Source organism: Actinomadura napierensis, from assembly GCF_039529375.1.
Lineage (GTDB): Bacteria > Actinomycetota > Actinomycetes > Streptosporangiales > Streptosporangiaceae > Spirillospora > Spirillospora napierensis.
The window spans coordinates 55,807-112,955 of record NZ_BAAAMR010000009.1 but is presented as its reverse complement, the minus strand read 5'-3'; the positions used below and the strand labels follow the sequence as shown (position 1 = coordinate 112,955).

Genomic DNA, 57,149 nt, shown 5'->3' with positions numbered 1-57,149 from the left:
CCGTGCTGGAGTCCGTCCGCATCGGCGACGGCCGCTGGTGGTCCCTCACCTGCACCGACGACTGCTGCCCCGCCGAGGGCACCCCCTACGACATCTCCGCCAGCGTCATCGCCGCGCAGGCCACCCTCGCCGGTCACGTCGCGCTCGCCGACCGCGACGAACTCGTCCGCTCCGTCCAGCCCGTCGACGGCCCCGCCCGCGAGTCCATGCGCCGCGCCACCGAACGGGCCGAGAGACGCTTCCTTTGCTGGGCCCGCGAACCCGCGTCCCGGTTCCGATCCCGCACCACCGAGGAGGGCCTCGACCACGTCCCCCGCATCCTCGCCCGGGCCCGCGGCGGCACCCGCCCCACCGACGACGACGTCGCCTGGCTCGGCTTCCTGCTCACCGACCAGCGCGTCCGCGACGAGGCCTGGATCCGCATCGACGAGGACGCCCCGGCCGCCGACATCGCCTTCTGGCGCGACGTCCTCCGCCGCGTCGAACCGCCCTACGTCCCGGCGCCCGCATCCCTGCTGGCCTACGCCGCCTACTCCGCCGGAGACGGCGGCCTGGCCAACGTCGCCCTCGAACGCGCCCTGGAAGCCGACCGCGCCTACTCCATGGCCGTCCTGCTCCGCGGCGTGATCGACGCCGGAATCCCACCGACGAAGGCCCGCATGCGCATGACCCCGCGCCAACTGGCCGCCGCCTACAACGAACCAGAACAGGAGGCCAGCTGACACCAACCGACCCACCCACCACGAAAGGGCAGAAGCACACGTCCCGGCCCCCGCCGCGCAGCACCCTTCCGCAAAAGCCGCCCCCCTGCCCCTCCGAAGAGACGACAGGCTCCTAAGGGGTGGAGCCCCCCACCGACGGTCAGGCGCGCCCCTTATGCCACGCATCTCCAGAGAGGGCGGCCCCCTACGGGGTGAGCCGCCCCGCGAACGGGTCCGCGCGCACCCGCCGTGCCGCCCCTCTCCAAGGAAGGAGACGCACCCCTGCAGGACAGGCCGTCCCGCGAAGGCCCCGCGCAGACCCAGCCCGCCGCGCCCCTCCGGGGGAGCCGGCGGCCCCGCGAGGAGAGCGGTCGTCCCGTGGACGGTTCGCGTAGGGGCCCGCCGGGCCGTCTCCGGGCGAGGGCAGCCAGCCCATGAGGGACGGGTCATCCTGCAGACGGCGGCATGTAGGTCCGTCGTGCCGGGCGTTTCCGGGGAAGGCACGGCCCGCTGTAGGGCAGGTCGTCCTGTCGACGGTCGTGCGCGGGCCCATCGTGCCGAGCCTCTCCAAGGAAGGAGGCGGACTCCTGCGGGACGGGCCGTTCCGCAGGAGTCCGTGCGCGGGCAGCGCGCCGCGCCTCTCCCGGGAGGCGGCGGGCTCCTGAGGGGCGGGTCGTCCCGCGGACGGTCGCGTGCGGGGCCAACGTGTCAGGTCTCTCCGGGGAGGGGGCGGTTCCTGGGGGAGAGCCGTCCTGCGGACAGGTGCGTGCGGGCCCATCACGCCAGGGCCCTCTGGAAGGCAACAGCCTTTCGGGCTGCAGGTGGTCCCTGCACGCGCGGGCCGATGGGCCGGTAAGTCGTGGTGCGCGCTGTGCTCGGAGGCGATCGCCTAGAGTCCTAGGTCTGTTAGGCAGAGGTGGCCTTCGAGGGCGGCCGGAGGGACGGCAGATGGCACGCGCGGGGCTGACCGCCGAGCGCCTCACGCGGGCGGCGGCGGACATGGCCGACGAGATCGGCTTCGAGAAGGTGACGGTCTCCGCGCTCGCGCGCAGATTCGGCGTCAAGGACGCGAGCCTGTACTCCCACGTCAAGAACCTGCAGGACCTCAGGACCAGGGTGGCGCTGTTGGCCCTGGAGGAACTCGCGGACGAGGCCGCGGCCGCGCTCGCGGGCCGGGCGGGCAAGGAGGCGCTGGTGGCCTTCGCGAGCGCCTACCGCACGTACGCGAAGGAGCATCCGGGGAGGTACACGGCGGCGCGTCTCCGGCTCGACCCGGAGACGGTGGCCGCCGGTGCGGCGGGTCGGCACGCGGAGATGATGCGGGCGATCCTGCGCGGCTACGACCTGCCGGAGCCGGACCAGACGGACGCCGTGCGCCTGCTGGGCAGCGTCTTCCACGGCTACGTGAGCCTTGAGGAGGCAGGCGGGTTCGACCACTCTCGCGCGGCCCGCGACGTAGACGACTCCTGGCGCCGCACCCTCGACGCCGTCGACGCCCTCCTCAAGAACTGGCCGCCCACCACCTGACCCCGTTCACCACCTGCGCCCGCCCCCGCGCCCGCACCCTGCGCCCGCACCCTGCGCCCGCCACACCGCCGCCGGTTCGTGCGGCCGATTCGTGTGGTGGGTTTGTGTGGCCAGTGTGCGAAAGGTGGGGTCAGGAGGAGACGGCTTGGCCGGGGGTGCCGGGGTCTATGCGGCGGTCGCGGTTGCGCTCGTTCCAGGCGCGCATGCGGGGCGGGTAGCCGACGATCTGCACGTCGTAGGCGGGGACACCGAGGTCGCGGGCGACCTTGCCGATGACCTTGGGGGAGCCGACGCGGCGGCGGGTCCACTCGCCGTCGTGGGCGACCGCGACCGCGGTGGTGTCGGTGGCGAACGTCTCCGGCTCGACGTAGAACTCGACGCCGCGGCGGTCGCGGGCGAAGGAGATCAGCGCCTCGATGTCGGCGTCTGTCGCCTCGCGGTCGAGCTTGGTCACCGTGGAGCCGCGGTGCCTGCGGATGCCGAATCGGTCCCGGAACCTCATCGCCTGTCCTGTCGTCGGTACGGGTCCCGGAGCGGGGGTTTCGGGACCGGTCGGGTGTCTGCGGACAACGAACTTCCGGCGTCACCGGGTTCCCGACACAGCGGCGGCGTCCCCGGCGAGCCGGGCACAGCACCCTAGACTGGCCGGGCCTGGGAGATCAACAGCGGGGGGTGTTGATGGACGGGCCGAACGTGGTCAGGCGGGCGGCCGCCGCCGTGCTCGCGGCCACCGTGTGCGGCGCGTTGAGCACATTGGGCCCGGGGCCGGGCCCACAGCGGGTCGGGCTCACCGCGGCGTCCGCTCCGGCGTCCGTACCTAAGAACCGCAGCGGTCCCGCTGGAAGCCAGCATGGCGGCGCGGGCAGCGCGGGCGTTACGGGCGGCGAGGACGGTGGTGCCGGCGGCGGCCAGGGCGGCGTCGGCGGCGGCCAGAGTGGTGCCGGTGGGCACGGTGGCGCGAGCAGCGGGCAGGGTGGTGGCGCGGGGTCCGGGCAAGGGAGCGTGGGTGCCGGGCAGGGTGGCGCGGGCAACGGCGCCGGTGGCGCTGGTGGCGGGCAGGGTGGTGCGGGCGGTGGGGCGGTGGGGGCTGGGGGGGTGCCGGGGGCGGCGTCTGCGGGGCGGGTGGACTGTCTGCGGGTGAAGTGTGTGGCGTTGACCTTTGATGACGGGCCCGCGGAGAGCACCGGGCGGCTGCTGGAGATCCTTGCCGCGCACCATGTGCGGGCGACGTTCTTCATCGTGGGGGAGCAGGCGGCCAAGTACCCCGATCTGGTGCGGCGCGAGACCGCGGCGGGGCACCAGGTCGCCGACCACAGCTACACCCACGCCGACCTCGGCAAGGCGTCCACGAAGAAGATCATGTCGGAGCTGACCAGGACGCAGGAGGCGATCCGGCGGGCGTCCGGGGTGACGCCGGTGATGCTCCGGCCGCCCTACGGGTCGGTGTCGAAGCGGCTGACCGCCATCACGCAGCGGATGGGGCTGGCGCAGGTGCTGTGGACGGTCGACCCGCTCGACTGGGAGCACCGGGACACCGGGTACGTCGAGCGGCGGGTGCTCAAGGCGGTGAGGCCCGGCTACATCGTGCTGATGCACGACATCCACCCGACGACGGTGGAGGCCGTCCCGGCGATCATCGAGAAGCTGGCGGCGAAGGGCTACACGTTCGTGACGGTGCCGGAGCTGTTCGGCGGGTCGCTCACCCCAGGGAAGGAGTACGTCCAGCTGAAGTCAGGGGAGCGTCAGGGTCTTCCCTGATGGTGCGGGCCCGTCGCCGCGCCGACCATGAGGTGTATGGACAGTGGTTACGCGGCGGGGGCTCTGCGGGTGTCGGACGCCGAGCGGGACGAGGTCGTCGGGCGGCTCCAGGAGGCGTACGCCGAGGGCAGGCTCGACCATGATGAGTTCGACATGCGCGCGCATCTGGCGATGACGTCGAAGACGCGGGACGACCTCGCGGCGGTCACCCGGGATCTGGCGCCGGTGCGGGGGCACGCCGGGGGCGCTCTGGAACTCGCGGAGCCGACGGGCGAGGACCGGATGCTGGCCGCGGCGGCGCACGCGGTGGCGGTGCCGACGCTGTTCGTCGGGCCGCTCGTGCTGATGCTGGTGAGCGGCAAGCGGTCGGAGTACATCAGGCGGCAGGCGAGGGAGGCGGTGAACCTCCAGGTCACCCTGCTACTGATCACGATCGTCACGTTCGGGGTCGGCGGGGCGCTGTACGCGGTGACGTGGATCCTGTCGTTCATCGCGGCGGTGTTCGCGCTCTCCGGGCGCGGCTTCCGCTACCCGTGGATCCTGCGCCTGGTGAAGTAGCCGTCCCGGCGAGGCGACGGCAGAGGACGGCGCGCCGGGGTTTGTCGGTGCGGACGGCAGGGGAGAAGTGAACGTTGGCCGCCGTCGGCGGCCGCGTCCCGAGGAGCCGGACCGCTGATGATCATCGCCGTGCCTTTATTCCCCTCTCTACCTGTGATGACCCTAACGTCCGGGTTATGTGGACGGTACATGGGATCATGGATTAACTATGCAAGGGAGGGGTAGATGACGGAGCTTGCGCTCAAGGGCGATCACCAGCGGGCGGTGGAGGCGCTCAGGCGGTCGTACGAGGCGATCCCGGCCGGCACGCCGGTGCGGCTGGCGAAGAAGACCTCGAACCTGTTCCGCTGGCGCGACCCCTCGGCGGCCCCCGGGCTGGACGTGTCCGGCTTCGACCGGGTGCTGAGCGTCGACGCGAACGAGCGGACGGCCCAGGTCCAGGGCATGACCACCTACGAGGACCTGGTCGACGCGACGCTTCCGCACGGGCTGATGCCGACGGTCGTCCCGCAGCTGAAGACGATCACGCTGGGCGGGGCGGTGACCGGGCTCGGGATCGAGTCGACGTCGTTCCGCGACGGCCTCCCGCACGAGGGCGTGCTGGAGATGGAGGTGCTCACCGGCGACGGGCGGATCGTCACCGCGACGCGCGACAACGAGCACTCCGACCTGTTCTACGGCTTCCCCAACTCCTACGGGACGCTCGGCTACTCGCTGCGGCTGAAGATCGAGCTGCGGCCGGTGCGGCCGTACGTCCGGCTGCGGCACCTGCGGTTCGGCGACGCGGCGGAGCTCGCGAAGGCGATGGGCGAGATCACCGAGTCCGGGGAGTTCGAGGGCGAGGCCGTCGACTTCCTGGACGGGACGGTGTTCAGCGCGGGCGAGCAGTACATCACCCTCGGCTTCTTCGCCGACGACGCGCCCTACACCTCCGACTACACCGGCCAGGGGGTCTACTACCGGTCGATCCAGGAGCGCTCGGTCGACTTCCTGACGGTGCGGGACTACATCTGGCGCTGGGACACCGACTGGTTCTGGTGCTCGGGCGCGTTCGGCGTGCAGAACCCGACCGTGCGGCGGCTGTGGCCGGACAAGTACAAGCGCTCCGACGTGTACCGCAAGATGGTCGCCTACGACCGCCGGTACCAGATCATCGCGCGTGTGGAGCGGTGGCGCGGGCTGCGTCCGCGCGAGGACGTCATCCAGGACATCGAGGTGCCGGTCGAGCGGCTGCCGGAGTTCCTGGAGTTCTTCCACGGCAAGGTGGGGATGAGCCCGATCTGGCTGTGCCCGCTGCGCGCGAGGGAGCGGTGGCCGCTGTACCCGCTGGAGGTCGGCCGCCCGTACGTCAACGTCGGGTTCTGGGGGACGGTCCGGCTTCCTCCCGGGCAGATCCCCGAGTACCACAACCGGCTGATCGAGCGCGAGGTCGCGAAGCTTGACGGCCACAAGTCCCTGTACTCGACCGCTTTTTACGGCAGGGACGAGTTCTGGCGGTACTACGACGGGGAGACCTACCGGCGGCTCAAGGGGGAGTACGACCCCGGCGAGCGGCTGCTGGACCTCTACGACAAGTGCGTGCGCGGACGCTGACCGGCGTCCGCGGATTCGGGGGTGGGACCCCGGGAGGGCCGGTGGTCGACCATCGTCGTCCCGTCCGGGGCGAAGAGACAGGAGGAACAAGATGACGCTGGCCAGGGTCTTCGAGCAGCTCGCCGGGGCTGAGGCGCCAGTGGAGTTCACGGCGTACGACGGTTCGAAGGCGGGCGTGCCCGGCGCGCCCATCCGGTTCGACGTCCGCTCGCCCTACGCGGTGTCCTATCTGGTGAATTCGCCGGGGGCGCTGGGACTGGCACGCGGGTACGTGACCGGCATGATCGACGTCAACGGCGACATGATCGAGGCGCTGACGACGATGCAGCAGGTGCTCAGCGACGTGACGCCGCGGGACAAGGCGCGGATCGTCGCCGGTGTGCTGCGGGACCCGCTGCTGCGCGCGGCGATGTCGCGGCGGCTGGACCCGCCGCCGCAGGAGGCTCCCTTCAGCCGCATCCCGTCGTGGCTGCGGCACTCCAAGCGGCGGGACGCGAAGGCGATTTCGCACCACTACGACGTGTCCAACACCTTCTACGAGTGGGTGCTGGGGCCGTCCATGGCCTACACGTGCGCGTGCTACCCCGAGGAGCACTCGACGCTGGAGGAGGCGCAGTTCCACAAGCACGACCTGGTCGCCAAGAAGATCGGGTTGCGGCCGGGGATGCGGCTGCTGGACGTGGGCTGCGGCTGGGGCGGCATGGTGATGCACGCCGCGAAGGAGTACGGCGTGAAGGCGCTCGGCGTGACGCTGTCGAAGCAGCAGGCCGAGTGGGCGCAGAAGGCGATCGCGGACCGGGGCCTGTCGGATCTCGCGGAGGTCCGGCACATGGACTACCGGGACGTGACGGAGACGGGCTTCGACGCGGTGAGCTCGATCGGGCTGACCGAGCACATCGGCAAGAAGAACCTGCCGTCCTACTTCTCGTTCCTGCACGGGAAGCTGAAGCGCGGCGGGCGGATGCTGAACCACACCATCACCCGCCCGAACAACCTGGCGCCTCCGCGCAAGGAGAACGGGTTCATCAACCGGTACGTGTTCCCGGACGGTGAGCTGGAGGGCCCCGGTTACGTCCAGCAGCAGATGAACGACGCGGGCTTCGAGATCCGGCACCAGGAGAATCTGCGCGAGCACTACGCGCGGACGCTCACCGCGTGGTGCCGGAACCTGGAGGAGCACTGGGACGAGGCCGTCGCCGAGGTCGGCGAGGGCACGGCCCGGGTGTGGCGCGTCTACATGGCGGGCTGCGTGCTCGGCTTCAACCAGAACTGGATCCAGCTGCACCAGACCCTGGGCGTGAAGCTCGACGAGGACGGCGGCAGCCGCATGCCGCTGCGTCCCGACTGGGGCGTGTGACCGCGCGAGCGCTCCCGCGAGTGGACGGCGGCGGGCCGGCCGGGTGACCCGGTCGGCCCGCCGCCGTCTTCGCGCATGGGCTCCTCCCGGCGGGGGAGTGAGGTGGCGTGAGCGGACGGGACGCCGGCGCGGTCGCGCGCCGGGCGCTGGGCCTGGAGCGGTTGCGGCCGGGGCAGCGCGAGGCGATGGAGGCGCTCGCCGCGGGCCGTGACGCGCTGGTCGTCATGCCGTCGGGCGGCGGCAAGTCGGCCGTGTACGAGGTCGCCGGGATCATGCTGGCCGGTCCGGTCGTGGTGGTGTCCCCGCTGGTGTCGCTGCAGCGCGACCAGGCGCTGGGGCTGCGGGAGGCGGGGCTGGAGACGCACGTGCTGAACGCGTCGACGGCGCGTGGGCGGCGGGAGAAGGCCGAGGCGGCCCTGACGGGGACCAGAGCGGCGTTCGTGTTCATGGCTCCCGAGCAGCTTCTCCGCGACGACGTGCGCCGGTTGCTCACCGGTGCGCCGCCCGCACTGCTGGTGGTGGACGAGGCGCACTGCATCTCGGCGTGGGGCCACGACTTTCGTCCCGACTACCTCCGGCTGGGCGCGGTCGTGGCGGCGCTCCCGGAACGTCCGGTGGTGGCGGCGTTGACCGCGACGGCGGCGCCGCCTGTCCGCGCCGAGATCGCCGAACGGCTGGGACTGCGCGATCCGGTGGAGGTCGTCCGGGGGTTCGACCGGCCGGAGATCCGGCTCGCGGTGCGCAGGTTCCGGGACGCCGACGAGCAGTCCGACGCCGTCGTGGAGGCCGCGCAGGAGATGGAGGGCTCCGGTCTCGTCTACGCGGGCACCCGCCGGGACACCGTCCGGTACGCCGACCGGCTGGACGGTGCCCGTCCCTATCATGCGGGGCTGCCCAAGAGTGAGCGCGACGAGGTGCAGGCGTCGTTCATGGACGGCGCGACGAGGATCGTCGTGGCGACCAACGCGTTCGGCATGGGCATCGACAAGCCCGACATCCGCTTCGTCCTCCACGCGAACGTTCCGGGGTCGCTCGACGCGTACTACCAGGAGATCGGGCGGGGCGGACGCGATGGCGGGCGCGCCGACGCGGTCTGCTTCTACCGCTCCGACGACCTGGCCCTGCCGAAGTTCTTCACCGGAGGCCTCCCGGACGAGGACACGGTCGCGGCCGTGTACGGCGCCGTGAACGAGGGGCCGGCGACCCGCCGGGATCTGGCCCGGCGGATCGGGGTCTCCGCTCGCCGGCTCGCCGTCGTCCTCGATCTGCTGGAGGAGGCCGATGCCGTGCGGCTGCGCAGGCGCGTCCTGCCCGTCCGCGACGCGCCCGGGACGGACGAGGTGGTCGCGAGGGTGACGCACCTCGCCGAGCAGCGGCGCGATGTGGAACGGACACGCATCGAGATGATGCGCCGCTACTGCGAGCTGACCGACTGCCGCCGCCGCTTCCTGCTGCGGTACTTCGGTGAGAGGTACGACAAGCGGTGCGGACAGTGCGACAACTGCGAGGCGGGACGCGCCGAAGCGCGCGCGGACAACCGGACGTTCCCCACGGGCGCGCAGGTGGAGCACCGCGAATGGGGCCACGGGCAGGTGGTGGACGGGGAAGGCGACCGCGTCACCGTCCTGTTCGACGATGTCGGCTACCGGGAGCTGCTCGTGGAGTCGGTCCTCGACCACGACCTCCTCAAGCGCATCTGACCGCCCGCGATCATCCGCGCGCGAACCGTCCGCGATCAACCGCCCGCGATGCCGCGCTCGATCCGGGCGAGCCAGGCGTCCACGGGCCCGAGCGTGAGCAGGCCGCTGCCCGCGCCCGCGAGCTCCCCGGCGGCGGGCAGCAGGCGGCTGCGGGCGCGCTCCAGGAGCGGCGTGTCGCCGAGTTCCAGCGCGACCGCGGCCTCCAGGCAGCACATCGCCTCGTACATCAGGTCGGCGGGCGGCTCCGGCAGGGCGTGCAGCGCCGCCTTCGCCTCGTCGCGCCGCCCGGCGTTCAGCAGCGCGAACGGTTCGGCCCAGGGGCGGTACGGCCCCCAGTCGTCGTCCATGTCGACCTCGACCCGATTCCGGCCGCCGAGCAGGCGCGCGCTGAGCAGCGCGAGGGGCAGCAGTCCCGCCGACAGCCCGGGCATTCCGGCGCCGTCCAGCGACCCGGCCGCCGCCCGGTACGCCGCCTCCGTCTCCGCCACCGAGGCCCGCCCGGACGCGGCCAGCCGCAGCGCCGCGTACCACTGCGTGAACACCCCGACCAGCGGGCGTTCGTGGCGTTCGGCCAGCCGGTCGACCTCGGCCGCGTGGACGTCGGCCGTCGCGAAGTCGCCGAGCCCGCCGCGGGCCTGGACCCGCACGAGGTGCCCGAGGACCTCGAAGCTCGCCAGGCCGTGCCGGGCCGACACCTCGACCAGCTCGGCGCCGATCGCGTCCCTGCGGGCGGCGAGCCCCGCCCGCGTGCACGACTGCATGAACGCGCCGTTGAGCGCGAACGCCAGCACCGCCGGATCGTCCAGCCGCCGCGCCAGCGCCTCCGCCTCCGCGGCGGCCTCCGGGCCCCGCGGCGACCGGGTCCCGCGCATCTCCAGCGCGATCGTGGACAGCAGCCGCGCCCGCGTCGCGTCGTGTGCGGGCTCCGGTGGCAGCCCGGCCAGGGCGCGTTCGGCCGCGGCGACGATCCGGCGCGCGAGCTCCGGGTCGTCGCTGCGCGTCCAGACCGCCGGGACGTCGTAGGCGCCGATCACGCGGGCGGTCAGCTCCGGGTCGCCGAACTCCTCCGCCGCGGCGACCGCCGCCAGCCGGTGCCCTCGCGCCGCCTCCAGCCCCGGGCCCCCGGTCACCGCGAGGTCGCGGATCAGGCCGATCGTCGAGTCCAGCCGCGTGCGGGCGCTCGCCGCGACCGTCCGGTCGTAGTCGGCCGCCGCCCGCGTCCACAGCCGCGCCGCCGCCGACTCCGGCTCGGCCGGCCGGTCCAAGCCCGGGTCCTGGGCGAGCACGGACGACTCCATCCGCCGCAGCTCAGGTCCCGGGTCCAGGCCGAGCTGCCCGGCGAGGATGTCGCGGGCCCGGCGCAGCACCGCCAGCGCGTCGGCCTGCCGTCCCGTCCGGTACAGGGCGAGCGCGAGCAGCCGCCAGCCGGATTCCCGCCACGGATGCTCGCTGACGTGCGCGTCGAGGTCCGGCACGGTCTCGGCGGCCAGCCCGGCGTCGAGCCGCGCCTGCGCCCGCCGCTCCACCGCGTGCAACCGTAGTTCGGCCAGCCGGGAACGCTCCGCCCGGGTCCAGTGCTCGGCGGCGAAGTCGGCGTAGGCGGGCCCGCGCCACCAGCTCAGCGCCTCGTCCAGTGCGGCCTGAGCCCGGGCGGGCGGCAGTTCGGCGGCGCCGGAGACGGCCTGCTCGAACCGCCAGGCGTCCACCTCGCCCGGCTCCGCGCGCAGCGCGTATCCCGGCCCCTCGGTGACCAGCAGACGGGACGCGGTGCGCGGCGGGCGGTCGGGCTCCAGCGCCCGGCGCAGCGCGGCCACGAACGTCCGTATTGCGCCGACCGCGCCCGGCGGCGGGACGTCCCACAGGTCGTCGACCAGCAGGCCGACCGGGACGACCCGGCGGCGGGCGATGATCAGCCGGGCGAGCACGGCGCGGTGCCGCGGCCCCTTCAGAGCGATCGGCGCGCCTGCCACGTCCGCGCCCGCCGCGTCCCAGGCCGTCACCGGCCCCAGCACCCCGAACACGACCCCCACCCGTCTCGCCCTTCCCAGCCGGCCGCCCCTGGTCACGGTAGCGCGCTGACCGGATGCTCATTCGCGCCCCCCAACCTGGTGATGACCGCTCATGAAGAAGAAGGGCAACACCATGACCACGACGATCAACGGTTTCGACTACCGGCGGGTCCCCGTCGCCGACGGCGTGTCCCTGAACGCGGCCGTCGGTGGCTCGGGGAGCCCGGTCGTGCTGCTGCACGGCTTCCCGCAGACGCACCTCATGTGGCGGCACGTCGCCGCCGACCTGGCCGCAGATCACACCGTGATCTGCCCGGACCTGCGCGGGTACGGCGCGAGCGACAAGCCGGACGAGGCCGGCCCGGACACCTACTCCAAGCGCACCATGGCCGCCGACACCGTCGCCCTGGCCCGCGCGCTCGGGCACGAGCGCTTCGCGCTGACCGGACACGACCGCGGCGCCCTGGTCGCCTTCCGCGCCGGCCTCGACCACCCGGACGCGATCACCCATCTGGCCTGCCTGGACGTGCTGCCCACCCTGGAGATGTGGGACGCGATGCACGGCGTGAGCGCCGCCGTCGGGTTCCACCTCTACCTGATGGCGCAGCCGCCCGGCCTGCCGGAGCAGATGATCGCCGCGACCGCCGACGCCTTCTTCGGCCACTTCCTCGACGTCTGGGGCGCCGGCCCGGAGGCGATCCCCGCCGACGTCCGCGCCGCCTACCTGGACTCCTGCCGCGCCGCCGTCCCGTCGATCGTCGCCGACTACCGCGCGTCCGCCGGCGTCGACGTCGAGCACGACCAGGCCGACCGGGACGCCGGCAACCGGCTGCGGATGCCGGTCGCCGTCCTGCAGCAGGACTGGGGCGCCGCGCTCGGTTACGACGCGCGGGCGCTGTGGTCCGCCTGGGCGCCGGACCTGGTGCACGCGACCGTCGACCACGGCCACTTCATGGCCGAGCAGGCGCCCGCCGAGATCGCCAAAGCCCTCCGCGACCTCCTGGTGCGCTGAGCGGCCCCGCGCGGGGGGGCCGCTCAGTCGGACAGCCAGTCGAGGATGCGGCGGTTGACGTCGGCGGGCCGGTCCAACTGGAGGAAGTGGCCGCCGCCGGCGACGAGGTCGGCGCGCGAGCCCGGCGGGAGGGCGGCCAGCACGGCGCTGAGGTCGTCTCCGGGGGCGACGATGTCGGGCCCCAGACAGCCGTCCTCGGAGCCGTGCAGGTAGAGGACGGGGCGCTCGCCCACCGACGAGGCCGCCTTCTGCTCGGCGGCATAGCGTTCGATGTGGCGGGACGGGTCGAACATCGCGCGGTAGTAGCCGATCGCGGCCGCCAGGTTGTCCGGCGTGGCCAGGCAGTCCATGACGTGGTCGACGTCTTCCGCGGCGTAGCCGGAGTCCTTCGGCGACCAGTCCCGCCACAGGCCCTCGATGAACGAGCGGTTGACGGCGGCCTCCGCCAGCGGCGTCTGGAACAGGAAGATGTAGAACGAGCGCTTGAGCTGCTCGTAGTCGAAGAAGGCCGTCACCATCACCGCGAGAGGCGGGACGGACATGGCGACGGCCTTGCGCCAGCGGCCGGGGGCCGACGCGGCGGCGCCGTAGGCGGCGAAGGCGCCCCAGTCGTGCCCGATGACGACGGCGTCGGAGCCGCCGCCGAAGGCCTCGTGCAGGGCGTTGGCGTCGGCGGCGAGGGCGCCGCCCTGGTAGGCGCCGTCCTCCGGGACGGACGTGGGGGCGTACCCGCGCATGAAGGGCGCGACCGCGCGGTGGCCGGCGGCGGCGAGTTCGGGGAGCAGGTGCCGCCAGGTGTGCGCCGAGTCCGGGAAGCCGTGCAGGCACAGCGCGAGCGGCCCGTCCTCGGGCCCCGCCGCCAGGTATCCGAACTCCAGCCCGTTCGCCTTGACCGATCCGGTCGTGATGTCGCCCATGCGGGTGATCGCCTCCTTGGTCCCGCCGCGACGCTACCCCGGCGCGTCCGGGCCGGATCGGGCCGGGTGCGGCCACGTCACAGCATCGCTACGGATACATGTGTCTGAATACGTATTTACATCGAATTCCGTTGTCATCTAGCATCAGGACAACTGGATCGCTCGCATTTCTGGGGCGTCCTTGGTCGTGACAAGGGAAGCGTGATGACGGAGCCGGACAGGACCAGCCAGCAGAACGAACCGATGCAGAGGGCGGCCCGCGACCATCTGTGGATGCACTTCGCGCGGCACTCGGCGGCGCAGGACGGCGCCGAGATCCCGGTGATCGTCCGCGGCGAGGGCCCGTACGTCTACGACTCGTCGGGCCGGCGCTACCTCGACGGGCTGTCCGGGCTGTTCACCGTCCAGGCCGGGCACGGCCGCGAGGAGCTGGCGCAGGCCGCCGCCAAGCAGGCCGCCGAGCTGGCCTACTTCCCGATCTGGTCGTACGCGCACCCGAAGGCCGTCGAGCTGGCCGAGCGCCTCGCCGGGCTGGCGCCGGACGGCCTGGACCGGGTGTTCTTCACCACCGGCGGCGGCGACGCCGTGGAGAGCGCCTGGAAGCTCGCCAAGCAGTACTTCAAACTGACCGGCAAGCCCACCAAGCACAAGGTGATCAGCCGCGCGGTCGCCTACCACGGCACCCCGCACGGCGCGCTGTCGCTGACCGGCCTGCCGGGGCTGAAGGCGCCGTTCGAGCCGCTGGTGCCGAGCGCGTTCCGGGTGCCCAACACCAACATCTACCGGGCGTCCGAGCACGGCGACGACCCGGAGGCGTTCGGCCGCTGGGCCGCGGACCGGATCGAGGAGGTCATCGAGTTCGAGGGGCCCGAGACGGTCGCCGCGGTGTTCCTGGAGCCGGTGCAGAACGCGGGCGGCTGCTTCCCGCCGCCGCCCGGGTACTTCCAGCGCGTCCGCGAGATCTGCGACCGGCACGATGTGCTGCTGGTGTCGGACGAGGTGATCTGCGCGTTCGGCCGGCTCGGCACGATGTTCGGCGCGCAGCGGTTCGACTACACCCCCGACATCATCACCTTCGCCAAGGGCGTGACGTCCGGGTACTCGCCGCTTGGCGGGATGCTCGTCGCCGACCGGCTGTTCGAGCCGTTCAAGCACGGAACGGCGATGTTCGCGCACGGCTACACCTTCGGCGGCCACCCGGTGTCGGCGGCGGTGGCGCTGGCGAACCTCGACCTGTTCGAGCGCGAGGACCTCCTCGGCCACGTGATGCGCAACCGCGACGCGTTCCGCGCGACGCTGGAGCGGCTGCGCGACCTGCCGATCGTCGGGGACGTCCGCGGCGACGGCTACTTCTACGGCATCGAGCTGGTCAAGGACGGGGACACCCGGGAGACCTTCGACGACGACGAGTCGGAGCGGCTGCTGCGCGGCTTCCTCGACAAGGCGCTGTACGAGGCGGGCCTGTACTGCCGCGCCGACGACCGCGGCGACCCGGTCGTCCAACTGGCGCCGCCGCTGATCTGCGACCAGTCGCACTTCGACGAGATCGAGCAGATCCTGCGGTCGGTCCTGACGGAGGCGTGGACGCGGCTGTGATCCTTCCGGGCGCGCCCGTGCCCGGCGCGGGGCGGGCGCGCCCGGAGGCGGGACGATCCACCTCGAACGTGCGGAACCGCCCCGGGCCGCCGGGGATGGGGTCTACGCTCGGGGGCGGTGTGATGCGGGTCACCGCGCCGTCCGGTGTCGGTCATGCACTTTACTTTGAGACAGTGCATGTAAACCGAATCACGTTCGGACGAGGTGATAGCACGTGCTCGAGGTCGAGGACATCAACCTGACGGACTGGGAGTTCTGGCGCCGGCCGCACGACCAGCGGCACGAGGCGTTCAAGGCGCTGCGATGGCATCCCGAACTCGTCAGGTTCGAAGAGCCGGACATCATCATCGCGCCGCAGGGGCCGGGCTACTACGCGCTGACCCGGCACGCCGACGTCGTCGAGGCGTCCCGCCGCCCGCAGGACTTCTGCTCCGGCCGCGGCGCGATCAGCATCCCGGACATGCCCGGCGACATGCACGAGTACTTCGGCTCGATGATCAGCATGGACGACCCGCGGCACGCCAAGATCCGCCGGATCGTGTCCCGGGCGTTCTCGCCGCGGATGATCCAGCGGTTCGAGGACCGGGTCGAGGCGGTCGCCGCCGAGATCGTCGGCAGCGTCGCGGCCGGCGGCGGCAGCGGCGACTTCGTCGCGGACGTGGCCGCCCGCCTCCCGCTGAAGATCATCTGCGACATGATGGGCATCGCCGAGGACCAGTACCAGACCGTCCTGGACGCGACCAACGTCATCCTCGCGGGCAACGACGCCGAGTTCGTCCCCTCCGGCGACCCCGAGCAGCTCGCCCTCGCCCTGCTGACCGCCGGCGAGACGCTGCGCGGCCTGGTCGAGGAGCTCGGCCGGCGGCGCCGCGAGGACCCCACCGACGACCTGACGTCCGCGCTGGTCAACGCGAACATCGACGGGGAGTCGCTGACCGACCAGGAGCTGGGATCGTTCTTCATCCTGCTCGTCGTCGCCGGCAACGAGACGACCCGCAACGCCATCGCGCACGGCCTGGACCTGCTCACCCGCAACCCCGACCAGCGCGCCCTGCTCACCGAGGACTTCGACGGCCGCATCGCCGGCGCCGTCGAGGAGATCGTGCGGTACGTGTCGCCGGTCATCTGGATGCGCCGCACCGCGACCCGCGACACCACGCTGAACGGCCACGAGATCAAGGAGGGCGACAAGCTCGTCCTCTACTACTGGTCGGCGAACCGCGACGAGTCGGTCTTCACCGACCCGGAGAGGTTCGACATCCTGCGCGACCCCAACCCGCACGTCGGCTTCGGCGGTCCAGGCCCGCACTTCTGCCTGGGCGCCCACCTGGCACGCCGGGAGGTCACCGTGATGTTCCGCGAGCTGCTGGCCAAGGTGCCCGGGATCAAGGCCGGCGAGCCCGACCGGCTGGAGTCCAACTTCATCAACGGGATCAAGCGCCTGCCGTACACGATCTGAACCCGCGGGGCGGGCCCCCTTGACGCCGGTGCCGGCTTTGTCACGATGGCGGAGGGCCCGCCACGCGGGACGGCCCAGCGCGGGAGGCGACACATGACGACCGGCACCATCCGCCCCGAGGACGTCGACCTGTCCGACCTGGAGTTCTGGGCGCGGCCGCTGAGCGAGCGCAACGCGGCGTTCACCGCGCTGCGCTCGCTCGACCGGCCGCCGTTCTTCGCCGAGCCGGACATGTCGTTCATCGGCGCCGAGAGCGGGCCCGGCTACTACGCGCTCGTCCGGCACGCCGACATCATCGAGGCCAGCCGCACGCCGCAGGTGTTCTGCTCCTCGCGCGGCAACATCGCGGGCACCTTCGATCCGCCGCCGGAGTTCCTGGAGTACTTCGGCTCGATGATCAACATGGACGACCCTCGGCACGCCCGGCTGCGCCGGATCGTCTCGCGCGCCTTCACCCATCGGATGATCGCGAAGATCGAGGACGACATCGTCCGGGCCGCGGTGCGGATCATCGAGGACGTCCGGCCGGCCGGGGGCGGCGACTTCGTCACCGAGGTCGCCGCCCGCCTCCCGCTGAAGATCATCTGCGATCTGATGGGCATCCCCGAGGAGCGCTACCAGCGGGTCTTCGACCTTTCCAACACGGTGATCGGCGCCTTCGACCCCGAGTACGTGCCCGACTTCGCCGAGGTCGCCGCGGCGATCCTCGCGGCCGCCGAGGAGCTGCGCGGCATGGTCCGCGACCTCGCAGCCGAGCGGATCGAGCGGCCCGCCGACGACCTCACCTCCGCCCTCGTCCACGGCAACGTCGACGGGGAGTCGCTGACCGACCAGGAGTTGGGGTCGTTCTTCATCCTGCTCGTCGTCGCGGGCAACGAGACGACCCGCAACGCCATCGCGCACGGACTGAAGCTGCTCACCCTCAACCCCGAACAGCGCGACCGCTGGAAGTCCGACTTCGACCGGTACGCCCCGACGGCGGTCGAGGAGATCGTCCGCCTGGCCAGCCCGGTCACGTTCATGCGCCGGACGGTCACCCGCGACTACGAGCTGAACGGGCAGCGCTTCAAGGACGGCGACAAGGTCCTCATGTACTACTGCTCGGCCAACCGCGACGAGGCCGTCTTCCCCGACCCGGACGCCTTCGACATCACCCGCGACCCCAACCCGCACCTCGGCTTCGGCGCCGCGGGCCCGCACTTCTGCCTGGGCGCCCACCTGGCGCGGCAGGAGATCACGGTGATGTTCCGCGAGCTGTTCCGTCAGCTGCCCGACATCCGCTCGACCGCGCCACCGGAACGGCTCTACTCCAGCTTCATCAACGGCATCAAGCACCTGCCCTACGAGTTCTGAGGCGGCCGAGAAGGGACCCCGTCCGAAGCCGGGATCGGCGATACCACCTTGGGGCCGGCCGCGTCCGGGCTGAACGCCCCGGCCCCTCCGGTACGGCGGGTCAGCGGAGTTCGCGCTTGAGGATCTTGCCGGTGGCGGTCATCGGCAGCTCGTCGCGGAACTCCACGATCCGCGGGTACTTGTAGTTGGCGAACTGCTCCTTGCCCCACGCGATCAGCTCGTCCTCGGTCACCGCGGCGCCAGGCTTGCGGATCACGTACGCCTTGACCTCCTCGCCGTGGCTCGGATGGGGGACGCCCACCACGGCGGCCAGCGAGACGTCCGGGTGGGTCATGAGGACCTCTTCCAGCTCCCGCGGGTACACGTTGTAGCCGCCCCGGATGATCATGTCCTTGGAGCGGTCGATGATGTAGTAGTAGCCGTCCTCGTCGCGGCGGGCCACGTCGCCGGTGCGGAACCAGCCGTCCCTGATCGCCTCGGCGGTCGCCTCGGGCCGGTTGTAGTAGCCCTTCATGACGTTGTGGCCCCGTACGGCGATCTCGCCGGGCCCCTCGCCCTCGACGTCCTTCCACTCGTCGTCGACGAGCTTCATGTCCACGCCCCAGACCGGCAGGCCGATCGAGCCCGGCTTGGTCGGCCGGTCCGGGCGGTTGAACGAGCAGACCGGCGAGGTCTCCGACAGCCCGTAGCCCTCCAGGACGTTCATCCCGAACTTCTCGCGGACGCCCTTGATGACCTCCATCGGCAGCGCCGCGCCGCCCGACGCCGCGACCCGCAGGTTCTCCCGGATCGTCGCGACGTCCTCGGCGGAGGTGTCGTCGCTCAGCAGCGCCCAGTACATGGTCGGGACGCCGGCGAAGATGGTCACCTTCTCCTTCACCATCAGCTCGACCGCCTCCTTGGCGTCGAACCGCGGCTGCATGACGAGCGTGCCGCGCCGGTAGAACCCGACGTTCATCACGCACGTCTGCCCGAAGATGTGGAAGAGAGGCAGCGTCACCAGCGACGTGTCGTGCAGCGTCCGCGCGAACAGCGTGTCGTCGACCATCGCGTTCATCAGCAGGTTGCCGTGCGTCAGCTCGGCGCCCTTGGGCTGACCGGTCGTCCCGCTGGTGTAGATGATCACCGCGGTGTCGGTGCCCTCGGTCCGCTCGGCGTCGAACGTGCCGGGGTGGCCGGCGAGGGCCGCCCAGAACAGCTCGGCGCCCTCGATCGGCGACTCGGTCGCGGCCGGGTTCGCCGGCAGCAGGAAGAAGTGCTCGCAGCCGGGGGCGTTCTGGAACCCGGCGTGGCCGGTCTCGCCGAGCGGCAGCTGCGGCGTCCCCTCGAAGCAGAAGAACGCCTTGGCGTCGGAGTCGCTCAGGTGGTAGGCGATCTCCCGCGGCTTGAGCAGCACGTTCAGCGGGACGACCACCGCGCCCGCCTTCAGCGCCCCGAAGTAGACCATCGGGAAGTACGGCAGGTTCGGGCTGGACAGCGCGATCTTGTCGCCGGGGCCGATGCCGCGCGACCGCAGCAGGTTCGCGACCTGGTTCGCGACCTGGTCGACGAAGGAGTACGAGAGCCGCAGGTCGCCGAACACGACGGCGTCGCGGTCGGGCGTCTCCCTGGCGGCGTCCTCCAGCAGCACGGACAGGTTGAGCATGGCACTCCTCGCGCGGGACGGTGACCGGCCGGTTTGTCACCGAGGAGTCTATGACCAGGTGGCCAGGCGGGACGCGCGGTCCCGCCCGGCCACGGGGTGCGGGCGCCCGGAGCGGAGGGGCCTGCGGAGGGGGGTCGGTCACCGGGCGGACGCCGGGGAGGTCACCCGAAGTCGACGTCCGAGCACTGGTAGAAGGCGTTGCCGGTGTCGGCGATGTCCCAGACGGCGAGGATCATGTGCCGGCCGTGCTTGGCGGGCAGCGTCCCGCTGTGGCTGACGTCGTACGCCGGGCGCTGGCCGCCGTAGTTCACCTGCAGGAACGGCGTCAGGTCGAGCTGCGCACGAGTGAGCGGACGGGTGGGGTCCCAGCCGTCGCGGGTGATGAAGTAGCGGAACGAGGTGGTGGCGTGGGCGGCGGTGAGGTGCCAGGTGAAGGTGTACGGCCCACTGGCCACCTGCGTGGCGGGCCAGGTGCCGCCGCGCGGGTCGTCGAGCGGGGCCCAGCGGCTGTCGCCGGCCGCGCAGAGCGTCCCGTCGGCGGGGCCGGACTGGGGGAAGCCCTTCGGGCCTTCCGTGCTCTGCGGTTCCCACTGGATGGGCCCGCAGTCCTGGACGGCGCCCTGCTTGCAGAGGAGCGCCCGGCTGGGCGGGCTGTTGGTGTAGCCGTGGGCGAGTGCGGGAGCGGCGGTGAGGAGCGTGGCGCCGGCGCCCAGGGCGGCGGCGATGGCGAGAGTGGACTTGCGTGGCATGCGCGTCTCCTTGGCGGGGGTGGCCCCCTCTGGATGAGGGGGCGGGAGCGAGCCTCGGCCGGAGCCTCCAATAAATAGGAAAGTTTCCTTTTGGAAGAGGATGGGTCTTCGGCGCCGCCGCGTCAACCCCTTCCCGGCCCCGCCGAGCCCCCGCCGCAAGGCTTGCGGTTGCGCTACTCTTGATGTATGTCGGCCAGGCTGCTCCTTCGACGACCACGTTGACGCATCGACGTCGACGTGGTGGCCCCTCCTGCGCGAGGGGTCGTTTCATGTGGCGGAGAGCCCGTTGGCCCTGTGAACCTCAGATGGATACCGGAGCGGAAGCGTGAGCAGCGACGAGCAGTACGACCCACGGGCGGTTCAGGACAAGTGGCAGGCCCGCTGGGCGGAGCTCGACCCCTTCGCGGCCGAGGAGAAGGACGACGGCCGCGAGCGGCGCTACGCGCTGGACATGTTCCCCTACCCCAGCGGTGACCTGCACATGGGGCACGCGGAGGCGTTCGCCATCGGCGACGTCGTCGCCCGCTACTGGTTCCAGCGCGGCCGCAACGTCCTGCACCCCATCGGCTGGGACTCCTTCGGCCTGCCCGCCGAGAACGCCGCGATCAAGCGCGACTCGCACCCCGCCGAGTGGACCTACGCCAACATCGAGACGCAGGCCGCCTCCTTCCACCGCTACGCGCCGTCCTTCGACTGGTCCCGCAGGCTGCACACCTCCGACCCGGAGTACTACAGGTGGACGCAGTGGCTGTTCCTGCGCTTCTACGAGCGGGGCCTGGCCTACCGCAAGGGCGGCCACGTCAACTGGTGCCCGAAGGACCAGACCGTCCTGGCCAACGAGCAGGTCGTCGGCGGGCACTGCGAGCGGTGCGGCGCGCTGGTCGAGAAGCGCGTGCTGACCCAGTGGTACTTCAAGATCACCGACTACGCGGACCGGCTGCTGGACGACATGGCGCAGCTGGAGGGCAAGTGGCCCGAGCGCGTCCTGCTGATGCAGCGCAACTGGATCGGCCGTTCCACCGGCGCCGACGTCGACTTCGCGATCGAGGGCCGGGACGAGCCCGTCACCGTCTACACAACCCGTCCCGACACCCTGTTCGGCGCCACGTTCATGGTCGTCGCCGCCGACGCCGCGCTGGCCGAGGAGGTCTGCCACCCCGACCAGCGCGCCGCGTTCGAGGCCTACCGCGAGGAGGTCTCGCGGGAGAGCGAGATCGAGCGGCTGTCCACCGAGCGCGAGAAGACCGGCGTGTTCCTGGGCCGCTACGCGGTCAACCCGGTCAACGGCGAGCGGCTGCCGGTCTGGGCGTCGGACTACGTGCTGGCCGAGTACGGGCACGGCGCGATCATGGCGGTGCCCGCGCACGACCAGCGCGACCTGGACTTCGCGCTGAAGTTCGGGCTGCCCGTCCGCGTCGTGGTCGAGACCGGGCTGCCCGACCCCGCCGAGACCGGCATCGCCACCCCCGGCGACGGCCGGCTGGTCAACTCCGGCCCGATCGACGGGATGGGCAAGGCCGACGGCATCGACCGCATCATCGAGGTGCTGGACGAGCGCGGAACCGGACGCGCCTCTGTCAACTTCCGGCTGCGCGACTGGCTGGTCTCCCGGCAGCGGTTCTGGGGCTGCCCGATCCCGATCGTGCACTGCGAGGCGTGCGGCGAGGTCCCCGTCCCCGACGACCAGCTGCCCGTCCGGCTGCCGGAGAACCTGCGCGGCGCCGACCTGGCCCCCAAGGGCACCTCGCCGCTGGCGTCCGCGTCCGAGTGGGTCAACGTCGCGTGCCCCAAGTGCGGCGGCGCCGCCAGGCGCGACACCGACACCATGGACACCTTCGTCGACTCGTCCTGGTACTACTTCCGGTACTGCTCGCCCGGCTACGAGGACGGCCCGTTCGACGTCGAGCAGGTCCGCAAGTGGATGCCGATCGACCAGTACACCGGCGGCGTCGAGCACGCGATCCTGCACCTGCTGTACAGCCGGTTCTTCACCAAGGTCCTGTACGACATGGGCATGGTCGACTTCACCGAGCCGTTCACCCGGCTGCTGAACCAGGGCCAGGTGATCCTGAACGGCAGCGGGATGTCGAAGTCGACCGGCAACCTGGTCGACCTGGGCGACCAGATCGGCGAGTTCGGCGTGGACGTCGTCCGGCTGGCGATGCTGTTCTCCGGCCCGCCCGAGGACGACATCGACTGGGCCGACGTGTCCCCGCACGGCATGTCCAAGTTCCTGACCCGGGTGCACCGCATCGCCACCGAGGTCTCCTGCGCGCCGGGCACCGACCCGGCGTCCGGCGACACCGGGCTGCGCCGCGCCACCGCCCGCACCGTCGACGAGGCCACGAAGATGGTCGAGACGCAGCGGTTCAACGTGGCGATCGCGCGGATCATGGAGCTGGTCACCGCGACCCGGCGGGCGATCGACTCCGGGCCCGGCGCGGCCGACCCGGCCGTCCGCGAGGCCGCCGAGGCCATCGCGGTGGTGCTGTCGCTGTTCGCCCCCTACACCGCCGACGAGGCGTGGGAGCTGCTGGGACGCACCGCGCCGGTGATCCACGCGGGCTGGCCGAAGGCCGACCCGGCGCTGCTGGTGGAGGAGTCGGTGACCTGCGTCGTGCAGGTCGCCGGCAAGGTCCGCGACCGGCTGGAGGTGCCGCCCGGCATCGCCGGCGAGGAGCTGGAGCGGTTGGCGCTGGACTCGGCGAAGATCCGCGACGCGCTGGGCGGCGCGGAGATCGCCAAGATCATCGTCCGCGCGCCGAAGATCGTGAACATCGTCCCGAAGCGCTAGCGGCGGCCTGGGACGCGCAGAGGCGGCCGCGGGGACCAGCCCCGCGGCCGCCTCTCGGTGTCGCTCCCGCGCCGGACCCGTGACGCGCCGGGCCGCGTCGTGCGCTACATCTTGCGCAGGACCGCCACGACGCGTCCGAGCACGGACGCCTCGTCGCCGGGGATCGGCTCGTAGGCCGCGTTCTGCGGCATCAGCCAGATGTGGCCGTCGCGGCGCTTGAAGGTCTTCACCGTCGCCTCGCCGTCGATCATGGCGGCGACGATGTCGCCCTGCTCGGCGACCGGCTGCTGGCGGACCACGACCCAGTCGCCGTCCGCGATCGCCGCCTCGATCATCGAGTCGCCGGTGACCTTCAGCAGGAAGTGCGTGCCCTCGCCGACGAGCTGCTTGGGCAGCGTGAAGACGTCCTCCACGGCCTCCTCGGCCAGGATCGGCCCGCCGGCGGCGATCCGGCCGACGAGCGGGACGTAGGCCGGCGCGGGCCGCGTCGCGGTCGGCTGGCCGCCCACCGCCTCGTAGGAGTCGGGCTCGGTGCGCACCGGCGTCGTGCCGGGGACCCGCACCTCGACCGCGCGCGGGCGGTTCGGGTCGCGCCGCAGGTAGCCCTTGCGCTGCAGGGCCCGGAGCTGGTGCGACACGCTGGAGGTGCTGGTCAGGCCGACCGCCTCGCCGATCTCGCGCATCGAGGGCGGGTACCCCCGGCGCTGGACCGAGTCGCGGATCACCTCCAGCACCATGCGCTGCCGCTGGGTCAGGCCCGTTTCGTCCATGGGCCCGTCGGGCAGCTCCCGGACCTTGCTCATCGCTCGTCGCCTCCCGGGCGCCTCGGCTCCGTCACTCCTTGCAATGAACGCTATCGCGTCCGGACGAAATGATCAAACAATTGTTCGAAGATGTGCTCGCGTTTCGCGGGTGGGCTGCGGTACAACATCGTACAGGCGTTCGATCGAAAATCCATTCGAAGTCCAGGAGGGTGAGATGCCCGATTCGTCGTCCGGGGAACGCGCTCCGCTGCGCCTCACCCGCCGCGGGCGCGCCGTACTGGTCGCCTTCGCCGCCGCCTTCACGCTCGCCGCCCTGTGGCTGGACGGCGGCACCGGCGCCTTCGCGGGCGGGCGCGCGCAGCACCACGGTCCGTCCGGGCATGTCCGGAGCACGGTCGTCGAGCCCGGCGACACGCTCTGGCGCATCGCCACGGACAGTGATCCCGGCGCCGACCCGCGCGTCACCGTCCAGCGGATCATCGACCTCAACGGGCTCGGCGGCGACCCCACGGTGCAGCCGGGCCAGCGGCTCGTCCTGCCCGCCGGCTGACCCGCCTCGCCTGGATCGCCCCGGATCGCCCGGATCGCGGCGCCCGGAACGGGGCGCGCCCGGCCGTCGTGCGGCGACACGCCCGGGGCCGGAACCGGATCGTCCGACGTGACCTGGATCTACGCGGCGGATGTGACGTGGGTCCCCTCCCGAGGCCCCGGATCAGGTTGCGTAGCCCTGCGTCGAGCCGTACGGTTGACCACAACATCTAGTAGTCACACTGATGTAAGTCACCTATATATGGCGTGCAGTCGGTGTGAGTCGTTTCCGTCAGGGGAGGGAAAGAGCGTGCACTGCCCGTTCTGCCGCAACCCTGACACCAAAGTGATCGACAGCCGTGCGACCGATGACGGCGGTGCCATTCGGCGCCGCCGCGCGTGCGCGGAATGCGGCAAGCGATTCACCACGCAGGAGAATGTGCTCGTGATGGTGGCCAAGCGCAGCGGGGTCACCGAGCCGTTCTCCCGGGAAAAGATCATCGCCGGGGTGCGCAGGGCCTGCCAGGGCCGCCCGGTGGACGAGCATGCGCTCGCGAAGCTGGGGCAGCGGGTCGAAGAGGCGATCAGATCGTCCGGATCCGCGGAAATCCCCTCGCACGAGGTCGGCCTCGCCATCCTCGGGCCGCTTCGCGAACTCGACGAGGTCGCCTATCTGCGATTCGCCTCGGTCTACCGGAGCTTCGAGTCGCTGGACGACTTCGCCAAGGAGATCGAAGCACTGCGGAAGGCCGGTTCCTCGGGGGAGCCCGGCCCGCCCCGGTAGGGGCGGTTCCGGAAATACCAGAAGCACATTGTGAAGGCGCCTCCGCGCGGGCATGGCCCGTGCGGCGGCGGAGTTGTTCCTGTACAGGGCCCGGCGGGAGGGCCCGGGAGGGGGAAGTCCATGACGGAGACGGTCAGCGGGCCGACGCGGCGCGGCAAGGGAGGGCGCAAGGGGCTGAAGGTGGAGCGGATCTTCACCACGCCCGGCGTGCACCCCTACGACGAGCTGCGCTGGGAACGCCGCGACGTCGTCATGACCAACTGGCGCGACGGCTCGGTCAACTTCGAGCAGCGCGGTGTGGAGTTCCCCGACTTCTGGTCGCTGAACGCCGTCAACATCGTCACGTCCAAGTACTTCCGCGGCGCCGTCGGCACCCCGCAGCGCGAGTGGAGCCTCAAGCAGCTCGTCGACCGCGTGGTCGGCCGGTACGTCGAGACGGGTCTGGCCAACGGCTACTTCGCCACCGAGCAGGACGCCGAGGTCTTCGACCACGAGCTGAAGTACGCGCTGGTCCACCAGCTGTTCAGCTTCAACTCGCCGGTCTGGTTCAACGTCGGGACCAGGTCCCCGCAGCAGGTGTCAGCCTGCTTCATCCTGTCCGTGGACGACACGATGGAGTCGATCCTGGACTGGTACAAGGAAGAGGGCGTGATCTTCAAGGGCGGCTCCGGCGCCGGCCTGAACCTCTCCCGCATCCGCTCCAGCAAGGAGCTGCTGTCGTCCGGCGGCACCGCCAGCGGCCCCGTCTCGTTCATGCGCGGCGCCGACGCGTCCGCCGGGACGATCAAGTCGGGCGGCGCCACCCGCCGGGCCGCCAAGATGGTCGTGCTGGACGTCGACCACCCCGACGTCGCCGAGTTCATCGAGACCAAGGCGCGCGAGGAGGACAAGATCCGCGCGCTGCGGGACGCCGGGTTCGACATGGACCTCGGCGGCAAGGACATCGGCAGCGTCCAGTACCAGAACGCCAACAACTCGGTCCGCGTCTCCGACGAGTTCATGCACGCCGTGGAGTCCGACGGCGAGTTCGGGCTGCGCGCCCGGATGACCGGCGAGGTCGTCGAGACGGTCAAGGCCAAGGAGCTGTTCCGGCACATGGCCCGGGCCGCCTGGGAGTGCGCCGACCCCGGCATCCAGTACGACGACACGATCAACGACTGGCACACCAACCCCGAGTCCGGCCGGATCACCGCGTCCAACCCGTGCTCGGAGTACATGTCGCTGGACAACTCGTCCTGCAACCTCGCCAGCATCAACCTGCTGAAGTTCCTCACCGGCGAGGGCACCTTCGACGTCGCGAAGTTCGTCAAGCTCACCGAGCTGGTCATCACGGCGATGGACATCTCCATCACCTTCGCCGACTTCCCGACCGAGAAGATCGCGCAGACCACCCGCGACTACCGCCAGCTCGGCATCGGCTACGCCAACCTCGGTGCGCTGCTGATGGCGACCGGCCACGCCTACGACTCCGAGGGCGGCCGGTCCCTCGCCGCCGCCATCACCTCGCTGATGACCGGCGTCGCCTACCGCCGCTCCGCCGAGATGGCCGGGGTGGTCGGCCCGTACGAGGGCTACGCGCGCAACGCCGAGGGCCACAAGCGGGTCATGCGCAAGCACGCCGCCGCCAACGACGGCATCCGCACCCTCGACGACATGGGCAAGGGGCTCCACGCCGCCGCCGCCAAGCAGTGGCAGGAGTGCCTGAAGGCCGGTGAGAAGCACGGCTACCGCAACGCGCAGGCGTCGCTGCTGGCGCCGACCGGCACCATCGGCCTGATGATGGACTGCGACACCACCGGCATCGAGCCCGACCTCGCGCTGGTGAAGTTCAAGAAGCTCGTCGGCGGCGGCTCCATGCAGATCGTCAACCAGACGGTGCCGCGCGCCCTGCGCATGCTCGGCTACCAGCAGGAGCAGATCGAGGCCATCGTCGAGTACATCGGCGAGAACGGCCACGTCGTGGACGCCCCCGGCCTGCGGCCCGAGCACTACGAGGTGTTCGACTGCGCGATGGGCGAGCGGGCGATCAGCCCGATGGGGCACGTCCGGATGATGGCGGCCGTCCAGCCGTTCCTGTCCGGCGCGATCTCCAAGACCGTCAACATGCCGGAGCAGGCCACCGTCGAGGACATCGAGAAGGTGTACTTCGAGGGCTGGCGGCTCGGCCTGAAGGCCCTGGCGATCTACCGCGACAACTGCAAGGTCGGCCAGCCGCTGTCGGCCGCCGGCAAGAAGGAGGAGGCCAGGACCGAGGCCGCCCCGGCCGAGGTGCGGCCCGTCCGCAAGCGGCTGCCGAAGCAGCGGCCCGCCACCGTCACCCGCTTCTCCGTCGCGGGCGCCGAGGGCTACATGACCGCCTCGTCCTACCCGGACGACGGTGTCGGCGAGGTCTTCCTCAAGCTCGGCAAGCAGGGCTCCACGCTCGCCGGCGTGATGGACGCCTTCTCCATGGCCATCTCCATCAGCCTCCAGTACGGCGTGCCGCTGGAGACCTGGGTGGAGAAGTTCACCAACATGCGGTTCGAGCCCGCCGGGATGACCGACGACCCCGACATCCGCATGGCCACCTCGGTGATGGACTACATCTTCCGCCGCCTGGCGCTGGACCACCTCCCCTTCGAGGAGCGCGCGGGCCTCGGCATCTTCACCGCCGAGGAGCGCGCGATGCAGGCCAACGGCGAGGACCCGGCGTCCCTGCACGAGGACGAGGTGATCGAGCACGAGACCCTCGCCCAGTCGGCGGAGATCACCCGCCCGGCGGCCCCGGCGCCCGCGCCCGAGGCGCGCTCCTCGATGGAGGTCATCGAGAGCCGCCAGGGCCGCACCGCCGACGCGCCGCTCTGCCTGACCTGCGGCACCAAGATGCGCCCCGCGGGCAGCTGCTACGTCTGCGAAGGCTGCGGCTCCACCAGCGGCTGCAGCTGATGCCGCACGCCGTTCGGGCGTGAATCGGAGGATCGGAGCGGGGGAGTCGGCGTTGCGCCGGCTCCCCCGCTACGGCTTTTCGGCACCTGGGCGAAGCGGCGGACCGGGCTGACCGAGAAGGAAGCACGAGGGGGATCTGGACGCCGTCCAGGTCCCCCTCGTTTTTCTATGGGGTGTCGTGGGCGGGTTTGGGTTTGGGGTGTAGGCGACGGTAGCCGGGGTGGACGTCGGGGTGCAGGCCTTGCTGGTCGGCGATGCGCCGTAGGAGCTCCAGGAGCTGGCCGTGTTCCTCGGGTGAGAGGGACTCGCAGATCTGTTGTTCGTGATTCATGCCCACCTGGGCGAGTTCGGCGAGGAGTTTCTCGCCCTTGCCGGTGAGGTGCAGCGCGTAGATGCGGCGGTCGCTGGGGTTCCGGCGGCGCTCTATCAGGCCGCGCTCCTCCAGTTCGTCGGCGAACGGGACGAACCGGCTGGGCGGCATGCCCAGGTCGCCGGCGAGTTCGCGCTGGCTGCGGCCGGGATTGGTGGCCAGCATGCGCAGCAGGCCGGCCTGCGCGGGGGTCAGGTCCAGGCCGGCGATCCGTTCGGCGAACAGGCCGGCGGCATGCGCCCCGAGCTGGGCCAGCAGGAAGGCGGCCCCCGTCCGGGGCGTGGGTGCGCTCGCGGTCATGGCGATATCGTAGCCGCTTGACAATCGTTCCACTTTGTAATCATTATCGAGTGTATACGGATCGTCGAGAGGGAGAGACCATGAACACCGAGACCGGCCGCCGGCCGCAGTCCGGGCCGCCGCTGCTGCTGCCCGTCCTCGTCTTCACCGCGCTGACCGTCGCCTACGTAGTGGCCAACCGGTCCACGCCGCATCCGGACGCGTCCGGCGCCGAGGTGCTCCGGTACGCCCAGGAGCACGGGACCGCCATCAAGGCCGGAACCTTCCTGCTGCTCGGGTCCGCGTTCCCGCTCACGGTGGCCGCCGGGACGCTCTACCGGCGGCTCCGCGCGCTGGGCATCACCGCACCGGGGTCGGCGATCACGCTGGCCGGCGGGATCCTGGCGGCCGGCATGCTCGTGCTCAGCGCGATGTTCGGATGGGCGGGCGGCCGGCTGCCCGCGGACGCGAGCCCGGCGCTCGCGCGGGCCCTGGCCGACCTGTCGTTCCTGTCCGGCGGTCCCGCCTACGCGGCGACGTTCGCGCTGCTCGTCGCGGGTCTGTCGGTGACGGGACTGCTCGCCGGGCTGCTGCCGCGGCCGGTCGCGTGGGTCGGTCTGGCGATCGCCCTGGTCGGCATGGTCGGGACGCTGACCCTGGTGGGCTCCGGGTTCGCCTTCCTGGTCCCGGTCGTCCGCTTCGGCGGCCTGCTGTGGCTGATCGTCGCCGCTGCGCTGATGCCGCGCACCCGCCACGACGTGCGGTCCCGCGCGGCGTGAGCGGGCTACCGCTGGGAAGCGCGGTCGGACGAGACGGCGCGGGCGAGGGCGGCGACGACGCTCGCGCACGCGTGCTCGACGGCCGCGATTCCCTTCTCCAGCGCCGGGTCGCGCTCGGAGACGGCCGCGACGAGGAACAGGCGGCCCGCGTCGCGGACCAGGCCGATGCTGTTGACCGTCCAGCGTCCGCCATGGACCTCGCGGGGCAGCCAGCCGTTCTTGAGCGCGACCTCCGCGCCGTCCCCGGCCGCGGCGCTCACCCCCCACGCCTGCTCAGGCGTCACGTCCGCCATGAGGTGCCGCAGGTAGCGGCGGCCGGAGGCGTGCAGGGTAGAGCGGTCGGAGGTGAGCGCGGCCAGCAACCGGACCTGGTCGGCGGCACTGGTCGTCGTCGCCCCCCACGCGCCGCCCGGGCCGGGATCCGTATGGCGCAGGCCGAGCCTGCGGTTGGCGGACGCCAGTCCGGCCGCCCCGCCGATCTCGTTCCACAGCGCGCTGGCCGCGCTGTTGTCGCTGACCTTGATCGCCTTCTCGGCGAGCGCCCGCTCCGATGCGGTGAGGGCGCGCTCCTCCCGCTGGGCGCGCAGGAGCAGGGCGATGACGATGTCGACCTTGACGATGCTGGCGGTCGCCGTCCGCAGGTTGCCGTTGTAGGTGAAGTCGAGCCCCGTGGTCACCTCCCGCACGGACACCGACAGGTCGCCGGGCCTGTGCGCGAGGTAGCGGTCGAGGGCGCGGGTCAGGGCCGCGCGCTCTGACCTGCCGAACGCGGGCGGGCTGGTCGGTGCGGGCATCGGCCTTCCGGTGGGCGATGGTGCCGCCGTGCGGGACGGGATCGTCGTCTGGACGACGGTGGACGAGCCTGCCGCCAGTATGACGAGGGCCCCGGCCAGCGACGCGACCAGGAGCGCGATCGGTCTCATCGCGGCGGGGACGGGGCGTCGGAATCCATGATCGTGAGTGTTCTGAGCGCGCCGTTACCTTGTCGTTAACCGAGTTGCATGCAGTGCATCCATTGTATACGGTGGATGCCGTGCAGGGTGATGTGGTGTACCGGCAGCTCCGTGACCTGATCGTCGCCGGGCGGTACATGCCGGGGGAGCGGCTCACCGAGCTGTCGGTGAGCGCGGCGCTGGAGGTGAGTCGCACGCCGGTCCGCGAGGCGCTCCGCCGGCTGGAGGGCGACGGGCTCGTCCAGGGGACGGGGCGGGGCGTCGTGGTGAACGCGCTGAGCGCGGAGCGGCTGGCCCACGCCTACGAGGTGCGCGCCGCGCTGGAGGCGCTCACCGCCGAACTCGCCGCCGATCGGCAGCGGGCCGGCCGCGTCCCGCCCGCCGACCTGGCCGATCTGGAGCGGCACGCGCTGCTGCTCGAGGAGGTCACGGCGGCCGGTGACCTCGACCGGGCGGTCGCACTCAACCGGGAGTTCCACCGCGGGATCGCCGAGCTGGCCGGCAACCCGATCGCGCTGGAGGCGCTCGACCGGCTGTGGGACCGGATCATCGTCTCGACGCGTGCGTCGCTCACCGCTCCGGACCGCCCGGAGACCGTCGCCGGCGAGCACCGCCGCCTGCTGCGCGCGATCGTGGACGGCGACCGGACCCTCGCCGGACGCATCGCGGGGGAGCACGCCCGTGCCACGAGCGCGACTTTCAACTGACGGCCCGACTCAACCGACGGCTCGACTCAACTGACGGGGAGGACGTGCGATGCCCAAGACCCATCACTACGAGGTGACGGTGACCTGGACGGACGACACCGGCACCACTTCCTATCGCGCCTACGACCGGTCCCATGACGTGGGGGCTGACGGAAAGGCGCCGATAGCGGGCAGTGCGGATCCGTCGTTCCGCGGCGACGCGTCCCGGTGGAATCCGGAGGAACTGCTCGTCGCGTCGCTGTCGCAGTGCCACATGCTGTGGTTCCTCGCCCTCTGCGCGGGCGAGCGGATCGTGGTCACGGCCTACACCGACCGCCCGCACGGGACGATGATCGAGACGCCGGACGGCGGGGGGCGGTTCGAGGAGGTCGTGCTGCGTCCCCAGGTGACCCTGGCGGATCCGGCCCGGGCCGGTGATCTCGGGAAGGTGCACGCACAGGCCCACGAGAGGTGCTTCATCGCCAATTCGGTGAATTTCCCGGTCCGGCACGAGCCTGAGACGGTCACGGTCTGATCCAGTCGATGAGTGAGATGCTGGCGCGATGATCGGATCTCGCCAGCTCGAGTACTTCCGGGCCGTCGCACGCGAGCTGCACTTCACCCGCGCCGCCGAGGCGCTGCAGATAGCGCAGCCTGCGCTGTCCCAGCAGATCCGCAAGCTCGAACGGCAACTCGGCATCGCGCTGTTCGAACGCAACAACCATCGCGTGGAGCTGACTCCGGCGGGCGCGGCCCTGCTGGAGCACGCCGAACGGATCCTCGCCGACATCGCGGCGGTGGACGAGGAGATGCGCGGCTGGGCGGGCGGGACGCGCGGCCGCATCCGGCTGGGCGGTGCGCGCGGGCTGACGGCGCGGCTGGCCCGCCTGCTGGCCGCGTTCGCCGCCGAGTTCCCCGGCGTCGTCGTCGAACTGCTCGAGATGAACACCGAGGAGATGGTCGCGGGCCTGCACGGCGGGCGGCTGGACGCGGCGACCCTCGTGCGGCTGCCCCCGCAGGAGGAGGGGCGCCGGCTCGCATCGCTGCCGCTCGGCGAGGAGCCGCTGGTCCTCGTCACGGCGGAGTCGGCGCCGCTGGCGGGCCGCTACCGCGTGCCCGTGCAGGCCCTGGACGGCATCGACCTCGTCTGCTACCCGCAGGGTTCGGTGATCCGGGAGATCGTGCTGTCGGCCTTCGCGGACGCCGGGGCGGCGGCGCGGATCCGGTTCGAGACCCGCGAGTACAGCACGGCGCGGGCCATGGCGAGCGTGGGGCTGGCCGCGGCCGTGATGCCGCGCTCGGTGGCCGAGGAGCCCGGGCTGCCGGTCGGCGTCGTCCGGCTCGACCCGGAGCCGACCTGGGCGCCGTCGCTGGCGTGGCCGGCGGGGCGCCGGCCGGGCCCGGCGCTGGCGGCCTTCATCGCCTTCATGGAACGCCACCCGGAGCTCGCGTCGGTCGGAGGTCCATAAGCATGGCATCTGACCAACAGCTCTTTTATGTCTTGGACATCTGATGCGTCGGCGCGCGACGATCGACGTGTTCCGCACAGCGCGGGGCTAACGGGAACAGGAGCATCACGATGAACCGTGACGAGCGTGCGCGCAGGGCGTATGAGGGCTTGATGGGCGTGCAGGCGGAGAAGGCGTTCGCCGACGTGCGCGCCGTTTCCCCGCAGATGTACGAGACGGTGCTCGAAGGGGCGTTCGGCGGCCCGCTGGCGCGTTCGGAGCTGAGCCGCCGGGAGCGGGAGCTCGCGAGCGCGGCGATCGTGGCGTCGCTCGGGGGCGCCGACCGGCGCCTGGCCAGCCATGTGCGCGGGGCGCTCCACCAGGGGGTCGCACCGCACGAACTGCTCGCGCTCGCCGAGCACGTCGCGGTCTACGCCGGCTTCCCGCGCGCGTTGAACGCGCTGGACGTGGTCAACGAGGTGCTCCAGGAGGCGGGTGCTCCCGGGCAGCCCGCGCTGCACCGCGTCCAGCTGGCCGACCATGAAACCGTCGTGGCGCAGAAGGGCGACCACGGTCCCGCGGTGATCCTTTCCCATTCCCTCGGTGTGGACTGGCGCATGTGGGAGCCGGTCATGGAGCGCCTGTCGCAAGGCCGCCGCGTCTTCGCCTACGACTTCCGCGGCCACGGCGGCGCGGCCGGTGCGCCCCGGCCCTTCACCATGGACGACCTCGCCCGCGACATGGGCGGCGTCCTGGACGCGTTCGACATCGACCGGGCGCACGTCGTCGGGCTGTCCATGGGCGGCGGCATCGCGCAGACGTTCGCGGTGCGCTCGCCGGAGCGGATCGAGTCGCTGGCCCTGCTGGCCACCACCGACCAGGCGTTCGCCGCGTTCGAAGGGCGCGCCCGGTCCGGAGAGGAGGACGGCATGGAGGCGCAGATCGTCCCGACCCTGACGCGGTGGTTCACCGCCCCCGCGCTCGCCACGAACGGGTGGGGCGTGCAGTACGCGCGGGAACTCATCCGGCGCTTCGACCCCGCCGACTGGGCCGCCGCCTGGCGCGCCTTCAAGGACGTCGACGTCGAGGGCAAGCTCGCCGGGCTCCAGGCGCCGACCCTGGTGCTGGTGGGGGAGGAGGACTACTCGACCACGCCCGAGGTCATGTCGGGGGTCGCCGAGCGCATCCCCGGGTCGACGTACCAGGTGCTGCCGGGCACGCCGCACATGCAGACGCTCGAACGGCCCGACCTCGTCGCCGACGCGCTGGACCGCTTCCTTCCCGCCGACCGTTAGAGCGAGATGCGCGGAGGCCGTCCATCGGGGCGGCTCTCCGCGCTCGCCCGTACGGGGGAGCCGAGTGGCCCCCACGGGGGAGGCGGTGCGGCGCCGCCGCCTCGAAACTCTCCATCATGAACGACGGGTTGCACGCGCCGGTAAGCGGAATCGCCACACCGGTCGAGACGGACGGGATCGGCGCCAGATGGACGTCGGTCCGCAAAGCGGCCGGCTACGGCGCCGCCCTCTCACTGTCCCTCTATCTCGCGGTGAAGGTCGTCTGGGTGGTGGCGGCGCTGCTCGGGCACACGCCGTCCGACTTCGGCGACGGCGACTGGATCCTGCTGAACACGGTCACCGTCGGCATGTCGGTCGTCGGCGTCGTCCTCGGGCTGGGCCTGGCGCAGCGATGGGGGCGCCGCGTCCCGGCGCCGCCGCTGGTCTTCTGCGCCTGGACGGGCGCCGGGTTCCTCATCCCGATGATCCCCTACATGCTGCTCAGCGCCTTCGTGGGCGGCGACTCGGGAAGCGGCGGCTCCAGCGGTTCCGGCGGCGGGGACGCCGCGCCGTCCTGGGAGATGATCTTCATCGGGGTGGGGTTCGCGGGCATGGCCGTGGGGCTGGCCGTCGGGCTCCCGATCTACCTGCGGGAAAGGTGGCCGGCCGCGTTCCTCGGACGGGTCGGGGACCACGGGCCGGCCCTCCTCGGGCGATACCGCCTCCGAGCCATGAACGCCCTGGTCGCGGCACTGGCGCTCCTGTGGACGTACTGGGCGGCGGGCGGGACGCTCGGGATCGCGCACCGCGACATGATGAACGCCAACGGACGGCTGCTCGTCGGCAATTCCGCGCTCTGGGCCGTCATCGGCGCCGCCGCGGTCCGGGCGATCGCCGCCGGACGTCCGGCGATGCCCCGGTGGATCCCGATGGCACTGGGCTTCATCGCGTCGGGCTCGCTGTTCGCCTGGGCGGCGTGGAAGCTTCCCTGGGCGCTCCTCCACCCGGGCGGCTATACGCCCGTCGAGTACCCGGCCGTCTCGGTCGTCGAGTACGGGCTGGGCATCACCGCCGGGATCATGATGCTCGCCGCGCTCCTGAACGCGGCGCGCCCGGGTGCCGGCCGGCTCCCGGCCGCTAGGAGCCTCCCGCGATGATCGCCGTCAGGAGAAGGTCGAGGCGGGCGTCGCCGTGTCCTGGTCTCAGCCGGCGCCCGCGCGCGAGGGTGGCCAGGCCGTGCAGCGATCCCCAGGTCACCTCGGCGAGCGTCTCCACGTCCCGCCCGCCCGCAAGCGGCTTCAACGCGGAGACGAACTCGCCGAAGGCCTCCCGCAGGGGCGCGGGCGACTCGCCGGTCCCGAACGTCACGTCGATCTGCTGGACGAACATCGCGTCGTACAGCGCGGGCCGTTCCCGGGCGAAGTCCAGGTAGGCCGCGGCCATGGCGCGCAGCGCCTCCTCCGGCGCCGACCGGCCGGTCCGCGCCTCGCGCAGGAGACCGGCCAGCTCGCCCATCCCGTCCACCGCCACCGCCGCGACGATGGCGTCCTTGCCCTTGAAATGGCTGTAGAGGACCGGCTGGCTGTACTCGACGCGCTCGGCCAGCCGCCGGGTGGTCACCGACTCCCAGCCCTCCGCCTCGGCCATCTCCCGGGCGGCCCTGACGATCAGCCGGTGACGTTCTGCTCGTTCGCGCTCACGGCGTTCTTGTACGGACACACGACGGATCCTAGCATCGCTAGCCAACCGAGCAAAGACAACACTTCGCTCGGCGGCGCAGGACGGACGCGGTCAGCGGACGCGCCCCCGGGGCCTGAGGGGCACGTCGGGAAGCGCCGGCGCCGGGATCGGGGGCCCGTCATAGCCGTGCACGGCGCCGAACCGCTCGCCGGACGTCCAGTCCTCGCGCGCCCGGCGGATCTCCTCGCCCGACCGCGCGACGAAGTTCCACCACATGACCAGCTTCTCCGCGAACGGCTCGCCGCCCAGCAGCACGAGCCCGCTCGCCCCGTCGGCGCGCAACCGCAACTCCCGGCGCCCGCATCCGAGGTACACCATCGAGCCCGGCTCCGCGCGCACACCGTCCACCTCGGTGATGCCCGACATCGTGAGCACCGCGTACTCGAAGTCCGCCTCGACGGGCAGGCGCACGTCGGCGCCGTCCGCCAGGGTGATGTCCGCGCCGACGATGGGGCTGTACACGGTCGCGGGCGAGACCGCGCCGTCGAGTTCGCCGAGGATCACCGTCCCGCCGAAACCGGGGCCCTGCACCACGGGAAGGTCACCGTGGTGCTCGAACGCCGGGTCGGTGCCGCGATGCTCGTCCGGGAGCGCCACCCACAGCTGCGCCCCGTGCAGCGTCGGCGCGTGGTCGCGCGGCGACTCCTCCGAATGCGCGATGGCCCGCCCGGCCGTCATCAGCCCCAGCTCGCGCGGCCGGACGGTCTGCAGGCTGCCGAGGCTGTCGCGGTGCAGCACCTCCCCGGCGTGCAGCCAGCTCACCGTCTGCAGCCCGATGTGCGGATGCGGCGGCACCTGCATCCCGGGCTCGCCCGCGATGTCGTCCGGGCCGTAGTGGTCGACGAAGCACCAGGCCCCGACCATCCGCCGCCCGAGGCTCGGCAGCAGCCGGCGGACGAACGTGCTCTCGCCGAGCGGCACCCGCCGGGGCGGCAGCACCTCGTGCACCGGCCCTCCGGCGACGTCCTCCCGGCCCCCGCACGTGACGGCCTTGGGCCGCACATCAAGATTGCTCACCGCATCGACTCCTTCCTAAGGGCCACGCTACGGAACAGTCTGCGCGCGGCCCCGGCCGGGACCGGCGACCTCCCCTTCCGCTTGGAGCGGAGCGCGGAATCGGGGCAGGGGCGCCGGGGTTTGAAGGAACGTGATGCACGGTGAGTACAAGGTCCCCGGCGGCAAGCTCGTGGTCGCCGATGTCGACGTGGTGGACGGCCTGCTGCGCCGCCCGAGGATCAGCGGCGACTTCTTCATGGAGCCGGACGAGGCGCTGGAGGCCATCGACGCCGCCCTCGACGGGCTGCCCGCCGGCCTGGAGGCCAGGGAGATCGGGGCCCGCGTCCAGACGGAGCTGCCCGCCGGGACGGTGATGCTGGGCATCACCGCCGAGGCCGTCGGCATCGCGGTGCGGCGCGCGGTCGCGCGGGCGTCGGACTGGCGCGACCACGAGTGGCGGCTGGTCCATGAGCCGCCGCAGGGCCCGGCGCTGCACATGGCGCTCGACCAGGTGCTCGCGGAGGAGGTCGGCGCGGGGCGCCGCCCGCCGACGCTGCGGGTGTGGGAGTGGGCGTCGCCGGCGGTGGTCATCGGCAGCTTCCAGTCGCTGCGCAACGAGGTCGACGCCGAGGAGGCCGGACGGTACGGCGTCGAGGTGGTGCGCCGCATCAGCGGCGGGGGCGCGATGTTCGTCGAACCCGGCAACACGATCACCTACTCGCTGTACGCGCCCGCGTCGCTGGTCGCGGGCATGTCGTTCGCCGAGAGCTACGCCTTCCTCGACGACTGGGTGCTCGGCGCGCTCGCCGGGCTCGGGATCCGGGCCTGGTACCGGCCGCTCAACGACATCACCTCCGACGAGGGCAAGATCGCCGGCGCGGCGCAGAAGCGGCTGGCCTCCGGCGCGGTGCTGCACCACGTGACGATGTCGTACGACATCGACGCCGCGAAGATGCTGCGGGTGCTGCGGATCGGCCGGGAGAAGGTGTCCGACAAGGGCATCGCCAGCGCCGCCAAGCGGGTCGACCCGCTGCGGCGGCAGACCGGCCTGCCCCGCGAAGAGATCATCGATCGGATGATCGCGCACTTCCGGAGCCGGTACGGCCTGGCCGACGACCGGCTCACCGACGACGAGCTCCGCCTCGCGGACAAGTACGCGGCCGGCAAGTTCAGCACCCCCGAATGGACCGCCCGCGTCCCCTGACCCGCCCGGCCCGGTCACGGGTTCAAAGGGTCTGGCGCGTCCCGGTCTCGGCGGAACGGCGGACGGCGTCGAGGAGCCGATGCATGTGCAGGCCGGCGTCGAAGTCGGGGACGGTCCGGGCGCCCGTCCGGATGTCCTCGGCGAAGCGGGCGTAGAACTGCGCGACGTTGAGGACCTCGACCGCGCGCGCCTGCTCGGGGACCCACAGGTATTCGTCCGGGATCGGCAGGTCCTCGCGAGGCGATCCGCCGCCCCGAGCGCCGCGGAGCGCCAGCGCGCCGATCTGGACGCCCTCCTTGGCGCCCGGGCCGGGGGAGACGAGGGCGAGGTCCCCGTCGGTGCCCGCGATCTCGATCCGGGTGCGGGCCCCGGTGACCTTCGCGTCGTGCACGTGCACGGAGGCGGTGGCGCCTCCGGCGAGGACCGCGCCCACGACGATCTGGTCGGGGGTGTCGACCTTGACCGCCTCGTTCGTGCCGGTCACGGGGTACTCGGTGCGCTGAACCGACAGTTCCGCCGACAGGGCCGTGACGTTCCCGGCGATGTACTCCATGGCGTCGAGCGTGTGGCCCGCGCCGACCTCGAGTGAGCCGGCGCCGTTCGCCCTGTCGAACGTGTAGGCGGCCCAGGCGGGGATCTCCCCTCCGCCGGCCTTGCCGCGCGCCGCGTAGACGTTGACGGAGGTCACCCGGCCGACGTATCCGTCGGCGACGAGGTCGCGCGCGTACTGCACGGCGGGGGAGAAGCGCGCTTGGAGGCCCACCGCGTGCCGCACGCCGTTGCGCCGCGCGAGGTCCAGCAGGCCCTCGGCCTCCGCGGTGTCGAGCGCCAGGGGCCACTCGCAGTAGACGTGCTTGCCCGCGTCGAGCGCCGCCCGGACCAGCGCGTCGTGCGCCGGCACCTTGACGGTGATCACCACCAGGTCGACGTCGGGATGCGCGGCGAGTTCCCGGGCGTCGGTGAAGGCGTGCGGGACGCCGAACCGGTCGGCCGCCGCGCGGGCGCTGGCGGCCCGGCTGGTGCCGACGGCCGTGACCTCGTAACCGGGCAGCGCGTGAAGGGCGGGGATGTGCGCCCGCGCGGCCCAGCCCCGGTCGGGGTTCGCGCCGACGATGCCGACCCGGATGCTGCCGTCTGCCATCAGAACCTCCCACGAGAAGCGGACTTGTCTCGTCCGCTTCCAGGAGGCTAGCGCAACCGGACGCCACTCGTCCACTTAAAAGGACGATGCGGGTCCGGTTGTCGCGCCGGAACTCCCCGGCCGTGTCGTGCGTCCACCTCACATGCAGGTCGCGGTGCCGCGGGTCGGCCCGTAGGTTGGTCACGTCGGCCGATGACGAGGAGCGTTAATGTCCATGCAGAAGGGCGCCAACACCGCGGTGCCGGTTCCCGCGGTCCGCGTGGAGGTCGGGTGGCAGAGCGGCCCGGGCGTGCCGGACGCCGACGCGTCGGCGCTGCTGCTGGCCGAGTCCGGCCGGGTGCGCTCCGACGACGACTTCATCTTCTACAACCAGCCGGCGCACGCGTCCGGCGCGGTCCGGTACGAGGGCAAGCAGCAGGGGCCGACGACGGTGGACGCCCTGTCGGTGGACCTCGGCCGCGTCGAACCGGCCGTCGAGAAGATCGTGATCGCCGCGTCCTCGGACGGCGGGACGTTCGGCCAGTTCCAGGGGCTGTACGTGCGCGTCGCGGACGCCTCCGGCGGTACCGAGGTCGCGCGCTTCGACAGCCCCGGCGCCACGAGCGAGACCGCGTTCGTGCTCGGTGAGCTGTACCGGCGGCAGGGCGGATGGAAGTTCCGCGCGGTCGGGCAGGGATACGACACCGGGCTCGCGGGCCTGGCCACCGACTTCGGCATCACGGTCGACGATCCCGGCCAGGCGTCCGCGCCGCCGCCTCCGCAGACCCAGGCGCCCGCCCCGCCGCCGCCGGCGGCCCCTCCCGCCCCGCCGCAGCCGCAGGCGCCGCCACCCGGCCAGTACGCGCCTCCCGGCGGGCAGTACATGCCGCCGCCTCCCGGCCAGTACGCCCCGCCGCCGGCCCAGCCAGGCCAGTACGAGCAGCCAGGCCAGCCAGGCCAGTACGCGCCGCCGCCCGACCAGTACGCGCCGCCTCCGCCGCCGGGCGGGCAGTACATGCCGCCGCCCCCGCCGGGGCAGCCGGGGCAGTACGCGCCCCCGCCGCCGCCCGGATACGCGCCTCCGCAGGGGCCTCCGCAGGCACCGCCTCCCCAGGCCCCGCCGCAGGCGCCGGCTCCGCAGGGCGGGAAGATCTCCCTGACCAAGAACCAGCCGTCGGTGTCGCTCACCAAGCACGGCGCCACCTCGGGGCACATGCGGGTCAACCTCAACTGGACGGCGCGCGAGGGCGTCGCCAAGGGGCGGCTCGGCAAGCGCCGGCGCGGCGTCGACCTGGACCTCGACCTGTGCTGCCTCTGGGAGCTGCAGAGCGGGCGCAGGGGCATCATCCACGCGCTCGGCGACATGGGCGCGCTGGACCGCCCGCCGTTCATCCGGCTCGACAAGGACGACCGCACCGGCGCGATCGAGACCGGTGAGAACCTCACCATCAACCTCGACCACACCGCCGACTTCAAGCGGATCCTGGTGTTCGCCGAGATCTACGACGGCGCCGACGACTTCCGCGGCCTGGACGCGATCGCGACGCTGTTCCCGGTGAACACGGCGCCGATCGAGATGCGCATGGACGACTGCGTCGACGGTTCCCGCGACGCCGTGCTCGCCCTCATCGAGAACGTGGGCGGGGAACTGGTGGTGCGGCGCGAGGGCCGGTTCGTGATGCCGCCGCCGGGCCGCCCGCGCTGGGGCAAGATGGCGGTCGACGAGGCGTACGGCTGGAACCTGGAGTGGGTGGCCGCCCGCGGCAAGGACTGACCCGACCCGCGAGCACCCGAGCAGCCCCGCGGATGCCGGAGCCCTACCGGTGATTCTGGCGTTTCTTGCCGATCTGCTGGCCGGGCTGCATCAAACGGGCCTGGCGACGCTCACGCATACGCCGAGCCCGATGCGGTTCCTGAACGAGGTGTGCGAACGGCCGCAGGAGGAACGCGCGTACGTGGTGATCCTCGTGGGCTACCCGGCGGACGACGCGATGGTGCCCGACATCGGCAAGAAGCCGGTCGACGAGGTCGTCGTCCGCCTCTGAGGCCCGCGGCGGCCGGCCGGAGGGGTTCTCAGGCGGCCTTGACCGTGTCGGCGAGCTTCTTGTCGCGGGCCACCCGGACCAGTGCGGCGCTGAGCCGCGCGAGGTCCTTCTCCGGCACCTTGGAGGCGAGCTTCCCGGCGTCGGTGGGCAGCCCCAGCCGTTCCGCGCCCTTCTTGACCTGGCCGTCGACGTAGGGACGCAGCCACGGCCAGATCGCCTGCGCCTCCCGGCAGAAGATGTCCACGCCGGTGGGGCCGATGCCCGGGAACTCCCTCAGCAGCTCCGCGGCCTTGCCGGAATCGCGTCCGGCCTCGATGGCGAGCTTGCGCAGATCTCCCTTGTACTTGTCCTGGACTATGTCGGCCGCCTCGCCGAGCCGTGTCGCGGTGCTCTCGTCGTAGCGCACGTAGTGGCCGCGTCCCAGCGCGTCCACGCGTTCCTGCCAGGTCAGCTTGGCCATGCCGCGGGCCGTCCCGCCGCCCGCCTCGAACAGCTCCCGCGCTGCCGCCAGCGCGATCTCCGACGAGATACGGGCGCTCAGCAGGTTCGCCAAGACGAGCAGCTTGAACAGTGCCGCCGGCTGGTCCTTCAAGGGGATCCCGGCCTCTTCGGCGAACGTCTCTCCGGACTCGTGCAGCAGCTTCCTGACGACGGCGTCCATGGCTTGCACCTCCCGTAGAGCGACGCTTACCCGGACCGGCGGGGATGACTCATGGCCCGCGCGCGGGCCACGTCACAGGAGGCTGAGCTGCCCCTCTCCGGCGAGCGGGTCGCGGTGCTTCTTCAGGTGCCGCCACTGGGCCAGATCGTCCAGATACGACCAGGAGAGCCGGTGGTGCGGTGTGGGTCCGGACTCCTCCAGGGCCCGCTGGTGGACGGGTGACGGGTATCCGGCGCTTTCCGCGAACCCGTATCCGGGGAAGTCCTTATCGAGGTCCGCCATCAGGCCGTCCCGGTGGACCTTCGCCAGGACGGACGCCGCCGCGACCGTCACCGACCGCTGGTCGGCCTTGATCTCGCAGCGCACCCGCCACGGGCGGCGCAGGAAGTCGTGCTTGCCGTCCAGGATCACCACGTCGGGCGGCTGGGGCAGCGCCTCCAGCGCGCGGACGGCGGCGCGGCGCAGCGCCTCGGTCATCCCGACCTCGTCGATCTCCTCCGGGGAGGCGGCGCCGATCGCGTGCCCGGCGAGCCATCCGGACAGCACCTCGGCGAACGACGCGCGGTGCGCCGCCGTGAGCAGCTTGGAATCGGTCAGCGCGACGGTCCGCTCACCGCGCCCGCGCAGCACCGGCGGCGCGCTCAGATCGGTCACCGCCGCGCACACCACGACCGGGCCCGCCCACGCGCCGCGGCCGACCTCGTCCACGCCGGCGATCCGGACCGGACGGCCGCCGTCGGCGAGCGCGGCCCGCAGCTCGTCCTCGATCTCGTAACCGGCGGCGCGGGGGACGGCCCCGCGCGCGGGCCGGGCGGGATCCAGGCCGGGCAGTGCGTCGGCGGTGCCGGTGGCGGAGCGGTCCTCAGGGACGTGTTCGGTGGTCACAGCCAGCCATTGTGGCGGGCCGTCCCGACCGCCTCGATGCGATTGCGCGCACCGGTCTTGCCGATCGCCGCCGACAGGTAGTTGCGGACGGTGCTCTCCGACAGGTGCAGGCGCCCGGCGATGTCGGCGATGGTCGCACCGTCGGACGCGGCGGACAGCACGTCCCGCTCCCGCTCGGTCAGCGGGTTCGGGCCGACCGACAGCGCCGCCGTCGCGAGGGCCGGGTCGACGACCCGCTCGCCGGCCAGCACCCGCCGGAGCGCGGAGACGAGCTCCTCGATAGGGCCGTCCTTCACCAGGAACCCGCTCGCGCCCGCCTCCATCGCCCGGCGCAGGTAGCCGGGGCGGCCGAAGGTGGTGACGATCAGCACCTTGCAGGCGGGCAGCTCGCGCCGCAGGTCGGCCGCGACGTCGAGGCCGCTGCGGCTCGGCATCTCGATGTCGAGCACCGCGACGTCCGGGCGCGTCCGCAGGGCCTCTGGAAGCACCTGCGCGCCGTCCCCGACCTGCGCGACGACCTCCAGGTCCTCTTCGAGGCCGAGCAGCAGCGCCAGCGCGCCGCGCATCATGCCCTGGTCCTCGGCGAGCAGAACTTTGATCACGGGTCTCCTCCCGGCCCCATTGTCCACCGGCGCCGCGGTGACCGGCGCCGCGTCCCGACGCAGCCCGGTCGGTTCAAATCGGTACGGTCGCCGTCAGCAGGAATCCGCCGCCGGGAGCCGGCCCCGTCCGCAAGGTGCCGTCGGCGGCGGCCATCCGTTCCGCCAGCCCGCGCAGCCCATGCCCACCGGGGCCCAGCGAGAGCCCATCGGGTCCCATGCCGGGGTGGTCGCCGTTGTCGCCGCCTGGGGCGACCGTGTCATGCGGCGCGCGAGTGCCGGCCCGCCCGCCGGGGCCCGCCCCGTCGTCGCCGATCTCCAGGACGGCGCAGTCGCCGTCGTTGCGGACAGTGATGCGGCAGTGCCGGGCTCCGCTGTGCCGGATGACGTTGGTGACGCCCTCCCGCACCGCCCAGCCGAGCAGCGCGTCCGGTTCCGGCGGCAGGGGCGGGCCGGCGCGCCGGACGGTCCCCTCCACACCCGAGTCGGCCAGCGCGGTGAGCGCCGCGTCGAGCTCCTCGGCGAGGCCGCGGCCCCGGTATCCGGACACGGCCTGGCGCACCTCGCCGAGGGCCTGCCGCCCGACGCTCTCGATGTCGGCGGCCTGCTCGGCGGCCAGCCCGGGATCGCGCCCGGCGACCAGCCGGACGGCCTGCGCCTTGACGACCATCAGCGACAGGGTGTGGCCGAGCAGGTCGTGCAGGTCCCGGGCGAAGCGGAGCCGCTCCTGCTCCACGGCCGCCTTGGCCAGTTCCTCGCGCGCTTCGCGGAGCATGCGGATGACGGCGAACAGCCGCAGGACGACCGCCGTCACCAAGGCCGAGGTGACCACGGCGTACCAGTTGCCCAGCACCGTCGAACTGTCGTCCCCTCCCGCCGACGAGACGACGACGGTCAGCAGCGAGACGCCTCCGACGCCGATGAGCATCGGAAGTTCCGGGCCCTTCGTCTGGCGGGGCATATGGCCCACGACGATCCCGGTGGCCAGGCCGAGGAGCGGCCATAGCGTGAACCAGCGGTGCTGGAAGGCGGTGGTGGCGGCCGAGGCCAGACCGGCCTCCACCAGCAGCAGGCCCACCGGCACCTTCATCGGCACCCGACCGTCGAACGCGGTGCGGGCGACGCCGACGTGCACCGCCGCGAACACGATGAGGGCGGGGACGGCCAGCCACATCGGATGCGACCGGCCGGCGATGATGTCGCGCAGCGGCCACGCGAGGATGATCAGCCAGAAGACGAACGCGTCCCCCTCGGGACCGTCGCGGTCCAGCTTGTCCACGTCCAGGTCGGGTGTCCGCCTGGGCGGGACGTCCTTCCAGAGCTTCACCCTGCGCTCTCCTCGCTCACGCGGAAACCGTACGCGGCGGAGACGGTCCGGCCTGCGCGCACGGCCTGCTCCGGGGCGGTCCCCAAGGTCGTCACCGTGCCGGAGTCGGGCTGCAGCAGGCCGAGGAGCAGGCCCGCGCCGGTCGTTACCTCGGTCTGGACTGTCATGACGGCGACGCTACGGATTTCACCGCGGTGCGCTGCAGAGCCGAACCTCTCCTTTTGGACGGGACAAATGTCCTGGTCTTCCGGGGGAGTGAACAGGACTCTCAACCGGGCGGCGTCGTCAGGAGTCAACGAACGCGGCGCGGGGAGTCCCCTTCCGGCCGGTCCTGCGCTTTACTCGCTTTTGATGGCTTTGTTTGGCAGGTCCCGCTCCCGCCCGGCGAAGGACGCCGCGGCACGGGATCTATTCGAGCGCCTGCGCTGGCGCTACTTCCAGGTGCCGGCGGGGCTGCGCTTCCTGGGCGGCGTCCTGCTGGTCGCGCTGGTGCTGGCGGCGATGGTCGTCCTGGACGGTCCCGTCCTCGGCACGGCGGCGTTCGCGGTGATCCTGCTCATCGTCGTCCATCTGACGCTGCGCTCGCCCACCGGGATGGCGGTCGTGGCGGTCGTCGCGTCATGGCTGGCGCTGTCGGTTCCGCTGGCCGGGCTGTACCCGGACGAGGGACGTCCGCCCTACCTGAGGCCCGAACTGCTCCTCGGGCTGCTCGCCCTGCCGGTGGCGTTCCTGGCCTTTCGCCTGCGCGGGTACGCGCCCTGGCGGACCGCGCTGCTCGCACTGGTCGCGGCCGGCATGGCGACGGCGGCGATCGCGCATCCGCTTCCGCAGGCGAGCGTCCTGCCGGGGTGGGCCGCCGCCTTCGCGGTGCTCGCCTACCGCTGGGACCAGGCGCGGCGTGCCGTGCCGGCCGAGGCGTACGAGACCGGCTGGGTTCAGGAACAGGCCACCCCGAAGGGGGACGGAACGGTGGGATCTCGTCGTAACCCCTCCGGCCCGGACCGGCGCGACCGGCCCGACCGGCGCGGCGGCGGGGGCGCGGCGCGGCCCTCAGAGGGCCCCTCGCGCGACGACGCGCCCGGTTCGGCCGCCGGGGCCGCGGCCGCCGAGGCGGCGGTCCAGGGGCAGCGTGCGGCCGCGCAGACCGCGGACACCGCCGCGGTCCCGGAGTCCCGCGCGCCCGCCGACGCCCGCGGGACGGACGAGCCGGGCATCTCGGTCGCGGAGGCGCTCGCCGAGCTCGAGGCCATGATCGGGCTGGAGCCGGTCAAGCGGCAGGTCCGCTCCATCGCCGCCTCCATCGAGGCCGCGCACATGCGCGCCGCCGCCGGGGTCCCCACCGAGAAGCCCATGCGGCATTTCGTGTTCGTCGGCCCGCCCGGCACCGGCAAGACGACGGTCGCCCGCGTCCTGGCGAAGATCTTCTACGCGTTCGGGCTGCTGCCCGAGCAGACGGTGGTGGAGGCCCACCGCGCCGACCTCGTCGGCGAGTTCCTGGGCGCCACCGCCATCAAGACCAACCGGCTCGTCGACTCCGCCCTGGGCGGGCTGCTGTTCATCGACGAGGCCTACGCGCTGGTCAACTCCGCCGAGGGCCAGCCCGACCGGTTCGGCGACGAGGCCGTGCAGGCGCTCCTCAAGCGCGCCGAGGACGACCGCGACAACCTGGTGATCATCCTCGCCGGGTACGACGCGCAGATGGAGGAGTTCCTCGGCTCCAACCCCGGGCTCGCCTCCCGCTTCGGCACCCGCGTGCACTTCCCGTCCTACCGGCCCGCCGAGCTGCTCCGGATCGCCGAGTACCACACGGAGCTCCGCGAGGACCGGCTGTCGCCCGAAGCGCGGAGCCTGCTCTCCGTGCGCTTCGAGGAGGTCGAACGGCGCGGCATCGTCGACGAACTGGGCAACGGACGGTTCGTCCGCACGCTGGCCGAGGCGGCGGCGCGCGCGCGGGACGTGCGGGTCGTCGGCGCCGTCTCCTCCTCCGGCGAACCGGCCAGGCCCACCGCCGACGACCTCGTCACCCTGCGCGAGGAGGACGTCGAGACCGCCTTCGCCGAGGTGACCGAGCGGTACCGGGGCTACGCCGAGACGCCGACGCTGGACGAGGCGCTCGGCTCCCTGGACTCGATGATCGGGCTGGAACCGGTGAAGCGGCAGGTCCGCGAGATCGCCGCGCAGCTCCAGGTGGCGCGGATGCGCCGGGACCAGGGCCTGGTGACCCGGCCGCCGACGCGGCATTTCGTCTTCACCGGGCCGCCCGGAACCGGCAAGACGACGGTCGCGCGGGTGCTCGGCCGGATCTTCGCCGCGTTCGGCCTGCTTGCCCGGCCGCAGGTGGTCGAGGCGCAGCGCGCCGACCTCGTGGGGGAGCACCTGGGCGCGACCGCCCTGAAGACCAACAAGGTGGTCGACTCGGCGCTCGGCGGCGTGCTGTTCGTCGACGAGGCGTACGCGCTGACCAACCCGGGTTACTCGGGCGGTGACGCGTTCGGCGCCGAGGCGGTGCAGGTCCTGCTGAAGCGGGCCGAGGACGACCGGGACCGGCTCGTCGTCGTGTTCGCCGGATACGAGGCCGACATGGACCGCTTCCTCTCGTCCAATCCGGGCCTCGCCTCGCGTTTCGACGTCCGGGTGGATTTCCCGTCCTACGGCCCCGACGAGTTGCTGCGCATAGCGCAGCTCATAGCCGAACAGGGCGGCGACCAATGGGAGGAGCGCGCGCTCGACGACCTCGCCTTGGTCTTCCAGCGCGTCTGCGGGACGGGCCGCATCGATGAACTCGGCAATGGCCGCTTCGCCCGCTCGCTGTACGAGAAGGCGTGTGCGTGCCGGGCCCTGCGGGCTGCGGGGCTCGGCTCCGCCGCGACCGCCGACGACCTGACGGTGCTGACCACCGACGACGTGCGCGACGCCTTCGCCGAGCTCTCGCACCGCCTGACCTGACGTCCGGTGCGGCCGATTCTGTCGGCCGTTCGCGGTGTAATCGGTGGATGACCTCGGTTACGTGGGCGCAGGTGCTGGCCTGGCGGATGCGGCGCCAGTTCATCGAAACGCCAGGCGATGCGTCCGCCGTTGACATCGCGCGGCGGCTGGCGGGCGTGCAGGCGCAGGTCGCCTCCGCCGCCGGGCTGGCGGTGGCGGTTCGCCAAGCGGCGCCGGAGCCGGGTGAGGTGACCCGCGCGGTGCTGGACGAACGGACGCTCGTCAAGACGTGGGCCATGCGCGGCACCCTGCACCTGCTGCCGGTGGACGAGGCCGCTGCCTACCTGGTGCTGTGCGCGGCGATCCGCAACTGGGAGAAGGGCAGCTGGCAGCGGAACTTCGGCGCCACCCCCGCCGACCTGGACGCGATCGCCGCGGCCGCCGCCGAAGCGCTCGCGGGCGGCGGGGCGCTCACACGCGAGGAGCTGACCGCCGCCGTGGTGGAGGAGACCGGTTCCCGGCATCTCGCGGAGGTGCTCGGCTCCGGATGGGGCACGCTCCTCAAGCCGCTGGCCTGGTGGGGCGTCCTCTGCTTCGGGCCGCCGCAGGGAACCCGGGTCACGTTCACGTCCCCCGCACATTGGGTGCCGGGATGGAAGGGCCTGCCTCCCATGGACGAGGCCGCCCGCACGGTCGTGCGCGCCTATCTCGGTGCGCACGGTCCGGCGACGCCGGAGATGTTCGACAACTGGCTCATGCGCAAGGGCAACCGGAAGAAGGATGTGAAGAGCTGGTTCGCCGCCGCCGAAGACGGGCTTTCCACGGTGGAGGTGGAGGGCGTCCCCATGCACATCTTGGAAGAGCACCGCGAAGAGCTGCTGGACACGGCGCCCGCCACCTCCGTCCGGCTCCTGGGCGCGTTCGACCAGTACGTCCTCGGCGCGGGCACGAGCGCCACCTACCTGATACCGGTGGAGCACCGCGCCGAGGTGAGCCGTGCGGGTGGATGGATCTCACCGGTCGTCCTGCATGAGGGGCGCGTCGCCGGGGTGTGGGAGATGAAGGACGGCGATCCGGCGGTGACCGCGTTCGAGGACGTTCCCGCCGGCCTCCTCGAAGCCGAGACCGCCCGCCTGCGGCGGCTGGCGGCCTGACGCGCGGGCCTGCGGAGCACCCCCGGCGTGGAGCGGCCGCCGGGCGCCCGCATAAGGTGCCGTTCGTGGACGAGCGGGAAGAGCCGGTCGAATACCGGCAGAAGCGTTACCAGCCGCCGGAAGGCGCGACCGAGCTGCTGCTGATCCGGCACGGTGCCTCCGCGCCGGCCCGGCCTGGCGCGCCGTTCCCGCTGGTGGACGGCCAGGGCGACCCCGACCTGGCGCCCGAGGGACGCGAGCAGGCCGACCGGGTCGCCGAGCGGCTCGCCTCGACGCGGCTCGACGCCGTCTACGTGACCACGCTGCGCAGGACCGCGCAGACGGCCGCGCCCCTGGCGCGCAAGCTCGGGATCGAGCCGAAGGTCGAGCCCGCCCTGCGCGAGGTCCACCTCGGCGAGTGGGAGGGCGGCCTGTTCCGCAAGATGGTCGCGGAGAACAGCCCGGTCGCCCAGCGCATGCTCGAGGAGGAGCGCTGGGACGTCATTCCCGGCGCGGAGAGCGACGAGGCGTTCGCCGCACGGGTCCAGGAGGGCCTGGCGCGGGTCGCCGCCGCCCATCCCGGCGGGTGCGTGGCGGTGTTCACCCACGGCGGCGTGATCGGGCAGGCGCTCGCGGCCGCCGCCGGGTCCAGGCCGTTCGCGTTCCTGACCGCGGACAACGGGTCGATCTCGCGGCTCGTGTGGGTGAACGGCGTGGCGTCGGTCCGCGGATTCAACGACGTCTCGCACCTGGACTGGTCCGCGCCCGCACCGCTGTCCTGAGCGGGCCGTTCAGACGGGAGCCGCCTCAGCGGCGGAACCGGACGCGCTGCCCCGGCCGCAGTTGCGCCGCGTCCGGCACGGACGCCGAGGCCAGCACCGCGATGACCGGGTAGCCGCCCGTCGTGGGATGGTCGGCCAGGAAGATGATGGGCAGGCCGCTGGGCGGCACCTGGATCGATCCGGTGACCATGCCCTCGCTGCCGAGCTCCCCGTCCCGCGCCCGGGCCAGCGGCGGTCCATCGAGCCGCACGCCCACGCGGTTGCCCTCCGGCGACACCCGGTAGGGCGCCGACGTGAGCGCGGCCATCGCGTCCTCGGTGAACCAGTCGCCCCGTGGACCGGGCAGGACGCGCAGGACGGGAGTGTCGATCGGTGACGGGGCCGGGGCCACGTCCACGGTGATGGAGCCCAGTCCCGACATCGGGCCCGTCGGAAGCCGGTCGCCGGGCGCCAGCGGAGCCGGGCCGAGACCGGACAGCAGATCGGTGGACCGGCTGCCGAGCACCCGGTCGACCGTTATGCCGCCGCGCACGGCGAGGTAACTGCGCAGACCCGACGTGGGGGTGCCGAGCTCCACCACACCACTACGCCGCACATGACACGGCGCGTTCGTTCCATGCGCGCGCCCGTCGATGCGCACGGGCAGCGGCGCGCCGGTGACGGCCACCCAGGCGTCCTTGTGGAAACGCAACAAGCCGCCGCCGAAGGTGAACTCCACGCACGCCGCGCCTTCCGGATTGCCGACGAGCCGGTTGGCGAGCCGCAGGGCGCGCTCGTCGGCCGCGCCCGAATGCGGGACGCCGAGATGGGCGAGGCCCGGCCTGCCGAGGTCCTGGACGGTCGCCAGCGGGCCGGGCCGGACGACCTCGATCAAGAAGGCTCCTCGGGGACGAACCGGACGCGCGTGCCCGGCCGCAGCAGGGACGGGGGATCGCGCGTCACGTCCCACAGCGGCAGGGAACTCCGCCCGAGCAGCCGCCATCCGCCCGGCGACCGCGACGGGTACACCGCCGCGTACGGACCCGCGATCGCCACCGAGCCCGCCGGGACGGCGGTGCGCGGTGACTCGCGGCGCGCCACGTGCAGCGCCGGATCCAGGCCCGTCAGGTAGCCGAAGCCGGGGGAGAAGCCGAGGTAGGCGACCGTGTACGAACCGGACGCGTGCCGCCGGACGACCTCGTCGCGCGGCAGGCCGGTCAGGCGCGCCACCTCGTCGAGGTCCTCGCCGTCGTAGACGACGGGGATCTCGACCGGCTCCGCGTCGCCCTCCGCGTCGGCGGGCAGCGGCAGGTCCGGCAGGCGGGCCGCGAGCCGGTCGAGGTCGGCCGAGGGATCGGTCACCACCAGGACGGTCTGCTCGCCCGGGACGACGTCCACGACGCCGGGCCAGGACGCCTCGCGCAGCGCCGCGTTCAGCCGGTGGGCCGCCGCCAGGTCGCCGGTCTCCACGAGCAGGGCCGCGTCACCGGCCCTCAGCACTCTCACGCGAACGGCTCCAGCGCGACCCCCGCGCCGGACAGCGCGGACCGGACCGCCTGTGCGAGCGCCACCGCGCCCGGTGTGTCACCGTGCACGCAGATAGAGCGCGCCTTGAGCGCGACCTCGCTTCCGTCCACGGCGACGACCGTTCCCTCCACGGCCATCCTCACGGCCCGCTGCACGACGGCGTCCGTATCGTGCACCACGGCGCCCGGCTCACGACGGGACACGAGCCCGCCCTCCGGCGTATAGGCGCGATCGGCGAAGCACTCGGCGACCACGGTCAGTCCGTCGGCGACCTCGTGCACGGCCGATCCGGGAAGCGTCAGCAGCGGAAGTTGCGGATCGTAGGCGCGCACCGCGTCCGCCACCGCCGCGGCCTGCACGGCGTCGCGGGCGATCCGGTTGTACAGCGCGCCATGGGGCTTCACGTAGCTCACACGGCCGCCCTCTGTGCGCGCTATGCCGTCCAGTGCCGCGAGCTGGTACAGGATCTCGGCGGTGAGCTCCGGTGCGGCGACGTCCATCTCGCGGCGCCCGAACCCCGCCAGGTCCCGGTAGGAGACCTGGGCGCCGATGGTCACGCCGCGTTCCGCCGCCGCGGCGCACACCCGCCGCATGATGAGCGGGTCGCCGGCATGGAACCCGCAGGCGACGTTCGCGCTCGTGATGACGTCGAGCAACGCCAGGTCGTCGCCCAGCTCCCAGATGCCGAAGCCCTCACCGAGGTCGGCGTTGATGTCGATGACCGCCATGCCCAAGACCTACCACGCCCGGGAGCCGCCACCGGTCGCGCGGTCCGCCGCCGCCCTGCCGCCTAATACGGCTGCCTCAGACGGCGTCCTCGCGCACGTCCTCGACCTCGTGCTTCGACGCCCACGCCTGGTACACGCCGCGGTCGAACAGCTCGAGCCCGAGGCCCTCGGCCACCGGCGCCTTCCCGCCTGTGTACTCCACGCGCAGCCATCCCTGGTGCTCGCCGAGCACCACGAACGGCTCGCCGCGCCACGTGCAGTGGGTGCTGACGTACGTGACGTCCTCCACCTCGGCGGCGGGCACCACCTGCACGTACCGGCCCGGTCCGATCTGCCGGAACCCGTCGGCGTGCTCGCCCGTGTAGAGCCGCACGCGGTCCGCGTCCGGGCTGGCCTCGTACTCGGTGCCGCGCCAGCGCGCGTAGAAGCCGTGCCGGATCCTCATCCGCGTCCTCCCGGCAGCCTGACGAGCCATCGGCGCAGGTCGGCGTCGTACGCCGCGACCAGGGACTCCCGGGCCCCCGCGTCGAGCCGGTACAGCTCGGCGCCGTGCGGCAGCCGCTGGCTCTCGATCTTGAACTCGGGGACGGCGGGACCGTCGCCCGGCGCGTACCCCGAACCGGGGAACGGCGCCTTCTCGATCACCCATCCGCCCGGGATGATCCCCATGCTCCACTCGTCGATGCCCCCCAGCGGCCGCCGGAACAGGGACGGCTTCACCGCGGGCCACCGGATGACGAAGATCTCCTCGTCGCCGGGGGAGAACGGCGACCCCTCGTACACCAGGCCCAGGCCGCGGATCAGCGCGGCGGGGGTGTTCAGTTCGGCCACGTCCTGGAGCCGGTGCACGTATCCCGCCACGAGGTCGTAACCGCCTTCGAGGTAATGCTGCACATGCTCGCGCCGCAAGACCTTCTGCATGACCAGGACGTCGGTGGCGGTCTCCACCGGCCCCGCGCTCATCGGCGCCGCGTCGCTCGGCGGCCCGCTCTCGGGCGCGACGTCGCCCGCATGCGGGGCCTGCTCCGGCCGTGTCTCCCGGCCGGGCTCCACGCGGTCGAACGCGGGTGCCTGCGGCGGCGGCCCCTGGACGGGGGCCTCCTCATGCGTGCGCGCGGGCGGCTGGAACGGGGGCGCGGTCGCGGCCTGCTCGGGACGGTCGGCACTTCTGTGGTCAGGCTCAGGTGGCCGCGGGACGTCCCGTGCCGTGGACCGCGCGCTCACCGCGGGCGCGGGCGGTGCGCCATACGTCCGCGGGCTCTCGGGAACCATCGGCGGGTTGAACGGGGCGGGCTGCGGATTGCCGGTCGGCGGGGCGGCATGGGGGACGGGCCGCGGCACGGGCGCGGGTCCTTGCTCCCGCGGCGCATGCGGTACCGGCTGCGGGGGTGCTTGCCGGGCGCCACCGTCCGGCGGCGGAACCGGGAGGCCGTGCGGGTCGGCCGGCGTCTCCCGCGCGCTCACCGGCTCGGACCGCCGCACGGGCGCCGGACGGTCCTGCCGCGGCCGGGGCGGGGCCGGGTCGGCGACGGGCTGTGAGGGGGCCTGTGCGGCCGCGGGGACCCCCGCCGGGGCCCCGGAGTCCTGCTGGGGGTGCGGAGGCGCCTGCGGCGATCTGGCGGCGGCCTGCGGGCGTCCCGCGACCGGCCGGCGGCGCCGCCCGGACGTCCGGGTCGACCGGCCGGCCACCCGGACGTCGGCCGGGTCCGGGACCGCCGGCCGGGCGGGCGGTTCCGGGGCCGCGGGCCGGGCGGGCGGCTCCGCGGCGACGGGCTCGAACAGGGCGTGCGCGTCCAGGTACGAGGCGCTGGGCAGCCCCGGGTCGATCGCGAGCTGCCATTCCGGATGGGGCCAGTGCCGGGACAGGTGCGACAGCGACGCCTCGCGGTGCTGGACGGCCTGCCCCTGCAGCGAGCGGTCCATCGCCTCCGGAGAGGTGAACGCCAGCACGAAGGTGCCGTCGCCGAACTGCGCCGTGGCGAACCGGTGCTCGGCGGTGGGATCGCCGGATGCTGGCAGGTACAGCGTCGCGCGCGCCAGCAGCCGCAGGTACGCCTGCTGATCGCCGCGCTCGCGCGCCTCGATGAGCGCGGCCTGCAGGGCGGTGCCGGACGGGCCGGCCGCACGGGCGGCGTCCTGCCCTCCGGGCGGGCCCTCGGCCTCGGGAACGGCCAGCGGGATGCCGAGGCCGGGAAGCGCCAGCGGCCCGCCCTCAGGCCCCATCCGGCTCGCCTGGTAGACGAGTTCGAGCGGGGACTCGGTCCCGTAGACGTCGCGGAAGGCGCCGACCATCTGGCCGGCGAGCATCGCGGCCGACTCCAGCATCTCCTCGGACGCGCGGTTGCCGCGCTCGCGCCAGGTGTAGCGGTTCCACCAGTTGCGCCGTTCCTCGCCGTCGGGCGGCTCCCACCCGAGGGTGGTGAGGCGCCGTTCCTGGCGGGGAGCGAGCGGGCGGGGCAGGAACGCGCTGCCGACCGCCTCGGCGTCGAGGCCGCCCTCGATGCGCATCGCCTGCGCGTACGGCAGGCCGCTCGGTCCCTGCACGATGAGGAACGACTTGACGGGGAGGCGCGACAGCTCCAGCGTCAGCCGTTTGGCGAAGTCGTTCCAGTCCACTCGGGGTCCACTCTCGCGTCCGGGGGTGGGATTGCCGTACCCGACGGTAGCCGAACGCTGCGTCACTCCGCCCGGGGAGCCGGGAGGGCGTCGGTCCGCGCCGGGCTCCACACACCGCCGATGGCGTCGTAGACGGCGACGGGGACGTCGTCGTCCTCGCCGGTGGAGCGCCACAGACGGGTGCCGTGGGGCGGCTGCATGGGCACCTGTACGGGAACCTGCATGGAGACACCGCCGGGCTGCTGAACGCCCGCGGCCGGTTGCGCACCGACCGGCTGTACTTCGGTCTGCCGCACGGCGGGCTGCTGCTCGACGACCGGCTGCACCTCAGGTTGCTGAGCGGGGGCCTGTTGCACATCGGGCCGTTGCACATCGGGTTGTGGTGTGCCGGGCTGTTGCGCGGCCGGCGGTTCGCCGGCGGGCGGTGTCCCTTCCGTCGGGGCGCCCAGGGGGGCGGCGGCCGGTTCGGGCTCCGGGGTCTCCGGCTTGGCCCTTCCCAGGTCCGGTGTACCGGCTTCCAGCGCCGCCCTCAACTCCTCCGCCGTGTACGGGTCGATCGCGGTGCCGGAGTCGTCGTAGGGGTCGTCGGCGCGGCCACTCCCGTTGAGACCGGGAATCCCGTTGAGACCGCTCGCCCCGTTCAGGCCCGGGATCCCGTTGACGGCGGGCGAACCGTTGACGGGGAACGAGCCGTTGATCTCCGGCGACGGCCCGTTGGCGCCGGGCTGCCCGTACATGCCCGAACCGTCGGGCGCGGACGCCGGCCCGCTGCCGGCATGGCCGGGACCGGCCGCCGTGTCCGGACCGGCGCCGCCGTAGGGGCCGGGGACCTCGGCACCGGTGGACGGCGTCTCGCGCTGGGCGGCCTCCAGGCGGGCGAGGGCGGACGCGTCCAGCAGGACCTCGCTCGGCAGCCCGGGATTGACGGCCAGCTGCCAGGACGGGTCCGGCCAGCCCGCCGCCAGCAGGGCGAACGACGTGCGCCGGTAGAGCGGGTGCTGGTCGCCCGTGCGGGCCAGCGCACCGGGGGACGTGAACAGCGTGACGTAGGTGCCGCTGCCGATCGTGATCGTCGGCAGCTCGGCGCGGTCGGGGTTCTCGACGGCGTGCCCCGTCGCCGGGAGCACGAGGTCGGCGCCCGCGAGAAGGGTGAAGTAGGTGGCGTGGTCGCCGCGCTCCTTGGCCTCGGCCAGGCGCGCCTCGAGCAGCTCGGCGTCGCCGCCGGGGGCCCCGGCGGGCGGCACCGGCATGGGCGGTCCGGCGGGCGGCGAGCCGGCCGGGTGCGGCGTGATGGGCGGCGGACCGGCGGACGGCGGGGTGACGGGCGGAGGCGTGACGGGCGGCAGGCCTCCGGGTGGCAGGCCTCCGGGTGGCAGGGCGGCGGGCGGCAGGCCGGGGGCCGCCGGGCGCGCGCCGTCAGGGCCGGCCGCCTGCGGGGCGATCGCGGCCGACGAGCGGCGCTTGCTCACCCGGGACGGGTCCGCGATTTCGATGCCGAAGTCCAGCAGCTCGATCAGGCCGGTGCCGTGCCGGTGGAACGACTCGTACACCAGGTCGGAGGGGCGGCGGACGCCTTGGACGTCGCGCAGCGCGGTGACCATCACCTCGGCCAGCCGCGCGTAGTCGCCGACGGTCACCGACCGCATCCCGCCGGGCGTGCCGGCCTCGGGCAGCTCGGTCCACCAGTTGCGGGGCGCGGGGTCGGCGGGCGGGCGCCAGCCCGCGTCGCTCATGACCTCCTCGTCGGCCGGCGTGAGCAGCAGCGGCCCGTCGAGGAAGTTGTTGCTGACCGCCTCGGCGTACAGCCGGTCCGGCTCGCGCATCGCCTGCACGTAGTGCCGGCTCTCGTCGCGTTCGCGCACGATCAGGATGGTGTCCCGGTCGAGACCCGCCAGTTCACGCCCCAGCCGGCGGGCGAACTCGGACCACTCCAACAAGATCACTCCCTACGACCGGGGGCGGTCCCGGGCCCCCGCGAGACCATGCCCGAGATCCGATGATTGTCGCCGGGGACGCCGGGCGCAAACCGGGAGTTCACTCGGGCGGCGGTTCGTGACGCAGGACACGCAGCGCCTCCCTGAGGGCGTCCGGGTCGTCGCCGCAGCGATCGAGGACGCCGATGAGTTTGTGCAGGATCTCGTGGCGTTCATGGCCGATGTCCAGCAGCGACTGGGCGGTCTCCCACAGCTGCGGCGGGTCGCCCCTCCACAGCCGGTCGGTGAGCCTCTCGTGCGCGTCCAGATGCTCCTCGTCCGCGCCGGGGTGCTCGAACTCCAGGATGACGCGGCGGTCGGCCGGATCGGACGGGTCGAGCGCCGACAGGTCGACCGAGCCGTGCCGGCCGGAGCGCCGGTGGGTGCCGGACAGGAACGGCAGCGCGAACGCGCGGCGGGGGAGCGCCTCGAGCTCCCCGTCGGGCAACAGCCGGACGACGAGGTCGCGGTCGAGACCGAAAGCGGACGGGTCGCGGTACGCCTCGGCGAACTTCCCGGTCGCGTCCCACACGGCGTCCAGGGTCGCCCTGACGCCCTCCTCGGGAAGGCCGGTGCGCTTGCCCGCCCAGCGGACCCACGCCGCCAGCACGTGCGGCACGGCCTCCTGCTCGGCGGGGGACAGGAGGACCTTGCGGGGCAGCCAGTCGAGCAGGAACATCTCGCACTTGATCGGGCTGACCCGCAGCGGGCGGCCGAAGTCGTGCGTGCAGCCGTAGGCGATGATCCGGTCCACGCAGCGGCTGGCGGCCGACAGGTCCGACAGGTCGCCAGCCTCGTCCGAGGCGAGGAACCTCGCCGCGATCGTGGCGCGCCGGTCGCGCCCGTACACCGGCGGCTGCGGCAGGCGCCCGCCCGGCGGGAGGATCCCCACGCGGGCGCGCACGAAGGCGTGGTAGGAGCCGAAGGTGTCGTTGACCGGCGGCTCGGTCGTGTCGTTGGTGAGGTCGAGCGCGCTGCGCAGCAGCGCCTTGGTGTCGCGCGGGTCCAGCTGTTCGAACCGCATCAGGGGGTTGTCGCGCCCTTCGCGGCGGCAGTGGTCGAGGAGTTTGTCGACTTGGGACGACACCCATGCGTCGCGCACCATCCCGCATGCCGGGGGACGCCCGGCACGCGGCGAGGACCGGGACGCCGGGGAGAACGGGGCGTCGGCGTACGGGACGGCTCCGGCCTTGTTGCGGTCGACCAGGACGACCAGCGCGTGCCGGTCGGCGCCGCCGTAGGTGTAGGTGCAGACGATGGAGTCCTGGTCGCCGTACACGTCCCGGGACACGAAGCACTCTTCCGGTTCGACCATGCCGACGCGGTCGGCCCATCCGGGGCGGGCGACGCCCCGCTCCATCAGCTCCAGCGCGGCGCGCTCGGCCCTGGCG

Annotated in this window: 50 protein-coding genes (2 of these 50 only partly in view); 27 read left to right on the top strand and 23 right to left on the bottom strand. The window is 72.7% G+C overall.

Annotated elements, in window-relative coordinates; translation table 11 throughout:
- Together ABD296_RS08075 and ABD296_RS08070 are read left to right on the top strand one after the other, a co-directional pair.
- On the top strand, positions 1-722 hold the 3' portion of the coding sequence (locus ABD296_RS08075; RefSeq protein WP_344263160.1) for a DUF4192 domain-containing protein. Its footprint begins 286 nt before the window's first position; 722 of the gene's 1,008 nt are visible here — the last part of the coding sequence; the start codon falls outside the window, past its left edge; its stop codon occupies positions 720-722.
- A gap of 927 nt (positions 723-1,649) precedes the next feature.
- Complete coding sequence (locus ABD296_RS08070) at positions 1,650-2,228, top strand: TetR/AcrR family transcriptional regulator (RefSeq protein ID WP_344263158.1); 579 nt, start codon at positions 1,650-1,652, stop codon at positions 2,226-2,228.
- Positions 2,229-2,358: 130 nt separating this feature from the next.
- Here the strand turns inward: ABD296_RS08070 and ABD296_RS08065 are convergent, their stop codons facing one another.
- A complete protein-coding gene (locus ABD296_RS08065; RefSeq protein WP_344263156.1) occupies positions 2,359-2,730 on the bottom strand; it encodes a hypothetical protein in 372 nt (123 codons plus the stop codon).
- A 578-nt stretch (positions 2,731-3,308) separates the two neighbouring features.
- On the opposite strand from ABD296_RS08065, the gene ABD296_RS08060 reads away from it, so the two are divergent.
- From ABD296_RS08060 to ABD296_RS08040, 5 genes are all read left to right on the top strand, one after another.
- Entirely contained in the window at positions 3,309-3,986 is a 678-nt protein-coding gene (locus tag ABD296_RS08060; RefSeq protein WP_344263153.1) for a polysaccharide deacetylase family protein, read from the top strand.
- A 36-nt stretch (positions 3,987-4,022) separates the two neighbouring features.
- Entirely contained in the window at positions 4,023-4,544 is a 522-nt protein-coding gene (locus ABD296_RS08055; protein ID WP_344263151.1) for a DUF1707 and DUF4870 domain-containing protein, read from the top strand.
- Positions 4,545-4,769: 225 nt separating this feature from the next.
- Positions 4,770-6,137: an FAD-binding oxidoreductase gene (locus tag ABD296_RS08050; RefSeq protein WP_344263149.1), complete on the top strand. Its 1,368-nt coding sequence runs from the start codon at positions 4,770-4,772 to the stop codon at positions 6,135-6,137.
- Between the two features lie 91 nt (positions 6,138-6,228).
- The gene (locus tag ABD296_RS08045; protein WP_344263147.1) at positions 6,229-7,494 is read left to right on the top strand and encodes a cyclopropane-fatty-acyl-phospholipid synthase family protein; all 1,266 of its coding nucleotides are present in this window, start codon (positions 6,229-6,231) and stop codon (positions 7,492-7,494) included.
- Between the two features lie 107 nt (positions 7,495-7,601).
- On the top strand, positions 7,602-9,194 hold the full coding sequence (locus ABD296_RS08040; protein WP_344263145.1) for a RecQ family ATP-dependent DNA helicase: 1,593 nt from the start codon (positions 7,602-7,604) through the stop codon (positions 9,192-9,194).
- Between the two features lie 35 nt (positions 9,195-9,229).
- On the opposite strand, the gene ABD296_RS08035 is transcribed toward ABD296_RS08040, so the two are convergent.
- Complete coding sequence (locus tag ABD296_RS08035; RefSeq protein ID WP_344263143.1) at positions 9,230-11,224, bottom strand: AfsR/SARP family transcriptional regulator; 1,995 nt, start codon at positions 11,222-11,224, stop codon at positions 9,230-9,232.
- A gap of 112 nt (positions 11,225-11,336) precedes the next feature.
- Between ABD296_RS08035 and ABD296_RS08030 the strand changes: the two genes are divergently transcribed.
- Positions 11,337-12,215 carry an alpha/beta fold hydrolase gene (locus ABD296_RS08030; RefSeq protein WP_344263207.1) on the top strand — a complete coding sequence of 293 codons (879 nt, stop codon included), beginning with the start codon at positions 11,337-11,339 and terminating at the stop codon, positions 12,213-12,215.
- 23 nt (positions 12,216-12,238) lie between these two features.
- On the opposite strand, the gene ABD296_RS08025 is transcribed toward ABD296_RS08030, so the two are convergent.
- On the bottom strand, positions 12,239-13,132 hold the full coding sequence (locus ABD296_RS08025) for an alpha/beta fold hydrolase (protein WP_344263141.1): 894 nt from the start codon (positions 13,130-13,132) through the stop codon (positions 12,239-12,241).
- Positions 13,133-13,336: 204 nt separating this feature from the next.
- Here ABD296_RS08025 and ABD296_RS08020 point away from each other — a divergent pair, with 204 nt between their 5' ends.
- The 3 genes from ABD296_RS08020 to ABD296_RS08010 all read left to right on the top strand — a co-directional run bounded on the left by ABD296_RS08020 (position 13,337) and on the right by ABD296_RS08010 (position 17,540).
- Positions 13,337-14,728, top strand: coding sequence for an aspartate aminotransferase family protein (locus ABD296_RS08020; RefSeq protein WP_344263139.1), 1,392 nt, complete (start codon positions 13,337-13,339; stop codon positions 14,726-14,728).
- Between the two features lie 214 nt (positions 14,729-14,942).
- Positions 14,943-16,187, top strand: coding sequence for a cytochrome P450 (locus ABD296_RS08015; protein WP_344263137.1), 1,245 nt, complete (start codon positions 14,943-14,945; stop codon positions 16,185-16,187).
- A gap of 93 nt (positions 16,188-16,280) precedes the next feature.
- Positions 16,281-17,540 carry a cytochrome P450 gene (locus tag ABD296_RS08010; protein WP_344263134.1) on the top strand — a complete coding sequence of 420 codons (1,260 nt, stop codon included), beginning with the start codon at positions 16,281-16,283 and terminating at the stop codon, positions 17,538-17,540.
- A gap of 100 nt (positions 17,541-17,640) precedes the next feature.
- On the opposite strand, the gene ABD296_RS08005 is transcribed toward ABD296_RS08010, so the two are convergent.
- Positions 17,641-19,185: a long-chain-fatty-acid--CoA ligase gene (locus ABD296_RS08005; RefSeq protein ID WP_344263132.1), complete on the bottom strand. Its 1,545-nt coding sequence runs from the start codon at positions 19,183-19,185 to the stop codon at positions 17,641-17,643.
- A gap of 161 nt (positions 19,186-19,346) precedes the next feature.
- Positions 19,347-19,934: a lytic polysaccharide monooxygenase auxiliary activity family 9 protein gene (locus tag ABD296_RS08000; RefSeq protein ID WP_344263129.1), complete on the bottom strand. Its 588-nt coding sequence runs from the start codon at positions 19,932-19,934 to the stop codon at positions 19,347-19,349.
- Positions 19,935-20,259: 325 nt separating this feature from the next.
- On the opposite strand from ABD296_RS08000, the gene leuS reads away from it, so the two are divergent.
- Positions 20,260-22,728, top strand: a complete 2,469-nt coding sequence (gene leuS, locus ABD296_RS07995; protein ID WP_344263127.1) for a leucine--tRNA ligase — start codon at positions 20,260-20,262, stop codon at positions 22,726-22,728.
- Positions 22,729-22,832: 104 nt separating this feature from the next.
- On the opposite strand, the gene lexA is transcribed toward leuS, so the two are convergent.
- The gene (lexA, locus tag ABD296_RS07990) at positions 22,833-23,531 is read right to left on the bottom strand and encodes a transcriptional repressor LexA (RefSeq protein ID WP_344263124.1); all 699 of its coding nucleotides are present in this window, start codon (positions 23,529-23,531) and stop codon (positions 22,833-22,835) included.
- Between the two features lie 175 nt (positions 23,532-23,706).
- Between lexA and ABD296_RS07985 the strand changes: the two genes are divergently transcribed.
- From ABD296_RS07985 to ABD296_RS07975, 3 genes are all read left to right on the top strand, one after another.
- Complete coding sequence (locus ABD296_RS07985; protein ID WP_344263122.1) at positions 23,707-24,042, top strand: LysM peptidoglycan-binding domain-containing protein; 336 nt, start codon at positions 23,707-23,709, stop codon at positions 24,040-24,042.
- 288 nt (positions 24,043-24,330) lie between these two features.
- Positions 24,331-24,804: a transcriptional regulator NrdR gene (gene nrdR / locus ABD296_RS07980; protein WP_344263120.1), complete on the top strand. Its 474-nt coding sequence runs from the start codon at positions 24,331-24,333 to the stop codon at positions 24,802-24,804.
- 120 nt (positions 24,805-24,924) lie between these two features.
- On the top strand, positions 24,925-27,729 hold the full coding sequence (locus ABD296_RS07975; protein WP_344263118.1) for a vitamin B12-dependent ribonucleotide reductase: 2,805 nt from the start codon (positions 24,925-24,927) through the stop codon (positions 27,727-27,729).
- A gap of 166 nt (positions 27,730-27,895) precedes the next feature.
- Here the strand turns inward: ABD296_RS07975 and ABD296_RS07970 are convergent, their stop codons facing one another.
- Positions 27,896-28,399: a MarR family winged helix-turn-helix transcriptional regulator gene (locus ABD296_RS07970; protein ID WP_344263116.1), complete on the bottom strand. Its 504-nt coding sequence runs from the start codon at positions 28,397-28,399 to the stop codon at positions 27,896-27,898.
- An 80-nt stretch (positions 28,400-28,479) separates the two neighbouring features.
- Between ABD296_RS07970 and ABD296_RS07965 the strand changes: the two genes are divergently transcribed.
- Entirely contained in the window at positions 28,480-29,157 is a 678-nt protein-coding gene (locus ABD296_RS07965) for a DUF4386 domain-containing protein (RefSeq protein WP_344263114.1), read from the top strand.
- Between the two features lie 5 nt (positions 29,158-29,162).
- Here ABD296_RS07965 and ABD296_RS07960 read toward each other — a convergent pair whose 3' ends face one another.
- The gene (locus ABD296_RS07960; RefSeq protein ID WP_344263111.1) at positions 29,163-30,080 is read right to left on the bottom strand and encodes a serine hydrolase; all 918 of its coding nucleotides are present in this window, start codon (positions 30,078-30,080) and stop codon (positions 29,163-29,165) included.
- A gap of 110 nt (positions 30,081-30,190) precedes the next feature.
- Here ABD296_RS07960 and ABD296_RS07955 point away from each other — a divergent pair, with 110 nt between their 5' ends.
- The 5 genes from ABD296_RS07955 to ABD296_RS07935 all read left to right on the top strand — a co-directional run bounded on the left by ABD296_RS07955 (position 30,191) and on the right by ABD296_RS07935 (position 34,675).
- Complete coding sequence (locus tag ABD296_RS07955) at positions 30,191-30,817, top strand: GntR family transcriptional regulator (protein WP_344263109.1); 627 nt, start codon at positions 30,191-30,193, stop codon at positions 30,815-30,817.
- Between the two features lie 49 nt (positions 30,818-30,866).
- Positions 30,867-31,331: an OsmC family protein gene (locus ABD296_RS07950; RefSeq protein ID WP_344263107.1), complete on the top strand. Its 465-nt coding sequence runs from the start codon at positions 30,867-30,869 to the stop codon at positions 31,329-31,331.
- A 28-nt stretch (positions 31,332-31,359) separates the two neighbouring features.
- Entirely contained in the window at positions 31,360-32,265 is a 906-nt protein-coding gene (locus tag ABD296_RS07945) for a LysR family transcriptional regulator (RefSeq protein ID WP_344263105.1), read from the top strand.
- Positions 32,266-32,375: 110 nt separating this feature from the next.
- A complete protein-coding gene (locus ABD296_RS07940; RefSeq protein WP_344263102.1) occupies positions 32,376-33,539 on the top strand; it encodes an alpha/beta fold hydrolase in 1,164 nt (387 codons plus the stop codon).
- Positions 33,540-33,655: 116 nt separating this feature from the next.
- The gene (locus tag ABD296_RS07935) at positions 33,656-34,675 is read left to right on the top strand and encodes a hypothetical protein (protein ID WP_344263100.1); all 1,020 of its coding nucleotides are present in this window, start codon (positions 33,656-33,658) and stop codon (positions 34,673-34,675) included.
- On the opposite strand, the gene ABD296_RS07930 is transcribed toward ABD296_RS07935, so the two are convergent.
- Both ABD296_RS07930 and ABD296_RS07925 read right to left on the bottom strand, forming a co-directional pair.
- Complete coding sequence (locus ABD296_RS07930; RefSeq protein WP_344263097.1) at positions 34,656-35,237, bottom strand: TetR/AcrR family transcriptional regulator; 582 nt, start codon at positions 35,235-35,237, stop codon at positions 34,656-34,658. The genes ABD296_RS07935 and ABD296_RS07930 overlap by 20 nt on opposite strands.
- Before the next feature lie 72 nt (positions 35,238-35,309).
- Positions 35,310-36,275, bottom strand: coding sequence for a pirin family protein (locus tag ABD296_RS07925; RefSeq protein WP_344263095.1), 966 nt, complete (start codon positions 36,273-36,275; stop codon positions 35,310-35,312).
- Positions 36,276-36,408: 133 nt separating this feature from the next.
- Between ABD296_RS07925 and ABD296_RS07920 the strand changes: the two genes are divergently transcribed.
- The gene (locus tag ABD296_RS07920; protein ID WP_344263093.1) at positions 36,409-37,458 is read left to right on the top strand and encodes a lipoate--protein ligase family protein; all 1,050 of its coding nucleotides are present in this window, start codon (positions 36,409-36,411) and stop codon (positions 37,456-37,458) included.
- A gap of 22 nt (positions 37,459-37,480) precedes the next feature.
- Here ABD296_RS07920 and ABD296_RS07915 read toward each other — a convergent pair whose 3' ends face one another.
- Positions 37,481-38,599 carry a Gfo/Idh/MocA family protein gene (locus ABD296_RS07915; RefSeq protein WP_344263091.1) on the bottom strand — a complete coding sequence of 373 codons (1,119 nt, stop codon included), beginning with the start codon at positions 38,597-38,599 and terminating at the stop codon, positions 37,481-37,483.
- A gap of 208 nt (positions 38,600-38,807) precedes the next feature.
- On the opposite strand from ABD296_RS07915, the gene ABD296_RS07910 reads away from it, so the two are divergent.
- Together ABD296_RS07910 and ABD296_RS07905 are read left to right on the top strand one after the other, a co-directional pair.
- Positions 38,808-40,352: a TerD family protein gene (locus ABD296_RS07910; protein ID WP_344263089.1), complete on the top strand. Its 1,545-nt coding sequence runs from the start codon at positions 38,808-38,810 to the stop codon at positions 40,350-40,352.
- 49 nt (positions 40,353-40,401) lie between these two features.
- Entirely contained in the window at positions 40,402-40,623 is a 222-nt protein-coding gene (locus tag ABD296_RS07905) for a nitroreductase family protein (protein WP_344263087.1), read from the top strand.
- Between the two features lie 28 nt (positions 40,624-40,651).
- Here ABD296_RS07905 and ABD296_RS07900 read toward each other — a convergent pair whose 3' ends face one another.
- The 5 genes from ABD296_RS07900 to ABD296_RS07880 all read right to left on the bottom strand — a co-directional run bounded on the left by ABD296_RS07900 (position 40,652) and on the right by ABD296_RS07880 (position 44,262).
- Positions 40,652-41,284 carry an HhH-GDP family DNA glycosylase gene (locus ABD296_RS07900; protein ID WP_344263085.1) on the bottom strand — a complete coding sequence of 211 codons (633 nt, stop codon included), beginning with the start codon at positions 41,282-41,284 and terminating at the stop codon, positions 40,652-40,654.
- Positions 41,285-41,356: 72 nt separating this feature from the next.
- A complete protein-coding gene (locus ABD296_RS07895) occupies positions 41,357-42,106 on the bottom strand; it encodes a ribonuclease HII (protein ID WP_344263205.1) in 750 nt (249 codons plus the stop codon).
- 59 nt (positions 42,107-42,165) lie between these two features.
- Complete coding sequence (locus tag ABD296_RS07890) at positions 42,166-42,771, bottom strand: response regulator transcription factor (RefSeq protein WP_344263083.1); 606 nt, start codon at positions 42,769-42,771, stop codon at positions 42,166-42,168.
- A 73-nt stretch (positions 42,772-42,844) separates the two neighbouring features.
- A complete protein-coding gene (locus ABD296_RS07885; RefSeq protein ID WP_344263081.1) occupies positions 42,845-44,095 on the bottom strand; it encodes a sensor histidine kinase in 1,251 nt (416 codons plus the stop codon).
- Positions 44,092-44,262, bottom strand: a complete 171-nt coding sequence (locus ABD296_RS07880; RefSeq protein ID WP_344263079.1) for a hypothetical protein — start codon at positions 44,260-44,262, stop codon at positions 44,092-44,094. The genes ABD296_RS07885 and ABD296_RS07880 overlap by 4 nt, the downstream gene beginning before the upstream one ends.
- 184 nt (positions 44,263-44,446) lie before the next feature.
- On the opposite strand from ABD296_RS07880, the gene ABD296_RS07875 reads away from it, so the two are divergent.
- From ABD296_RS07875 to ABD296_RS07865, 3 genes are all read left to right on the top strand, one after another.
- Complete coding sequence (locus ABD296_RS07875; protein ID WP_344263077.1) at positions 44,447-47,041, top strand: AAA family ATPase; 2,595 nt, start codon at positions 44,447-44,449, stop codon at positions 47,039-47,041.
- Positions 47,042-47,088: 47 nt separating this feature from the next.
- On the top strand, positions 47,089-48,174 hold the full coding sequence (locus ABD296_RS07870) for a winged helix DNA-binding domain-containing protein (RefSeq protein WP_344263075.1): 1,086 nt from the start codon (positions 47,089-47,091) through the stop codon (positions 48,172-48,174).
- A gap of 65 nt (positions 48,175-48,239) precedes the next feature.
- Entirely contained in the window at positions 48,240-48,935 is a 696-nt protein-coding gene (locus ABD296_RS07865; protein WP_344263074.1) for a histidine phosphatase family protein, read from the top strand.
- A 25-nt stretch (positions 48,936-48,960) separates the two neighbouring features.
- Here ABD296_RS07865 and ABD296_RS07860 read toward each other — a convergent pair whose 3' ends face one another.
- From ABD296_RS07860 to ABD296_RS07830, 7 genes are all read right to left on the bottom strand, one after another.
- Positions 48,961-49,809 (bottom strand): 5-oxoprolinase subunit C family protein, encoded by an 849-nt coding sequence (locus ABD296_RS07860; RefSeq protein ID WP_344263072.1) that lies wholly within the window; start codon positions 49,807-49,809, stop codon positions 48,961-48,963.
- Positions 49,806-50,420 carry a 5-oxoprolinase subunit PxpB gene (gene pxpB / locus ABD296_RS07855; protein ID WP_344263069.1) on the bottom strand — a complete coding sequence of 205 codons (615 nt, stop codon included), beginning with the start codon at positions 50,418-50,420 and terminating at the stop codon, positions 49,806-49,808. Before pxpB ends, ABD296_RS07860 begins: the two co-directional genes overlap by 4 nt.
- Positions 50,417-51,169, bottom strand: a complete 753-nt coding sequence (locus tag ABD296_RS07850; protein ID WP_344263067.1) for a LamB/YcsF family protein — start codon at positions 51,167-51,169, stop codon at positions 50,417-50,419. The genes pxpB and ABD296_RS07850 overlap by 4 nt, the downstream gene beginning before the upstream one ends.
- 76 nt (positions 51,170-51,245) lie before the next feature.
- Positions 51,246-51,614, bottom strand: a complete 369-nt coding sequence (locus ABD296_RS07845) for a hypothetical protein (protein WP_344263065.1) — start codon at positions 51,612-51,614, stop codon at positions 51,246-51,248.
- The gene (locus ABD296_RS07840) at positions 51,611-53,785 is read right to left on the bottom strand and encodes an SseB family protein (protein WP_344263062.1); all 2,175 of its coding nucleotides are present in this window, start codon (positions 53,783-53,785) and stop codon (positions 51,611-51,613) included. The genes ABD296_RS07845 and ABD296_RS07840 overlap by 4 nt, the downstream gene beginning before the upstream one ends.
- Before the next feature lie 62 nt (positions 53,786-53,847).
- Entirely contained in the window at positions 53,848-55,722 is a 1,875-nt protein-coding gene (locus tag ABD296_RS07835; protein WP_344263060.1) for a TY-Chap domain-containing protein, read from the bottom strand.
- A gap of 97 nt (positions 55,723-55,819) precedes the next feature.
- On the bottom strand, positions 55,820-57,149 hold the 3' portion of the coding sequence (locus ABD296_RS07830; RefSeq protein ID WP_344263203.1) for a hypothetical protein. The gene runs 221 nt beyond the window's last position; only the last 1,330 of its 1,551 coding nucleotides appear in the window; its start codon lies beyond the right edge, outside the window — the gene reads right to left on this strand; it ends in the stop codon at positions 55,820-55,822.

What these genes read in the sequence shown, in the direction of transcription:
- ABD296_RS07950 (WP_344263107.1), top strand. Translation starts at nt 30,867, where the DNA reads ATGCCCAAGACCCATCACTACGAGGTGACGGTGACCTGGACGGACGAC.
- ABD296_RS07975 (WP_344263118.1), top strand. Translation starts at nt 24,925, where the DNA reads ATGACGGAGACGGTCAGCGGGCCGACGCGGCGCGGCAAGGGAGGGCGC.
- ABD296_RS08055 (WP_344263151.1), top strand. Translation starts at nt 4,023, where the DNA reads ATGGACAGTGGTTACGCGGCGGGGGCTCTGCGGGTGTCGGACGCCGAG.
- ABD296_RS08005 (WP_344263132.1), bottom strand. Translation starts at nt 19,185, where the DNA reads ATGCTCAACCTGTCCGTGCTGCTGGAGGACGCCGCCAGGGAGACGCCC.
- ABD296_RS07940 (WP_344263102.1), top strand. Translation starts at nt 32,376, where the DNA reads ATGAACCGTGACGAGCGTGCGCGCAGGGCGTATGAGGGCTTGATGGGC.
- ABD296_RS07945 (WP_344263105.1), top strand. Translation starts at nt 31,360, where the DNA reads ATGATCGGATCTCGCCAGCTCGAGTACTTCCGGGCCGTCGCACGCGAG.
- ABD296_RS08065 (WP_344263156.1), bottom strand. Translation starts at nt 2,730, where the DNA reads ATGAGGTTCCGGGACCGATTCGGCATCCGCAGGCACCGCGGCTCCACG.
- ABD296_RS07920 (WP_344263093.1), top strand. Translation starts at nt 36,409, where the DNA reads ATGCACGGTGAGTACAAGGTCCCCGGCGGCAAGCTCGTGGTCGCCGAT.
- ABD296_RS08045 (WP_344263147.1), top strand. Translation starts at nt 6,229, where the DNA reads ATGACGCTGGCCAGGGTCTTCGAGCAGCTCGCCGGGGCTGAGGCGCCA.
- ABD296_RS08025 (WP_344263141.1), bottom strand. Translation starts at nt 13,132, where the DNA reads ATGGGCGACATCACGACCGGATCGGTCAAGGCGAACGGGCTGGAGTTC.
- ABD296_RS07960 (WP_344263111.1), bottom strand. Translation starts at nt 30,080, where the DNA reads ATGAGACCGATCGCGCTCCTGGTCGCGTCGCTGGCCGGGGCCCTCGTC.
- ABD296_RS07875 (WP_344263077.1), top strand. Translation starts at nt 44,447, where the DNA reads ATGGCTTTGTTTGGCAGGTCCCGCTCCCGCCCGGCGAAGGACGCCGCG.
- ABD296_RS07970 (WP_344263116.1), bottom strand. Translation starts at nt 28,399, where the DNA reads ATGACCGCGAGCGCACCCACGCCCCGGACGGGGGCCGCCTTCCTGCTG.
- ABD296_RS07915 (WP_344263091.1), bottom strand. Translation starts at nt 38,599, where the DNA reads ATGGCAGACGGCAGCATCCGGGTCGGCATCGTCGGCGCGAACCCCGAC.
- ABD296_RS07880 (WP_344263079.1), bottom strand. Translation starts at nt 44,262, where the DNA reads ATGACAGTCCAGACCGAGGTAACGACCGGCGCGGGCCTGCTCCTCGGC.
- ABD296_RS08030 (WP_344263207.1), top strand. Translation starts at nt 11,337, where the DNA reads ATGACCACGACGATCAACGGTTTCGACTACCGGCGGGTCCCCGTCGCC.
- ABD296_RS07900 (WP_344263085.1), bottom strand. Translation starts at nt 41,284, where the DNA reads ATGGACGCCGTCGTCAGGAAGCTGCTGCACGAGTCCGGAGAGACGTTC.
- ABD296_RS07845 (WP_344263065.1), bottom strand. Translation starts at nt 51,614, where the DNA reads ATGAGGATCCGGCACGGCTTCTACGCGCGCTGGCGCGGCACCGAGTAC.
- ABD296_RS08000 (WP_344263129.1), bottom strand. Translation starts at nt 19,934, where the DNA reads ATGCCACGCAAGTCCACTCTCGCCATCGCCGCCGCCCTGGGCGCCGGC.
- ABD296_RS08070 (WP_344263158.1), top strand. Translation starts at nt 1,650, where the DNA reads ATGGCACGCGCGGGGCTGACCGCCGAGCGCCTCACGCGGGCGGCGGCG.
- ABD296_RS08020 (WP_344263139.1), top strand. Translation starts at nt 13,337, where the DNA reads ATGACGGAGCCGGACAGGACCAGCCAGCAGAACGAACCGATGCAGAGG.
- ABD296_RS08050 (WP_344263149.1), top strand. Translation starts at nt 4,770, where the DNA reads ATGACGGAGCTTGCGCTCAAGGGCGATCACCAGCGGGCGGTGGAGGCG.
- ABD296_RS08010 (WP_344263134.1), top strand. Translation starts at nt 16,281, where the DNA reads ATGACGACCGGCACCATCCGCCCCGAGGACGTCGACCTGTCCGACCTG.
- lexA (WP_344263124.1), bottom strand. Translation starts at nt 23,531, where the DNA reads ATGAGCAAGGTCCGGGAGCTGCCCGACGGGCCCATGGACGAAACGGGC.
- ABD296_RS07965 (WP_344263114.1), top strand. Translation starts at nt 28,480, where the DNA reads ATGAACACCGAGACCGGCCGCCGGCCGCAGTCCGGGCCGCCGCTGCTG.
- ABD296_RS07935 (WP_344263100.1), top strand. Translation starts at nt 33,656, where the DNA reads ATGAACGACGGGTTGCACGCGCCGGTAAGCGGAATCGCCACACCGGTC.
- ABD296_RS07850 (WP_344263067.1), bottom strand. Translation starts at nt 51,169, where the DNA reads ATGGCGGTCATCGACATCAACGCCGACCTCGGTGAGGGCTTCGGCATC.
- ABD296_RS07870 (WP_344263075.1), top strand. Translation starts at nt 47,089, where the DNA reads ATGACCTCGGTTACGTGGGCGCAGGTGCTGGCCTGGCGGATGCGGCGC.
- ABD296_RS07910 (WP_344263089.1), top strand. Translation starts at nt 38,808, where the DNA reads ATGTCCATGCAGAAGGGCGCCAACACCGCGGTGCCGGTTCCCGCGGTC.
- ABD296_RS07985 (WP_344263122.1), top strand. Translation starts at nt 23,707, where the DNA reads ATGCCCGATTCGTCGTCCGGGGAACGCGCTCCGCTGCGCCTCACCCGC.